The sequence below is a fragment of the Pseudomonas sp. LSJ-87 genome (assembly GCF_032971465.1).
Taxonomy (GTDB): domain Bacteria; phylum Pseudomonadota; class Gammaproteobacteria; order Pseudomonadales; family Pseudomonadaceae; genus Aquipseudomonas; species Aquipseudomonas putida_Z.
The window spans coordinates 1-57333 of sequence record NZ_JAWJYQ010000046.1 but is presented as its reverse complement, the minus strand read 5'-3'; the positions used below and the strand labels follow the sequence as shown (position 1 = coordinate 57333).

General features: G+C 63.7%; 49 protein-coding genes, 2 pseudogenes and 1 riboswitch (1 of these 52 only partly in view). Of the genes and pseudogenes, 16 read left to right on the top strand and 35 right to left on the bottom strand.

Annotated elements, in window-relative coordinates; genetic code table 11:
• Both RYH74_RS22825 and RYH74_RS22820 read right to left on the bottom strand, forming a co-directional pair.
• Positions 1-282: the beginning of a CSS-motif domain-containing protein gene (locus RYH74_RS22825; RefSeq protein WP_075045359.1), read on the bottom strand. Its footprint begins 504 nt before the window's first position; the window shows 282 of its 786 coding nt (coding positions 1-282); the start codon lies at positions 280-282; the stop codon falls past the left edge of the window.
• Positions 283-415: 133 nt separating this feature from the next.
• Entirely contained in the window at positions 416-1096 is a 681-nt protein-coding gene (locus RYH74_RS22820) for a type 1 glutamine amidotransferase domain-containing protein (protein ID WP_317410195.1), read from the bottom strand.
• A gap of 174 nt (positions 1097-1270) precedes the next feature.
• On the opposite strand from RYH74_RS22820, the gene RYH74_RS22815 reads away from it, so the two are divergent.
• Positions 1271-3337, top strand: coding sequence for an ATP-binding protein (locus RYH74_RS22815; RefSeq protein WP_317410194.1), 2067 nt, complete (start codon positions 1271-1273; stop codon positions 3335-3337).
• 6 nt (positions 3338-3343) lie between these two features.
• On the opposite strand, the gene RYH74_RS22810 is transcribed toward RYH74_RS22815, so the two are convergent.
• From RYH74_RS22810 to RYH74_RS22770, 9 genes and pseudogenes are all read right to left on the bottom strand, one after another.
• Positions 3344-4960 (bottom strand): response regulator, encoded by a 1617-nt coding sequence (locus tag RYH74_RS22810; RefSeq protein ID WP_317410193.1) that lies wholly within the window; start codon positions 4958-4960, stop codon positions 3344-3346.
• An 80-nt stretch (positions 4961-5040) separates the two neighbouring features.
• Positions 5041-6096, bottom strand: a complete 1056-nt coding sequence (locus RYH74_RS22805) for a tetratricopeptide repeat protein (RefSeq protein ID WP_317410192.1) — start codon at positions 6094-6096, stop codon at positions 5041-5043.
• Positions 6097-6512: 416 nt separating this feature from the next.
• The gene (locus RYH74_RS22800; protein WP_003260206.1) at positions 6513-6797 is read right to left on the bottom strand and encodes a helix-turn-helix domain-containing protein; all 285 of its coding nucleotides are present in this window, start codon (positions 6795-6797) and stop codon (positions 6513-6515) included.
• A gap of 13 nt (positions 6798-6810) precedes the next feature.
• Positions 6811-7137 (bottom strand): annotated as a pseudogene (locus RYH74_RS22795) (type II toxin-antitoxin system RelE/ParE family toxin).
• Positions 7138-7816: 679 nt separating this feature from the next.
• Positions 7817-9232, bottom strand: coding sequence for an efflux transporter outer membrane subunit (locus tag RYH74_RS22790; protein ID WP_075045355.1), 1416 nt, complete (start codon positions 9230-9232; stop codon positions 7817-7819).
• Complete coding sequence (locus RYH74_RS22785) at positions 9229-12408, bottom strand: efflux RND transporter permease subunit (RefSeq protein WP_025339324.1); 3180 nt, start codon at positions 12406-12408, stop codon at positions 9229-9231. Before RYH74_RS22785 ends, RYH74_RS22790 begins: the two co-directional genes overlap by 4 nt.
• Positions 12409-12420: 12 nt before the next feature.
• Entirely contained in the window at positions 12421-13662 is a 1242-nt protein-coding gene (mexE, locus tag RYH74_RS22780; RefSeq protein ID WP_025339323.1) for a multidrug efflux RND transporter periplasmic adaptor subunit MexE, read from the bottom strand.
• Between the two features lie 293 nt (positions 13663-13955).
• Complete coding sequence (locus RYH74_RS22775) at positions 13956-15542, bottom strand: rhodanese-related sulfurtransferase (protein WP_317410191.1); 1587 nt, start codon at positions 15540-15542, stop codon at positions 13956-13958.
• Complete coding sequence (locus RYH74_RS22770) at positions 15539-16147, bottom strand: cysteine dioxygenase (RefSeq protein ID WP_274120590.1); 609 nt, start codon at positions 16145-16147, stop codon at positions 15539-15541. Before RYH74_RS22770 ends, RYH74_RS22775 begins: the two co-directional genes overlap by 4 nt.
• A 215-nt stretch (positions 16148-16362) precedes the next feature.
• On the opposite strand from RYH74_RS22770, the gene RYH74_RS22765 reads away from it, so the two are divergent.
• Positions 16363-17298: an ABC transporter substrate-binding protein gene (locus tag RYH74_RS22765; RefSeq protein ID WP_317410190.1), complete on the top strand. Its 936-nt coding sequence runs from the start codon at positions 16363-16365 to the stop codon at positions 17296-17298.
• A gap of 139 nt (positions 17299-17437) precedes the next feature.
• Entirely contained in the window at positions 17438-18745 is a 1308-nt protein-coding gene (locus RYH74_RS22760; protein WP_317410189.1) for an LLM class flavin-dependent oxidoreductase, read from the top strand.
• Here RYH74_RS22760 and RYH74_RS22755 read toward each other — a convergent pair.
• Positions 18739-19929, bottom strand: coding sequence for a type II secretion system F family protein (locus RYH74_RS22755; RefSeq protein ID WP_317410188.1), 1191 nt, complete (start codon positions 19927-19929; stop codon positions 18739-18741). The genes RYH74_RS22760 and RYH74_RS22755 overlap by 7 nt on opposite strands.
• Positions 19930-19940: 11 nt before the next feature.
• Positions 19941-20366, bottom strand: a complete 426-nt coding sequence (gspG, locus tag RYH74_RS22750; protein ID WP_025339317.1) for a type II secretion system major pseudopilin GspG — start codon at positions 20364-20366, stop codon at positions 19941-19943.
• A gap of 185 nt (positions 20367-20551) precedes the next feature.
• Between gspG and RYH74_RS22745 the strand changes: the two genes are divergently transcribed.
• From RYH74_RS22745 to RYH74_RS22730, 4 genes are all read left to right on the top strand, one after another.
• Positions 20552-21136 carry a lytic transglycosylase domain-containing protein gene (locus RYH74_RS22745; RefSeq protein WP_023662492.1) on the top strand — a complete coding sequence of 195 codons (585 nt, stop codon included), beginning with the start codon at positions 20552-20554 and terminating at the stop codon, positions 21134-21136.
• 271 nt (positions 21137-21407) lie between these two features.
• The gene (locus tag RYH74_RS22740; RefSeq protein ID WP_317410187.1) at positions 21408-22868 is read left to right on the top strand and encodes a HAMP domain-containing sensor histidine kinase; all 1461 of its coding nucleotides are present in this window, start codon (positions 21408-21410) and stop codon (positions 22866-22868) included.
• 297 nt (positions 22869-23165) lie between these two features.
• Positions 23166-24659 carry a sensor histidine kinase gene (locus tag RYH74_RS22735; RefSeq protein WP_075045347.1) on the top strand — a complete coding sequence of 498 codons (1494 nt, stop codon included), beginning with the start codon at positions 23166-23168 and terminating at the stop codon, positions 24657-24659.
• Complete coding sequence (locus RYH74_RS22730) at positions 24628-26055, top strand: sigma-54-dependent transcriptional regulator (RefSeq protein WP_317410186.1); 1428 nt, start codon at positions 24628-24630, stop codon at positions 26053-26055. Before RYH74_RS22735 ends, RYH74_RS22730 begins: the two co-directional genes overlap by 32 nt.
• Before the next feature lie 233 nt (positions 26056-26288).
• Here RYH74_RS22730 and RYH74_RS22725 read toward each other — a convergent pair whose 3' ends face one another.
• The 3 genes from RYH74_RS22725 to RYH74_RS22715 all read right to left on the bottom strand — a co-directional run bounded on the left by RYH74_RS22725 (position 26289) and on the right by RYH74_RS22715 (position 28670).
• On the bottom strand, positions 26289-26582 hold the full coding sequence (locus RYH74_RS22725) for a hypothetical protein (protein ID WP_013972806.1): 294 nt from the start codon (positions 26580-26582) through the stop codon (positions 26289-26291).
• A gap of 84 nt (positions 26583-26666) precedes the next feature.
• Positions 26667-28019: a GntP family permease gene (locus tag RYH74_RS22720; protein ID WP_015270532.1), complete on the bottom strand. Its 1353-nt coding sequence runs from the start codon at positions 28017-28019 to the stop codon at positions 26667-26669.
• Positions 28020-28130: 111 nt separating this feature from the next.
• Positions 28131-28670 carry a gluconokinase gene (locus RYH74_RS22715; protein ID WP_317410185.1) on the bottom strand — a complete coding sequence of 180 codons (540 nt, stop codon included), beginning with the start codon at positions 28668-28670 and terminating at the stop codon, positions 28131-28133.
• Between the two features lie 207 nt (positions 28671-28877).
• On the opposite strand from RYH74_RS22715, the gene RYH74_RS22710 reads away from it, so the two are divergent.
• The 3 genes and pseudogenes from RYH74_RS22710 (at position 28878) to RYH74_RS26595 (ending at position 31355) form a co-directional block, all read left to right on the top strand.
• The gene (locus RYH74_RS22710; protein ID WP_025339312.1) at positions 28878-29897 is read left to right on the top strand and encodes a LacI family DNA-binding transcriptional regulator; all 1020 of its coding nucleotides are present in this window, start codon (positions 28878-28880) and stop codon (positions 29895-29897) included.
• Between the two features lie 102 nt (positions 29898-29999).
• Positions 30000-30818 (top strand): annotated as a pseudogene (locus tag RYH74_RS26600) (PAS domain-containing protein); the annotation flags it as partial.
• Positions 30819-30860: 42 nt separating this feature from the next.
• Positions 30861-31355: a methyl-accepting chemotaxis protein gene (locus RYH74_RS26595; RefSeq protein WP_256220410.1), complete on the top strand. Its 495-nt coding sequence runs from the start codon at positions 30861-30863 to the stop codon at positions 31353-31355.
• Here the strand turns inward: RYH74_RS26595 and RYH74_RS22700 are convergent.
• The 8 genes from RYH74_RS22700 to RYH74_RS22665 all read right to left on the bottom strand — a co-directional run bounded on the left by RYH74_RS22700 (position 31330) and on the right by RYH74_RS22665 (position 38900).
• Complete coding sequence (locus RYH74_RS22700) at positions 31330-34599, bottom strand: transporter substrate-binding domain-containing protein (protein WP_317410184.1); 3270 nt, start codon at positions 34597-34599, stop codon at positions 31330-31332. The genes RYH74_RS26595 and RYH74_RS22700 overlap by 26 nt on opposite strands.
• A gap of 13 nt (positions 34600-34612) precedes the next feature.
• Positions 34613-35227 carry a response regulator transcription factor gene (locus tag RYH74_RS22695; protein ID WP_075045341.1) on the bottom strand — a complete coding sequence of 205 codons (615 nt, stop codon included), beginning with the start codon at positions 35225-35227 and terminating at the stop codon, positions 34613-34615.
• Positions 35228-35458: 231 nt separating this feature from the next.
• Positions 35459-35701 (bottom strand): DUF1272 domain-containing protein, encoded by a 243-nt coding sequence (locus RYH74_RS22690; RefSeq protein ID WP_085615510.1) that lies wholly within the window; start codon positions 35699-35701, stop codon positions 35459-35461.
• A 66-nt stretch (positions 35702-35767) separates the two neighbouring features.
• Complete coding sequence (cobM, locus tag RYH74_RS22685; protein WP_085615512.1) at positions 35768-36520, bottom strand: precorrin-4 C(11)-methyltransferase; 753 nt, start codon at positions 36518-36520, stop codon at positions 35768-35770.
• Positions 36521-36551: 31 nt separating this feature from the next.
• A complete protein-coding gene (locus RYH74_RS22680; protein WP_085692502.1) occupies positions 36552-36938 on the bottom strand; it encodes a cobalamin biosynthesis protein in 387 nt (128 codons plus the stop codon).
• Positions 36938-37624, bottom strand: a complete 687-nt coding sequence (locus RYH74_RS22675; RefSeq protein WP_075045338.1) for a CbtA family protein — start codon at positions 37622-37624, stop codon at positions 36938-36940. Before RYH74_RS22675 ends, RYH74_RS22680 begins: the two co-directional genes overlap by 1 nt.
• A gap of 9 nt (positions 37625-37633) precedes the next feature.
• On the bottom strand, positions 37634-37822 hold the full coding sequence (locus tag RYH74_RS22670) for a CbtB domain-containing protein (protein ID WP_025339304.1): 189 nt from the start codon (positions 37820-37822) through the stop codon (positions 37634-37636).
• Positions 37823-37914: 92 nt separating this feature from the next.
• Positions 37915-38139: riboswitch (cobalamin riboswitch) on the bottom strand.
• 281 nt (positions 38140-38420) lie between these two features.
• Entirely contained in the window at positions 38421-38900 is a 480-nt protein-coding gene (locus RYH74_RS22665; protein ID WP_317410183.1) for a GNAT family N-acetyltransferase, read from the bottom strand.
• Between the two features lie 125 nt (positions 38901-39025).
• Here RYH74_RS22665 and RYH74_RS22660 point away from each other — a divergent pair, with 125 nt between their 5' ends.
• From RYH74_RS22660 to RYH74_RS22635, 6 genes are all read left to right on the top strand, one after another.
• Positions 39026-39655: a LysE family translocator gene (locus RYH74_RS22660; RefSeq protein ID WP_317410182.1), complete on the top strand. Its 630-nt coding sequence runs from the start codon at positions 39026-39028 to the stop codon at positions 39653-39655.
• Between the two features lie 21 nt (positions 39656-39676).
• Positions 39677-40561: an alpha/beta hydrolase gene (locus RYH74_RS22655; protein ID WP_317410181.1), complete on the top strand. Its 885-nt coding sequence runs from the start codon at positions 39677-39679 to the stop codon at positions 40559-40561.
• A gap of 64 nt (positions 40562-40625) precedes the next feature.
• A complete protein-coding gene (locus tag RYH74_RS22650) occupies positions 40626-41600 on the top strand; it encodes a hypothetical protein (protein WP_286099959.1) in 975 nt (324 codons plus the stop codon).
• A 96-nt stretch (positions 41601-41696) separates the two neighbouring features.
• Positions 41697-42584: a pirin family protein gene (locus RYH74_RS22645; protein ID WP_286099958.1), complete on the top strand. Its 888-nt coding sequence runs from the start codon at positions 41697-41699 to the stop codon at positions 42582-42584.
• Between the two features lie 154 nt (positions 42585-42738).
• Positions 42739-43668, top strand: a complete 930-nt coding sequence (locus tag RYH74_RS22640; protein WP_317410180.1) for a DNA-3-methyladenine glycosylase family protein — start codon at positions 42739-42741, stop codon at positions 43666-43668.
• A gap of 184 nt (positions 43669-43852) precedes the next feature.
• A complete protein-coding gene (locus RYH74_RS22635) occupies positions 43853-44113 on the top strand; it encodes a DUF1652 domain-containing protein (RefSeq protein ID WP_025339297.1) in 261 nt (86 codons plus the stop codon).
• A 19-nt stretch (positions 44114-44132) separates the two neighbouring features.
• Here the strand turns inward: RYH74_RS22635 and RYH74_RS22630 are convergent, their stop codons facing one another.
• The 11 genes from RYH74_RS22630 to RYH74_RS22580 all read right to left on the bottom strand — a co-directional run.
• Positions 44133-44747 (bottom strand): Yip1 family protein, encoded by a 615-nt coding sequence (locus tag RYH74_RS22630; RefSeq protein WP_274079444.1) that lies wholly within the window; start codon positions 44745-44747, stop codon positions 44133-44135.
• 96 nt (positions 44748-44843) lie between these two features.
• Complete coding sequence (locus tag RYH74_RS22625; RefSeq protein WP_025339295.1) at positions 44844-45131, bottom strand: hypothetical protein; 288 nt, start codon at positions 45129-45131, stop codon at positions 44844-44846.
• A gap of 169 nt (positions 45132-45300) precedes the next feature.
• On the bottom strand, positions 45301-45948 hold the full coding sequence (gene alkB / locus RYH74_RS22620; RefSeq protein ID WP_286099956.1) for a DNA oxidative demethylase AlkB: 648 nt from the start codon (positions 45946-45948) through the stop codon (positions 45301-45303).
• A gap of 227 nt (positions 45949-46175) precedes the next feature.
• A complete protein-coding gene (locus tag RYH74_RS22615) occupies positions 46176-47621 on the bottom strand; it encodes a curlin (protein ID WP_075045330.1) in 1446 nt (481 codons plus the stop codon).
• Between the two features lie 15 nt (positions 47622-47636).
• Complete coding sequence (locus tag RYH74_RS22610) at positions 47637-48110, bottom strand: curlin (RefSeq protein ID WP_025339292.1); 474 nt, start codon at positions 48108-48110, stop codon at positions 47637-47639.
• A 15-nt stretch (positions 48111-48125) separates the two neighbouring features.
• Entirely contained in the window at positions 48126-50363 is a 2238-nt protein-coding gene (locus tag RYH74_RS22605) for an Ig-like domain-containing protein (protein ID WP_084785193.1), read from the bottom strand.
• Positions 50364-50395: 32 nt separating this feature from the next.
• Positions 50396-51724, bottom strand: a complete 1329-nt coding sequence (locus tag RYH74_RS22600; RefSeq protein WP_075045328.1) for a hypothetical protein — start codon at positions 51722-51724, stop codon at positions 50396-50398.
• Between the two features lie 209 nt (positions 51725-51933).
• Positions 51934-53076: a DUF6708 domain-containing protein gene (locus RYH74_RS22595; protein WP_075045327.1), complete on the bottom strand. Its 1143-nt coding sequence runs from the start codon at positions 53074-53076 to the stop codon at positions 51934-51936.
• Positions 53076-55730: a T6SS effector BTH_I2691 family protein gene (locus RYH74_RS22590; RefSeq protein WP_317410179.1), complete on the bottom strand. Its 2655-nt coding sequence runs from the start codon at positions 55728-55730 to the stop codon at positions 53076-53078. The genes RYH74_RS22595 and RYH74_RS22590 overlap by 1 nt, the downstream gene beginning before the upstream one ends.
• Positions 55731-55741: 11 nt before the next feature.
• On the bottom strand, positions 55742-56620 hold the full coding sequence (locus RYH74_RS22585) for a DUF4123 domain-containing protein (protein ID WP_286099953.1): 879 nt from the start codon (positions 56618-56620) through the stop codon (positions 55742-55744).
• Positions 56620-57333, bottom strand: a 714-nt coding sequence (locus RYH74_RS22580; RefSeq protein WP_410903192.1) for a bacteriophage T4 gp5 trimerisation domain-containing protein, incomplete at its 5' end; no start/stop codon positions are given. The genes RYH74_RS22585 and RYH74_RS22580, both read right to left, overlap by 1 nt.

The following is a 57333-nucleotide window of genomic DNA, read 5'->3' as shown; positions in this document are numbered from 1 at the left end:
AAGATGTGGGCTGTTGGCGACTCTCTGCTCCAGCGTACCGAGCACTTCGTCACAGGGCTTGCCTGCCAATGGCAGGATCATGTCCAGATCGGCTTCCATGCGGCCCAATGCCTGGTCGATGCTGAAAACCGCTTCTTGAACAGAAACCTTGGCATTCTCCTCAAGTTTTCTTTCCAACTGATAGTCCATCATCAGTAACCCGGATAGCACCGGTATTGCGCCGATGGACAATATCAGCAGTAGTTTCCGCCAGTTGATGCCGAGACTCGGTATTGCTGCCATAGGACCGCCGCTCCGTTGAACCTTGCTGTTCGGGTTGAACAGGTCAGCGCTGATCCTATGTGCTTGATGACGCCCCCGGCTGTAGGCCAAAAGTGTTGCAGTTTTACAGAAAAGCAGAACCTCGTTGTCGGCTTTACTTCAGCTTAGCGAGCACTTTTTCGGCCAGTAGTGCCGTGGAGGCGGGGTTCTGCCCGGTGATCAGACGATCATCGGACACCACGAACGGTTGCCACGGGTCATCATGCTTGCTGTAGTTGCCGCCGCGCGCGCCCAGCTCGTTTTCGGTCAGGAAGGGGACCACCTTGTCCAGTTCGACCAGTTTCTCCTCGGTATTGGAGAAGCCGGTTACCTGACGGTCCTTGAGCAACAGGCTGTTGTCGCTGAGCTTGATGTTCAGCAGCCCGACAACACCATGGCAGACCGCTGCGACTATGCCCTTGTTCTCGTAGACCCGGCGTGCCAGGTCTTGCAGCGGCTGGTTGTCGGGAAAGTCATACATCACCCCGTGCCCGCCGGTGTAGTAAATGACGCGGTACTCTTCGGCCTTTACCTGGCCAGGGCTCAAGGTGTTGCCCAGGCGGGTCATGAAGCGCTTGTCGTCATACCACTGCCAGTCCAGGTCGGGGGCCATTTGCAGGCTATGCGGGTCGACGGGTACGTAGCCGCCCAGCGGGCTGACATAATCGACCGTATAACCGGCTTTCTCGACTTTTTCGACAAAGTGCACGGCTTCCCCCAGCCACAACCCGGTCGCCCGTTTGAGGGTCGGATACTTGGCTGTATTGGTCAGCACCACCAGCATTTTCTTGCTCATGACCACGCTCCCGTCGGCAACCTGAATGGGCCGTTGCTCCCTGGCCCGAGGGAAAACCTAATGAGCATAGCTCCCAGGTGCAAGTACGCCATATTGCGTGGCGTGTGTTGTGCTACCGTGAACCACATTCACGGGGCGCCCGTACTTTTCCTGAACCATGCTGGAGTCACGATAGTGGTCGAAAACGGTACGCCGCGCGAGCCTGCGTCGCCGGTCATTCTGCAGGCGCCTGTGCTGGCACCGATCGACCCCATGGGCGAACGGATTGCACTGTTCGACTGGGGGCGCACATCGCTCGGGCCGCTGCCGCGCTGGCCGGCCTCGTTGCGCATTGCCGTCGACATGATGCACTTGTCACCGTTCCCGTGTGCCGTGGTCTGGGGGCCAGACCTCAACGTTGTCCACAATGCTGGCTACCGGGCGTTGCGGCCGGTTGCCCCGGATGCATTGGGCATGGCCTTCGATGCGCTTTGGAGCGATGTATGGCCGGCGATGGGGCCGTGGGTGTTCAAGGCGCTCGAAGGGCACTCGAGTTTTGTCGAGGACCCACCACTGCGTATTGGCTGCGGCGAAGGCGGGGAGCCGTTGTGGTGTGCGTTCGGCTACACACCGTTGCGCGATGAACTGGGCAACGTGGCAGGTTTTCTGCACGCGGTGATCGAGACCACGGCCAGCGTCGAGGCGCACAGCCACTGGCGCGAGCAGGCGCAAGGCTTCGAGCAGCAGTTCGAGCGACACCTGGTGGAGCGCGAGCAGTTCTGGCAGTTGTCGCGTGATGCGATGATGACGGTTACGCCCGAGCTGAAGGTGCATGCCGCCAACCCCGCCTGGTACCGCATTCTGGGCTGGGCCGAGGAGCAGGTACAGGGTGTTCCGGTATTGGACCTGGTACATCCGGCCGATCGCGCCGAGGTTGAGGTGGCGGTTTCCGGGTGCCTGCAATACCGCAATGCCGAGCAGATTGAGACGCGCCTGCGTCACTGCGATGGCCATTACCACTGTTTTCGCTGGAGTGCGCGGTTCGATGGCAGCATGCTGACTGCCGTTGGCCGGGACATCACCGAGGAGCATGAAGAGGCCGCGCGTCAATCCGAAGCCCTGATGCGCAACAACGAACGCCTGGAAGTGGTTGGCCAGTTGGCCGGGGGCATGGGCCATGAACTGAACAACTTGTTGTCCGGCATCGGCGGCAGCCTGGAGTTGCTGCAACGGCGCCTGCAGGAAGGACGGCTGGAGCGCGTGGAGACCTATGTCGAGGTGGCGCGTGATTCGGTGCAGCGTGCCATGGAGCTGACCCATCGCTTGCTGGCGTTTTCCCGTCATCAACCTTTGGCGCCCAGGCCGCTGGACTTCAACCGGCAATTGCGCTTGAGCGAACCACTGCTGCGCAGCACGCTGGGCGCCGAGATGCGTTTGCACTGGCAGCTGGATGTCACGCCGTGGGCGGTGAACCTTGATGTTTCCCAGCTTGAAAATGCCTTGATCAATCTTTGCACCAACGCCCGCGAAGCGTGCCTGGATCGCGGCAATGTCACGCTGCGCAGTGTCAACCAGCGGCTGACGACGTGTTTCCCGGATGAGGGCGGCCTGCCGCCAGGCGACTACGTGGCCTTGCATGTGGAGGATGATGGCCGCGGCATGCCGGCGGTGGACATTGCCAGGGCCTTTGAACCGTTCTTCACCACCAAGCCGGTCGGGCGTGGCTCAGGGCTTGGCTTGTCGATGGTGTATGGGTTTGTCGGCCAGTCGGGGGGCTACGCCTGGATCGAGTCGGAGCCGAACCAGGGCACCAAGGTCTGCATGCTTTTCCCAAGGTGCCATGACCCGGTACCCGAGGCGCCCGCGCTGGTGCAGCGCTCGCAGCGCCTGGCCGGGGGGCAGCGCCTGTTGCTGGTCGATGACGAGCTCGGTTTGCGTGCGGTGATGCGCGAGTACCTGACCGAGCGTGGTTTCGAGGTCATTGATGTGGGCGACGCCAATAGTGCGCTGGAGCGCTTCCGCCATGACGGCCCGTTCGACCTGGTAATCACCGACATCGGCTTGCCGGGTGGTTTCAGTGGCCGCCAGGTGGCCAAGGCCATGCGCATGCAGCTGCCGTTGCAGAAGATCCTGTTCATCACCGGCTATGCGGGTCAGCCGATCGAAGCGCAGTTGCTCGAGCAGCCGGGCACGGCATTGATGAACAAGCCGTTCGCGCTGGCGGACTTGGTGGATGAGGCGCTACGCATGCTGGAGGAGTGAAGCGGTTCAGGGCTTGCCCAGTATCTGGGTCACCTGGGCCTGCAGCTGCTTCAGCTCGAAGGGCTTGCAGATCAGGTGCATGCCCGCCTCCAGGAAACCCTCGCGGGCCATGGCCGTTTCCGCATAGCCGGTGATGAACAGTACTGGCAAGCGTGGGCGCAGGTTGCGTGCAATCTCGGCCAACTGGCGGCCATTCATGCCGGGCAAGCCGACATCGCTGACCAGCAGATCCACCGGTTGAGTCGAACGCAAAACCTTCAGGCCTTCGTTGGCGTCGGCGGCACTGTGGCAGGCGAAGCCATCCTCGCGCAGGGCCTGGCATAGCAATTGGCGTACATGCGGGTCGTCCTCGACCACCAGCACGTGATTGCCCTGGTAGCCTCGCACGGGCTGCACGGGTTTGACCGGTGCCTGGTCCTGGTCGACATGGCGCGGCAGGTACAGGTCCACCCGGGTCCCTTGGCCGATCTGGCTGTGCAGGGTGACATGGCCGTGGGATTGCTTGCTGAAGCCGTACACCATCGACAGGCCCAGGCCGATGCCCTGGCCGATCGCCTTGGTGCTGAAGAACGGCTCGAAGGCATGCTCCAGCGTGCTTTGCGCCATGCCCTGGCCGTCATCGACAATTCGCAGGCGTACATAGTCGCCGGCGCACAGGGCACCGCCGGGGAATTGCCCAACGCCGATGTGCTGGTTACTTGCCTCGATGCGCAGCTGGCCGCCGCTGGGCATGGCTTCGCAGGCATTGAGCAGCACGTTGTCGAGGGCTTCCTGCAACTGCTGGTCATCGGCTTCGACCGACCACAGGCCCTTGGCGATTTGCACGTGCAGGTTCACGGCCGGGCTCAGGCAAGCCTTCAAACGCTTGGCCTGGAGTAGGTCGTGCAGGTCGACCTGCTGGCTGTGCAGCGATTGCCGGGAAGAGAAAGCCAGCAGGCGGTGGGTCAGGCGGGCGGCGCGTGACACTGCCTCGCGGCCCATGCGCAGCACGTTGTCCAGGCCATCGCTGCGGCCCTGGCGCAAGCGCCGGTCGATCAGCTCGAAGCTGCCGCCAATGCTGGTGAGCAGGTTGTTGAAGTCATGAGCGACCCCCCCGGCCAGTTGGCCGATGGCCTCCATCTTGCGCGTCTGGTGGCGGGCGAACTCGCTGCGCTGCTGGTCTTCGCCGGGAGGCGCGGCCTGGGCGTCAAGGCGTTGCTGCAGGTCCCGCAGCTGGTCGCGCACCAGGTACTGCCGGCGCCGGTTGCGCAGGGCGGACTGGGTCGTGTGCAGCAGCTGGGCGTTTTCGAACGGTGCGACCAGCAGGACCAGGTTGCCCACCGGGTGGTTGGTCGAGCCCTTGGCCGCTTGGCTCCCTTGACCGAGCAGCACGATGGGCAGGTCCGACCAGCACGGTTGCTGGTCGATGAATGCCTGCAGCAACGCGCTTGGGCCCTGTTTGAACACTTGCTCGGCAATGATCGCCAGGCCCGCGCCTTCGGCCAGGCAGGCTTGCAGGTTGGCCAGGTCGACCGCGCACAGGCTGTCGATGCCCGCAGAAGCGAGCAGGCGAGCGGTATCCGCGGCTATTGGCGGGGGCGCCAGGATCAATGCACGTTCGTCCAGCGCCAACGAACTGGCCAAAACGACTCTCCTGCAGGGTGGTCTGATATCCACTGGACCTTGGGCACAGCCCCAGGGTTCAACAAATTTTCGGACGTTGCCTACAGACCCTGTTGCAGCACGGGGTCGTCCGGGTTCTGCCGCTCCAGTTCGGCCAGCAGTACCTGCACGTTCTGCAACTGGCCGGTTTCCTTCCAGTACTGGATCAGCAACACCCGTGCCCGGCGATTGGCCGGCTGGCGGCTGAGCACGGTTTCCAGTTGCTTTTGCGCGGCGTCGAGTTGTTCCAGTTCATGCAGGGTGACCGCCAGTGTATAGCGGTAGTCGGCGTTGTCCGGGTCCAGCTCGACCGCGCGTGACAAGGCCAGCAAGGCGTATTCGCGCTGCTCGTGACGGTTCAGCCAGAGCCCCAGTTCGTACTGCAGAAAGGCTGAGTCGGGGCTCAGCGCCAGGGCTTTGCCCAGTACCTGACGCGAGGCGTCGTGATGGCCTTGGCGTTCCAGCAGGCGTACCTGGGTCGCCAGTGCGTCGAGGTTGCCTGGCGCTACCGTCAGGGCCCGCTGCAGGGCTGTGGCGGCCAGGGTGTAGTCGTTTTCGTGCAGGTACAGGCGCGCCAGGTGGACCTGGGCGTCTGCGTCTTCGGGTTGTTGCTCCAGAGCCTGCTGGTATTGCTCCAGGGCGACCTGCAGCGGGCCGAAATACAGGCCGATGTCATCCGGGGCAAGGCCGAGCAGGGCATCTACCGCGGCAAAGCGTACGCTTTGCTCGTCGTCATCCAGCAGCGGGCCGAGTACCAGGCTGCGCTGCGCCGCCGGCAGCAGGCGGCGGATGCCGGCAATGGCTGCACGGCGCACCAGCGGGTCGGCATGTTCCAGGTCCTGGCGGGCGAGTTTCAATGCCTGGGGCGAAGGGTAGTTGGGCAGTTCGGCATACAAGGCCGCTCGGCGGATGGGTGGCAGGTCGGTGCGCTGCAACTGTTGGTACAGCACCCGTGCAGCGCCGGGTTGGCCCTCATGGGCCTGGCGCAGGGCCTTGTCGTAGCTGTGCGCGGGCAGGGTTGGCGGGGCTGGCGGAGTGTCGCGCCACAGGTAGCCGAACAGGGCCGATACCAGGATCAACAGCAACAGGGCGATCAGGTAGCGGTTGCGTCTGGGCATCGGACGATCCGTGGCGGCGGGAAGGGCAGAGCTTGGGCTAGCCGGGGGGTAAATGCAACCAGGTGCCTGTCTCGACATTTTCTGCGCCTGTGAGACCGAGCGCCGCCCGCGCGGCGCATCGCCGGCAAGCCAGCTCCCACATCTGTTTCGGGCCAGTCTCTTCTGTGCCTGGCGCGCGCGACCCCTTGTTTGTACGACACGATATCGAAGGTAGCGCTGCTGCTCTTCTGCATTCTCCAGACATGCACCCAGGGTGCGAGTGCGCAGAAGCCAGGAGTAACTGGCCCGAAACAGATGTGGGAGCAACTGTCTTTAGAAATTTATTTTCCGCATTAGTAGAGAATCGATCCTCGTTCGCCTCAGTTCGGTGCGGGTTGAAAACGGCAAGGCCTGGCCTTCATGGTCCAGCCACCGATTCAGGCGAGCTTTTCCTTCACCGTGAAATCCACTTCCAGATCGGCATTGGCCAGCAGATTTACCAAGGCATCCAGGGAAAACTTGTCAATCTTCCCATTCAACAGCTCACTCAAGCGCGGTTGAGTGACATGTAGCCGACGCGCCGCATCCTTCTGAGGTAGATCCCAGGCACGCACCGTCTTGACCAAAATCCGCATCAACTGCGAGCGCAGCCTAAGGTTGTCGGCCTCTTCTGGCGTATCAGCCAACGCGTCCCATACAGATGCCGAGCGTTCATTCGCCATTGTTGATCACCTCTCAGTCCAGCGACTTGAAACGGGCTTTCGCCACATCAATATCGCGCTTATCCGTCTTTTCAGTTGTCTTGCGGAATGCATGCAGGACATAGACAGCTTCCGGGCGGTTCACAACATAGAACACGCGAAAAGCACCGTCTTTACACTTGATGCGGATCTCCCGCACACCCCGCCCCACATTCTCCATCGACTTCTAGTCGGTAGGTTCTTCACCGGACTGGATCAAGTCCAGCTGATACCCAGCCCGCTGCCTCGCCACTGGTGGAAACCTGCGCACATCATCCTTGCTGCCGCCTACCCATTCGATAGGCTTCTGACCGTCCCACATGCCGCATACCCCTTCGCCATCGCTCCAATCGCCAGCTGCGCTTGCGCCTCATGCCTCACCCGTGTGTTTGGTCATGCCGCTGCACCTTTCTGGCGTACATGGAAATGCACAGATTCCAGGAGCCTGCACACAAATTATATCGATACCGATATAACATCAAGCCTGTAAATGTCCATTATCGACACCGACTAAAACAGAAAGGAATGGGCAACAGAAGTGAGGCAACTCACCTGAAAAGGCGAGCCGAGGACATTAAACCTGGTGTGCTTCCCAGCCAAGACAGCACCTTCCGACAGGTGCTGTAGGATAATTCGACAGGGCGTTCGAACTGAAGCATTTGGTTTCTGGTTCGGCAATGTCTTACAGCTCTAGAACCTAGGCGAGGGCTTTGCCCTCGATCGCCAGCAAGCCAGCTCCTACATGGTTCGCACCAACTTCAAGGCATGCACAAGCCAGCTTCCACAGGTGAACCACAGGTCTCAAAAGCGGTGGACCTGTGGGAGCTGGCTTGCCGGCGATGCGCCGCGCGGGCGGCGCTCGATCTCATAGGCGCTGAAGATTCAGAGGCATGCACCCCTGCACACACCCTCAATCAGCATAAAAAAGCCCCGCAGACCAAGGCCTGCGGGGCAAACGGTTGGGGGAGGAGCCAACCAAAGGAGTCGTTGAAACGGGTGTATCAGCGCGCGCTGGCTACAGTCTCCGGTTGCCAGCCGCCGCCCAGGGCCTTGTAGATGGAGACGATGCCGCGGTACAGCTCGACCTCGCCCTGGGCCTGCGCATCTTCAGCGCTCAGCCGCTCACGCTCGGCATCGAGCAGCACCAGGTAGTCCACCGTACCCTCGCGATAACGAATCGAGGCCAGTTCCGCCGCCTTGCGGCTGGCGTCGCTCTGGCGCATCAGCGACAGCAGCCGCTGCTGGGTCTTGTCGTAGTCGCTGAAGGCATTGGCCGATTCTTCCAGGGCCAGCAACACCTGCTGTTCATAGTTGGCCAGTGCCCCTTCGGCATCGGCCTTGGCACCGCGCAGGCGGGCACGCACGCTGCCCAGGTCGAAGGCGGCCCAGGTGATGCTCGGGCCCAGCGCCCAGGCATTGGCTGCCGAGGAGCCGATCTGCGAGCCACGGGCAGCAGTAAAGCCGAGGAAGCCGCTGAGGCTGACGCGGGGGAACAGGTCGGCCGTGGCCACGCCGACGTTGGCAGTGGCAGCCGCCAGCTGGCGTTCGGCGCTGCGGATGTCCGGGCGGCGGCGCAGCAGTTCACCCGGGTCACCCACCGGTAGCGCCTTGGCGATGGCCGGCAGGGCCTTGGGCGACAGGTCGACGCTGAGCGCCTCGGGGCGCTGGCCGAGCAGGGTGGCGATGCGATGCCGGGCCCGCGCCTGTTCCGCCTGCAGTTGCGGAACGGTGGCTTCGACCCCGGCCAGGCGTGCGTCGGCCCGCACCACGTCAAGGTCGTTGCCCACGCCGGCATCGCGCAGGGTTTCGGTGATGGCCCGCGATTCCTGCTGGGTCTTGAGGTTGGCCAGGGCGATCTTCTCGCGCAACTGCGCGCCGCGCAGCTGGCCGTAGGCATCGACCAGCTCGGCGATCAGGCTGACCTGCAGCTGCTGCAGGTCGGCCGCGGCTACCGCTTCCTGGGCTTCGCTGGCTTCGATCTGGCGCTGGATGCGGCCGAACAGGTCAAGCTCCCAGGCCATGTCCAGGCCCAGGTCGTAGCGCTCGCTGTTCACCCGTTGCGTGGTCTGGCCGGGAACCTGGCCCTTGCCGAGGTCGCTGCTGGCGCGGCTGGTGACCACCGGGAACTGATCGTTCTCGGCGTCTTCACGGATCGAACGGGCCGACTTCAGGCGGGCGAAGGCCACGCGCAGGTCACGGTTGCCGTCCAGCGAAGCCTGTACCAGCTGGTTCAGCACCGGGTCGTCGAACTGCTTCCACCACAGGCTTTCGAAACGGCTACGGTCGTAGGCCTTGGCCTGTACATCGCTGGCCAGCTGCGCAGGCTCGGTGGCCGGCGCCTGGTAGTCCGGGCCTACCGCGCAGGCTGCCAGGGCCAGCGCCAGCAGGCTCGGGGTCAAGGGTTTGAGCAGGTTCATGCATGGCTCTCCAGCGAGTGGGCGCGTTCGGCCTTGCGGGCCTGGCGACGCTCGACGAAACGGCGAATCAGGAAGAAGAACACCGGGGTCAGGAACAAGCCGAACACGGTCACGCCGATCATCCCCGAGAACACCGCCACACCCATGGCATGGCGCATTTCAGAACCTGCACCGGAGCTGAACACCAGTGGAACCACACCCATGATGAAGGCGATCGAGGTCATCAGGATCGGCCGCAGGCGCAGGCGGCAGGCTTCCAGTACCGCTGCCAGCGGGTCGAGCCCCTTGGCCTGTTCGTCCTTGGCGAACTCGACGATCAGGATCGCGTTCTTGCACGCCAGGCCCACCAGTACGATCAGGCCGATCTGGGTGAAGATGTTGTTGTCACCACCCGACACGATCACCCCGGTGATGGCCGACAGCAGCGTCATCGGCACGATCAGGATCACCGCCAGCGGCAGACTCCAGCTTTCGTACTGGGCGGCAAGCACCAGGAAGGCCAGCAGTACGCACAGCGGGAACACGAACAGCGCAGTGTTGCCCGAGAGGATCTGCTGGTAGGTCAGGTCGGTCCACTCGAAGGTCATGCCGTTGGGCAGTTCCTCTTTCAGCAGCTTCTCGATTGCAGCTTCGGCCTGGCCGGAGCTGTAGCCCGGTGCCGCTGCGCCGTTGATCTCGGCGGTGATGAAACCGTTGTAGTGCATCACCCGGTCAGGCCCGGAGGTGTCGCTGACCTTGAGGAAGGTCGCCAGCGGGATCATCTCGCCGAGGTTGTTGCGCACCTTCAGCTGGCCGATCTGCTCGGCATCGAGGCGGAACTGCTGCTCGGCCTGGACGTTGACCTGGTAGGTACGGCCAAAGCGGTTGAAGTCGTTGGTGTACAGCGAGCCCAGGTAGACCTGCAGGGTGTCGAAGATGTCGGTGATCGCCACGCCGTGGGTCTTGGCCTTTTCCCGGTCGATGGCGGCATCGACCTGCGGCACGTTGACCTGGTAGCTGGTGAACAGGCCCGCCAGTTCCGGCACGTTGTGGCTCTTGGCGATGATATTCTGGGTTTCCTTGTACAGCGCCTCGTAGCCCAGGTTGCCACGGTCTTCGATCTGCAGGCGGAAGCCGCCGATGGTGCCCAGGCCTTGTACCGGCGGTGGCGGGAAGATCGCGATGTAGGCGTCCTGGATGTCGGCGAACTGGGCATTCAGTGCAGCAGCGATGGCCGCCGCCGACTGGCTCGGGTCCTTGCGCTCGTCGAACGGCTTGAGCGGGGTGAACACGATGCCGCTGTTCGGGCTGTTGGTGAAACCGTTGATCGACAGGCCTGGGAAGGCTACCGAGTCGGCCACGCCAGGCTGCTTCAGGGCGATTTCGCTCATGCGCTTGATCACTGCTTCGGTGCGGTCGAGGCTGGCCGCGTCAGGCAGCTGGGCGAACGCCACCAGGTACTGCTTGTCCTGGGCCGGTACGAAACCGGTCGGGGTGGACGAGAAGCCCAGGTAGGTCAGGCCCATCAGGCCGGCATACACGAACAGGGCGATGCCGCTGGAGCGGATGACCCGACGCACGCCGCCGACGTAGCGGTTGGAAGCGCGGTCGAAGAAGCGGTTGAACGGGGCGAACAGCCAGCTGCCCAGCAGTTTTTCCAGGAACCGCGAGAACCGGTCCTTGGGCGCATGGTGGTCCTTCAGCAGCACGGCAGCCAGGGCCGGCGACAGGGTCAGCGAGTTGAATGCCGAGATCACCGTGGAAATGGCGATGGTCAGGGCGAACTGCTTGTAGAACTGCCCGGTCAGGCCGGAAATGAACGCGGCAGGCACGAACACGGCGCACAGCACCAGGGCGGTGGCGATGATCGGCCCGGTCACTTCGCCCATGGCCTTTTGCGTGGCCTCCAGCGGTTTCAGGCCCAGGCCGATGTTGCGTTCGACGTTTTCCACCACGACGATGGCGTCGTCCACCACGATACCGATGGCCAGGACCAGGCCGAACAATGACAGCGCGTTGAGCGAGAAGCCGAACAGGTGCATCACGGCAAAGGTACCGATCAGCGATACCGGCACGGCCATCAGCGGGATGATCGAGGCACGCCAGGTCTGCAGGAACAGGATGACGACCAGCACCACCAGCACCAGCGCTTCGAACAGGGTGTGCACCACGGCTTCGATGGAACCACGGACGAACACGGTCGGGTCATAGACGATGCTGTAGTCCATGCCCTCGGGGAAGTCCTTCTTCAGCTCGGCCATCTTCGCCCGCACTTCGTCGGAGATCTCGATGGCGTTGGAGCCTGGACGCTGGAAGATCGGGATGGCCACCGCCGGCTGGTTGTTCAGCAGCGAACGCAGGGCGTACTGGCTGGAGCCGAGTTCGACCCGGGCGATGTCCTTCAGGCGGGTGATTTCGCCATCGGCACCGGCGCGGATGATGATGTTCTCGAACTCTTCCTCATTGACCAGGCGACCCTGGGTGTTGATCGACAGCTGGAAGCTGGTCGAACCCGGGGCGGGTGGTGCGCCCAGCTGGCCGGCGGCCACCTGGCGGTTCTGTTCGCGGATCGCAGCCACCACATCACTGGCGGTGAGGTTGCGCGAAGCGGTCTTGTTCGGGTCCAGCCACACGCGCAGCGAGTAGTCGCCCATGCCGAACAGCTGCACATCGCCCACGCCGCCCAGGCGCGCCAGCTCGTCCTTGATGTTGAGGATGGCGTAGTTGGACAGGTAGAGCATGTCGTAGCGGTTGTCCGGCGAGGTCAGGTGCACGACCATGGTCAGGTCGGGCGAGGCCTTGTCGACGGTGATACCGATGCGGGTCACTTCCTCTGGCAGCTTGGGCTGGGTACGGGTGACGCGGTTCTGCACCTGCACCTGGGCGTTGTCCAGGTCGGTGCCCAGGGCGAAGGTGATGGTCAGCGTCAGCTTGCCGTCAGCAGTGGACTGGGAGGACATGTACAGCATGTTCTCCACGCCGGTAATCGCCTGCTCCAGTGGCGCGGCGACGGTTTCGCCGATGACCTTGGGGTTGGCGCCGGGGAAGTTGGCGCGCACCACCACGGTGGGCGGCACCACTTCGGGGTATTCGCTGATCGGCAGCTGGAACAGCGAGATCGAACCCGCGATCAGCAGCACCAGCGACAGCACCGCGGCGAAGATTGGCCGGGTAATGAAGAATTTCGAGAAGTTCATCGGTGTGGTCCCTTAACCGCGTGGCGCCTGGGCGCTGGCGACTTTCACGTTGTTGCCCGCCACCTTCGGCGCCGGGTTGCTGGCCTCCAGGGCCTGGCGCTGCTGGGCGAGGGCGGCGAGGGTCTGTTCGCTGGCCATCGGTGTCTCTTCCGGGGTGACCGGTGAGCCAGGGCGTACGCGCTGCAGGCCCTTGACCACGATGCGGTCGTCCTTGCCCAGGCCGCTGCGCACGATGCGCAGGCCTTCCAGCTTCGGCCCCAGCTCGACGGCGCGGTAGGCGGCCTTGTTGTCCTTGTCCATGACCAGCACGAACTTCTTGCCAAGGTCGGTGCCCACGGCTTCGTCGTTGATCAGCACGGCCTGGTACTGGGCGCTGCCCACCAGCTTCAGGCGTGCATACAGGCCTGGGGTGAACTGGCCGTCGCTGTTGTCGAACACGGCACGGCCACGGATGGTGCCGGTGCGCGGATTGACCTGGTTGTCGACGAAGTTCATCTGGCCCAGGTGCGGGTTGCCGGTTTCGTTGGTCAGGCCCAGGTACACCGGGGTGCTCTGGCCGCGCTGGCCTTCGCGGGCCAGCTGGGTGTACTTGAGGTACACGCGCTCGTCGGCGTCGAAGTAGGCGTAGACCTTGTCGGTGGAGACCACGCTGGTCAGCGGGGTGACATCGGCGGTAACGATGTTGCCGGCGGTGAACTGGGCGCGGCTGACGCGGCCGCTGATGGGCGCGGTGACACGGGTGAAGCTGAGGTTCAGGCGTGCCAGGTCGAGCTGGGCCTGGATCGCGTCGACCCCGGCGCGGGCTTCGGCGGCGGCGCTGCTACGCGATTCGGCCAGTTCTGCGGAAATGGCGTTGCTGTCACGCAGGCGTTCGCCACGGCGGGCTTCGTTGGCGCTGCGGATGGCGGTGGCCTTGGCTTGCTGTAGCTGGGCTTCGAGGCGGCGGACGTCTGCCTGGAACGGGCGTGGGTCGATCTGGAACAGCAGGTCGCCTTTCTTGACCTGGGCGCCTTCAGTGAAGGCCACCAGGTCGATCTGGCCGGAGACCCGCGGGCGAACCTCGACGGTTTCCGGGGCTTCGAGGCGGCCGGTGAACTCGTCCCATTCGTTGATCGGTTGCTCGATCACCTTGGCCACACTGACCTTCGGCGCGGCGGGAGCCTGCACGGCGTCGGGGGTTCGACCGCAAGCGCTGATCACCACCACTGCCAGGGCAGCGAGGGGGAAGCGCAAGGGTTTGAGTGATTGTTCCATGGAGAACTCCGCCAATGTATTAGTAGTGGGCGGAGTGTGAGTGTCTTGCGCGTGATGCACGAATCGAACGGGGCGAAGGTTATTATCACGATGAATGATATGTGTGGGTCGTTCATCGATTTGCGGCATGATCTTGTTGTAGTGGGTTTAGGTATGGCACCGGCTTTGCCGGTGTTCGCGGGCTTGCCCGCTCCCACAGGTACGGCGCTGGATTTGGTGAATGCGCGGCCCCTGTGGGAGCGGGCATGCCCGCGAAGGGCCGCAAAGCGGCCCCATTTGCTAACCCGGCAATGTCAGCTCGATACGCGGAACCCATGGGTGCCATCGCGCTCCAACTGGGCAATCAAGCCGAACTCCCAGTCGAGATACCCCTGCATCGCCTCACGCGGGTTGTCCGTCCCTTCATAAGGCCGGCGATAACGGTCGGTACGCGCCACGGCCAAGCGCGTTTCGCCGCTCTCCAGCGCCTTGCCCGCCGCAATCCAGCGCGCCGTGCCACCGTCCAGCACGTACACCGGGGTTTGCGTCAGTGCCTGCAAGTCCAGCGCCGCAAAGCGCGCCAGCAGGCTGCTGCCGCAGGTCAGCACATAGCGCTCGGCTACCGGCAAGCGCTCCAGCACCTGTGGCAACTGCGCGCGGATCGCCCAGTAAGCGCCTGGAATGTGCCGTTTCACATAGTTGGCACTGCTGGTGAAGTCCAGCAGCACGGTGCCTGGCGCTTGCAGCCAGTCATCCAGTTGCTCGACACCTATTTCGGTCACCGCCGGCAACGCCGGCTGCGGCGGCTGCCACTCGCCGGCTGCACTGAAGTCTGCCGCTGACAACCCGTCCAGCACTGCCACCTGCCAGCCCATCTGCGCCAGCCACGAAGCGCTCATGTTGGCCCGCACGCCGTCATCGTCCACCAGCACGATGCGCGCCCCGCGTACGCTGGCGACATGGTCGGTTTCCTGCACCAGCTGCCCGCCCGGCACGCTGCGGCTGGCCGGCAGGTGGCCCTGGGCGTATTCCTCGGGCGTGCGTACGTCGAACAGGTAGGTGGTGCGGCTGGTATCAGCCTGCCAGGCGGCCAGGCCTTCGGGTTCCAGGCGGGCCACGCCGGCGCGGTCGGCCACGCTGCGCGCGCGCTGTGCGGCATCGGCACGGGTGCTGTCGGTAACCTCGCCGAAACGCCGTTGCTGGCCGTGGGCCAGGGTTTGCCCGGCCAGGGTCCAGCCAATGGTGCCGTTGCGCAGGGCGGCCACCGGGTTGGGGATGCCGGCGTTGACCAGCGACTGGGTGCCGATGATGCTGCGGGTGCGCCCGGCGCAATTGACAATCACCTGGGTGGCAGGGTCGGGCGCCAGCTCGGCCACCCGCAGCACCAGTTCGGCACCCGGGACGCTGATGCCACCCGGGATGCTCATGGTCTGGTATTCGTCGAAGCGGCGGGCATCGAGCACCACCACATCGGCCTTGGCATCCAGCAGCGCTTGCACCTGTTCGGCTGCCAGCGATGGGGTGTGGCGCACGCTTTCCACCAGTTCGCCAAAGGCCTTGCTTGGTACGTTGACGTCGCGGAACAGTTCGCCGCCTGCTGCGCGCCAGCCGGCCAGGCCACCTTCGAGCAGTGCCACATCGCTGTAGCCCAGTGCCGTCAGACGCTGGCCGGCCTGGGCCGCCAGGCCTTCGCCGTCGTCATACAGGGTGATGGCGGTGTCGCGCCGGGGGACCCGGGCAAACACCTCCAGCTCCAGTTTCGACAACGGAATGTTGGCGGCGAACAACGGGTGTGCCTGGGCGAACGGGTCTTCCTCGCGTACATCGATCAGCGCCAGTTCTTCATGGGCCAGCAATGCCCGACGAATGTCGTGGAAGGCGCGGGTGGCTACGGTACTCATGGGGCAGGGTTCTCTTTGGACAGGTCCCAGATATTGGGCAGAAGGGTGTTGGAATAGCCGGAAATGAACGGTTTCTCGCTGCCGTCGGGCAGGTACACGGCACGGCTGACGGCGCCGATGTTGGCGCCATACACGTGAATGCTGATCGACACCTGGTCGGCGAAGGCGTTGCTGACCTGGTGGATATCACCGATGCGCGGCGATACGGCTTCCACGTGGCCAGGGTCGATGCGCACCGGCTCGCCTGCCGGTAGCAACGCACCGTGCTCGCTACGGACAAAGCCTTGCGAGTATTCGGCGCCACGCAACATGCCAATCAGTCCCCACACCCGGTGGTCGTGGATCGGCGTCTGCTGGCCTGGCCCCCAGACGAAACTGACGATGGAAAAGCGCTGGCGCGAATCGCAATGCAGCAGGTATTGCTGGTAACGGGCCGGGTCCGGCTGCGCCAGCGCTTCGGGCAGCCAGTCGTCATGGGCGACCAGGCTGCGCAGCAGGCCCTGGCCCTGGTCGAGGAGGGTGGCTTCGTCGGTTTCCCGGTCCAGCAGTTGCGAAAGTGCGTCGATGAAGTGACGCAGGCGCTCGAGGCGCAGGGGTTGGCTCATGGTTCAGGCTCGGCTGACGGTTTGGTTGAACCCTAGCAAATGCGGTGAGTATTCTTAAAAGTAAAAATATTCATAAGCTAATATGCAAAAAATGCATTTACAGCTTGGCTGATCTGTTTTGAAATGGGCGCAACGAACAGCAAGCCCCGCGATTACCCCACGAGACCGCACGCGCGGATCGGCCTTATGTACCTCGACGGTACCTGGAGACGAACGTGCGATACCTCAAGCAATTGGCCGCCGGTGTGCTGGCCAGCTCCCTCAGCCTGGCGGCCGCCGCGCAAACCCTGGTGGTTGGCGACCAGAGCTTCAATGCCCGCGCCGTGATGGAAGCGGCCGGCGTGCTCGACGACCTGCCCTATACCCTGGAATGGAAGCAGTTCACCGCCGGCTCGCCGGTGGCCGAGGCGCTGAACGTGGGCAGCCTGGACATCGGCCTGCTGGGCGATGCGCCGCCGTTGTTCCTCGGTGCGCTGGGTGCGCCAATCAAGGTGATTGCGGTCAGCCGGCAGAACCTGGAGGGCGTGGCCATCCTGGCACGCAAGGACTCGAACATTCACCGCCTCGAAGACCTGCGTGGCAAACGTGCGGCGATCTGGAAGTGTTCCTGGAGCCAGCAACTGTTGTTCAGCGCGCTGGACAAGGCTGCAGTGCCGCGTGACGCCTTGGAGTTGCGCTACCTCAGCGCCCTGGATGCGTCGCATGCCCTGGATGGTGGTTCGGTGGACGTGATCGCCACCTGGGAACCCTATGTCACCCAGCAGGAGCGCCAAGGGGCGCGGGTGCTGGCCACGGCCGAAGGGCTGATTCCGGCGCAGAGTTTCGTGGTGGCCAATGCCAAGGCGGTGGAGGCCAAGCGGGCGCAGATCAGTGATTTTCTCCAGCGCCTGAAGAAGGCCCGTGACTGGACCCTGAGCGACCCCGCCCACACCGAGGCGTATGCCGATGCCTGGGCCAAGCGCACCCGTGCCGACCGCGACATCGCCCGGGCCTGGTTTGCCAGGGCGCGTACCGATGTGGCGGCACTGAACCCGCAGGTGATCGTGGAGGCGCAGAAGACCGTGGACTTCTTTGCCGGGCTGGGGCTGATCAAGGCCTACCCGGCGGCCAGCCTGTTCGATACCTCGTTCGCGGCGGCGTTCGAGCACTGATTACGCCTGTACCGGCCCTTTCGCGGGTGAACCCGCTCCCACAGGGGCAGTGCAGCACTCGAATACTGCGCAATTCCTGTGGGAGCGGGTTTACCCGCGAAGAGGCCGGCACAGCCACCACCATTTCCGAGGAATACCCATGACCACCCGCAAGATCAAGCTTGGCGCCCTGACCATGGGCTGCGGCGGCCCTGGCCGGCACAACCTGTGGCTCGACCCGGAGCTGCCTGCCGACGCCAGCGTCAATATCGACTGGTACATCGACATCGCCCGCCAGGCCGAGGCGGCGTTGTTCGACCTGATGTTCATCGTCGACAGTCAGTACATCACCCCCGGCTCGCCGTCCCATTACCTCAACCGCCTGGAGCCGCTGACCGTGCTTTCGGCGCTGGCGGTAAGCACACGCCACATCGGCCTGGTCGGCACCCTGACCACTTCCTACAACGAACCCTTCAACGTCGCCCGCCGCCTTGCCTCGCTGGACCTGATCAGCAAGGGCCGCGCCGGCTGGAACGTGGTCACCAGTGGCGACGCCGGCACCGCCGGCAACTATGGCCGTGACGAGCACTACGACTACGACACCCGCTATGCCCGCGCCCAGGAGCACGTCGCGGTGGTGCAGGGCCTGTGGCGCTCCTATGAAGACGGCGCCTTCCCGCGCAACCGGGCCACCGGGCAGTTCCTCGACCCCAGCCGGATGCATGCCCTGAACCACAAGGGCGAGCACTTCTCGGTGGTGGGGCCGTTGAACATCCAGCGCTCGCCACAGGGCCAGCCGGTCATCTTCCAGGCCGGCGATTCGCAGCAGGGGCGTGACCTTGGGGCCGCCACGGCGGATGTGATCTTTACCCACGCCGCCAGCATCGAGCAGGGCCAGGCGTTCTACCGTGATGTGAAGGGCCGCGCCGCGCGGCTGGGGCGTGACCCCGAGCAGCTGCTGGTATTGCCCGGGGCCGAGATCTATGTCGGCGACACCGACGAACACGCCCGCGAGATCGAGCGCCATTACCACCAGCAGGACCACAGCTTCGAGCTGGCGCTCAAGGAGTTCGGGCGCAACTTCGGCTGGCACGACTTCAGCCAGTACGACCTCGATGCGCCATTCCCGCAAGAAAGCCTGGAGCACGCGCGCAGCAGCTTCTTCACCAACGCCAGGCGTATTGCCGACCAGGCACGGGAGCAGGGCTTGAGCTTGCGCCAGGCGGTGGAGTTCGGCCGCCAGTTGCGGCCGGGGGCCTTCGTCGGTTCGCCGGCAACGGTAGCGGCCAGAATGGCCGAGTGGTTCGAGGCGCGGGCCCTGGATGGTTTCAACATCTATATCGGCCACCCCGGGCAGTTCCGCCGCTTTACCGAGCAAGTGGTGCCGCTGCTGCAGGAGCGCGGGGTATACCGCACCGCCTACGAGGGCACCACCCTGCGCGAAAGCCTGGGCCTGGCCATTCAGTGAATGCTCGAGGCCAGCTCGAAGATCGGCATGTACATCAGGATCACGATCAGGCCGATCAGCAGGCCGATGAAGGTCATCAGCAGTGGTTCGAACAGCTTGACGAACCATTCCACCCAGCGGCCGATTTCCTGGTCATGGAAGTCGGCGCAGCGCTCCAGCATCTCGCCCAGGTTGCCGGACTGCTCGCCGGCCCGCAGCAGGCGCAGCGATACCGGCGTGACCAGTTGCCCGGCCTCCAGCGCGTCGGACAGCGGCAACCCTTCGCCGACCCGCTGGCTGGCGTGCTCCAGGCCCTGGGCCGCCGCGCTGCCGAGCAGGCCGCGGGCCATGCCCATGGCGGTGAGGATGGGGATACCGCCTTGCAGCAAGATGCCCAACGAGCGGTAGAAGCGCGCCAGTTCGTACATCATCAGGCGTTGGTGCAGTGCCGGCAGGCGCCGCAGCTGGCAGGCTGCCCAGCGCCGCACCCGTGGCCGGCGGCGCAGCAGCCACAGCGCCGTGACCGCGCCGAGGGTGCCCAACGCCAGTGGCAGTTGCTGGGCATGCAGGAACAGGCCGATCTGCATCAGCAGCCGAGACAGCCAGGGCAACTCGGTGCCCATGCCCTCGAATACCTGGCTGAAACGCGGCACCACGTAGCCAAGCAGGAACAGCACCACGCCACCACCCACCAGCAATAGCAGCAACGGGTACACCGAGGCGCCCACCAGCTTCTGCCGTACCAGGTCCAGGCGCTGGCGGTAGCTGATGTAGCGGGCGAGGGCGTCGCCCAGCGCGCCGGTACGCTCGCTGGATTGCACCAGCGCCACGTACAGCGGCGGGAATACCCGTGGCTGCTGGCCCAGGGCCTGGGACAGCGAGCGGCCTTCGTACAGTTGGCGGACCAGTTCGGCGAGCACTTTGCGCGTTGCCGCTGCAGGGGCCTTTTCCGCCAGGCTCTCCAGCGCGTCGATCAGCGGCAGGCCAGCGTTGAGCAGGGTTGAAAGTTCCTGGCTGAACAGCACCAGGTCAAAGCTTGCTTCGCGGCGCCAGGCCATGCCGCGCAAGGCGCCGCCGTGGCCGCGCAGGCTGAGCACGCGCAGGCCCTGGTCCTCGGCCTGGCGGCGGGCCTGGTCGGCATCCTCGGCGTCGATCTGCAACTGCACCACACCCTGCCTGCCCAGGGCCTTGAGGCTGTAGCGCATGGCCGTTCTCCCTACTGCCAACTGGTGATTTCGGCGTTTTCCCCGTCGCCACCGGGCTGGCCGTCCTTGCCCATCGACAGCAGGTCGTACTCGCCGCCGTTCTCGCCAGGTTGCCGGTAGATGTACGCGCGGCCCCACGGGTCTTGCGGCACGGCCTTCTGCAGGTACGGGCCGGTCCAGCGCGCTTCGCCACTGGGGGCGATCACCAGGGCCTGCAGGCCTTGCTCACTGCTGGGGTAGTGGCCGACTTCGAGGCGGTACAGGTCCAGGGCCTTGCTCAGCCCCTCTATCTGCGCCCGCGCCACCTTGGCCTCGGAGCGGCCGAGCTGGCTGAAGTACTTGGGCGCGACGATACCGGCCAACAGGCCGAGCACCACCAGTACCACCAGGAGTTCAAGCAGGGTGAAGCCACGTTGAGGGTTGGTTCTGCGCTGCATGGTGAAGCCCTCCGCTGCATGGGGACAAGCTTTTGCAGGCTCCATGCAACAGCCGTGCACGCCTGCGCTGGCGCCTTGCACCATGCGGTACGCAAAGCGGCACAGTGCTTGCGTCGTGGTCATCGACCTCGGGTTTTCCGGGGTATATCCCCCAACATTGGGGGTACCACGAAGAGGCGACCGACATGCGTGGACTCATTCTCGGTTTGATCTGGCTGGTGGCAGGTGCTGCCCAGGCCGATGTGTACATTTCCATCGACGCCAAAGGCAGCTACATACTGACCAACGTCCATCGACCCGGGCGCCTCTATGAAACGGTGATCAGCGAGCCGAAGGCCCAGGCCGGCCCGGCCAACGCGCAGCTCATCACCGGCCGCCCCTACGCCAAGCTGGTCGCCGCCGCGGCGCGTACCCACGACGTCCCCCCGGCGTTGCTGCATGCGGTGATCAAGGCCGAGTCCGGCTACAACCCCAAGGCCCGTTCACCGGCGGGCGCGGTGGGGCTGATGCAACTGATGCCGGATACCGCCCGCGAGATGGGCGTGGAAAACCGCCTGGACCCGGAAGACAACGTGCAGGGCGGGGCCCGCTACCTCAAGCGCATGCTCAACTTGTTCGACAATGACATCACCCTGGCCGTGGCGGCCTACAACGCCGGCCCCGAAGCTGTGTTGCGCCGTGGTGCGGTACCGCCGTTTGCCGAGACCCGGCGCTATGTACCGAATGTGCTGCGGGAGTACCGCCGGTTGCAGGGGTTGACGGGTGATTAGCCTCTGTGGCCCCTTTCAAAGCTGGCGCGACCCCTGTGGGAGCGGCTTTAGCCGCGAAGAATCCAACGCGGTGCATGGCACCGGCTGCGCCGGTGTTCGCGGCTAAAGCCGCTCCCACAGGGACCGTGTGAGCAACTGGATTTTTGCAAGGCAGGTGCGTTCAGTACGGGAAACAAAACAATACCCTTCGGCGGATGCCACCAAGCTGACCCGATGGTTTCCCCAACTCTGGGCTATAACCTTCTGAAGGTGCCCAGTTGTGGAGTCCGCCATGGACATCGCCCCTCGTTCCGACGCTATTGAAGTACCCGCCGGTAACGAACTGGCCACCCCACGCAAGCCGTTCAACCTGCTGCGCTGGTACGCCTGGGTCAGCCTGGCCATCATCCTCTCGGTAGCGGTCGGGCTGGGGTTGATTTCCAGCCGTTTCATCATCGACGAGAGCATCGAGCGCGATGCCTTGCTCACCGCGCAATTCATTACCTCCATCGCCGATGCCGAAGTGCGCCATGTGTCGATCCCCAATGTGCGCACCATGGGTGAGCTGCTCGACCCGCGCATCGACCGCGCCAACCTGCTCGATGTCGACCCGGACGCCCGGCGCAGGGCGCGTGGCGAGTTCCTCGACCACATCGCCCACCTGCCCGACATGCTGCTGGCCAACATCTATGCCCCGGACCGTACGGTGGTCTGGTCCAGCAACCCGGCGCTGGTCGGCAAGCTGATCGAAGGCGACCAGGACTTGGAGAAGGCCTTCGAGTACAAGATGCGAGTCTCGGCCAGCTACCACAACTTCGAACAGGCCCGCGCCGAGCAGAAGTTCGTCATCCCACCCGAGCAGTTGTTCATCGAGAACTACATTCCGCTGTTCGATGCCGATGGCGAGCAGGTCACGGCGATGGTCGAGATCTACAAGGAGCCCCACGACCTGATCGTGCGCATCGAGCATGGCCTGATCCTGATCTGGCTGGCGATCACCGTTGGTGCCGGGCTGGTCTACGTCGGCCTGTACGGCATCATGCACCGCGCCGCGCGCCTGCTGTCGGTGCAGCAGAAGCGGCTGATCAGCAACGAAACCTACGTGGCACTGGGCGAGGTGTCCTCGGCGGTAGCCCACAGCCTGCGCAACCCGCTGGCCAGCATCCGTTCCAGTGCCGAGCTGGCCCAGGCGTTCGACGACGGCCCGGCGCAGCGCAATGTCAACGACATCATCAGCCAGGTCGACCGCATGTCGCAGTGGATCCGCCAGATGTTGCAGTCATTGCGCCCGCTCAACGATGAGGCAGTGGCGGTGGATTTGCCGCTGGCATTGCAGGAAAGCCTGCAGACCTACGCGGTGCTGCTGGCGCGTGGCGGCGTGAGCCTGGACCTGCAACCGTTACCGGCGGTGCAGGTGCTGGGGCACCCGGTGTTACTGCGGCAGATTTTCAGCAGCCTGATTGCCAACGCCCTGGAGTCGATGGAGCAGGGTGGGCGGTTGCGTGTCGAGGTGGTGCGCCATGACCGGCGTAACCTGACCCTGCGCCTGTCCGACAACGGCAAAGGCATGAACGAAGAGCAGCAGCGCATGGCCTTCCGGCCTTTCTTCACCACCAAGCAGGGTGGGTTGGGCGTGGGCCTGGTGTTGGTGAAACGCATCATGGAACGCTTCGGTGGCAGCGTCCGGCTCAGCAGCAGTGAAGGCCATGGCACCCGGGTTTCGTTGAGTTTCCGGCTGATCAGTTCCTCATAATTTACATTGATAAATCTTTGTATCTTGTTGTTTATAAAGGACTTGTGTTTTCTGGGGTGAAAATCCCCAAATGTGGGGGATTATCCTCCATGAGAATTTAGAAAAATTCATTAACCTATTGATTATCGAGAACTAATCAAATCAGCCGGGTGGCTGGCTGGGTTCTTGCAACGTGACAGGCGGAGCGCAACACACGACAAATGGCAGCTGCGGCTGCACGGGTGGAGTGCTATCAATTGGCTACTGTTCGTCGCCTTGATGCATTTCTGAACGGACGCCCTGCGCGGGAAGCACGCGATGCAGATGCTGGATAATGAAGTGCCAGGCAAGGCCAGTACTACCGCCAGCGGTATGGCCGTGCCATTGCGCGAATTCAACCTGCTGCGCTGGTTCTCGGTCATCAGCCTGCTGATCATCGCCTCGGTGGCAGGCGGGCTGGGTTATGTGTCGACGCGTTTCGTGGTGCGCGACAGCGTCGAGCGCGATGCCATGCTCACCGCACAGTTCATCCAGGCCATGGCCCAGGCCGAAGTGCGCCATTCGCAGTTGCCGCCGGGCACCACCATGGGCGAGTTGCTTGACCCGCGCCTGGATCAGCAGCACCTGCAGTTCACCCCGGACCTGGCTGAATCTACCCGGGTCGAGTTCCTCGACCATGTCGAGCACCTGCCGGACACCTTGCTGGCCAATGTCTATGCACGCGACCGTACCATCGTCTGGTCGACCAACCGGGAGCTGATCGGCAAGCGCATCGAGGCCGATGGCGACCTCGACCGCGCCTTCCGCTCGCGCAAGGCGGTGTCGGCCAGCTACCACCAGGCCGACGATGACCGCGAAGAGCAGAAGTTCCAGCGTGAGCCGCGTTACCTGTTCATCGAGAACTACATCCCGCTGTTCGACAGCCAGGGCGAGCAGGTGCTGGCGATGGTGGAGATCTACAAGGAGCCGCAAGACCTGGTCCGGCGCATCCAGCGCGGCTATGTGCTGATCTGGGCCTCGACCCTGGTGGGCGGGGCGCTGGTCTACTTCGGCCTGTTCTGGATCGTGCGCCGCGCGGCGCAGCTATTGCATTTGCAGCAGGACCGGCTGGTGGCCAGTGAAACCTATGTGGCCCTGGGCGAGATGTCCTCGGCGGTGGCGCATAGCTTGCGCAACCCGCTGGCCAACATCCGCTCCAGCGCCGAACTGGCCCAGGAAATCGCCAACCCCGCGGCGCAGAAGAACATCACCGACATCATCAGCCAGGTCGACCGCATGTCGCGCTGGGTGCGTGACTTGCTGGTGTCGCTGCGCCCGACCAGTGACGACGCCGAGGCCGTGGACCTGGTCACGGCCATCGAGGACACCCACCTGGCCTTCGCCCAGCAGATCGAACGCAACGGTGTGCACTTCTGCTACGAAGGCCCCCGGTCACAATGGGTGGCCAGCCAGCCGCTACAGCTTACGCAAATTCTCAACACCCTGTTCTCCAATGCCCTGGAAGCCATGCCCGAAGGCGGCATGCTGCGTGCCCAGGTCAATGTGCAGGATGGGCAGCGTGCCGAGTTCGTCCTCAGCGATACCGGCAAGGGCATGAGCCAACAGCAGGAACGGATGGTGTTCAAGCCGTTCTACACGACCAAGCAGGGCGGCCTCGGCGTAGGCCTGGCCCTGGTCAAACGCATCATGGAACGTTTTGGCGGCTCGGTCAGCCTGAGCAGCCGCGAAGAGGAAGGAACCCGCGTCAGCCTCACATTCAATATCGCAGCGGGAGGGGACCATGGAGCACAGCATCCTGGTAGTCGAGGATGATGAAATTCTCGCCGACAATATTCGCACCTACCTCAGCCTCAAGGGCTTCGAGGTCACCGTGTGCCACAGCGCGGAACTGGCGCTGGAGCAGATCAAGCGGGGCCAGCCCGATGCGGTGCTGACCGACAACTCGCTGCCGGGCATGAGCGGGCACGACCTGCTGCGTACCTTGGTGGCGCAGGTGCCGGACCTGAAAGTGATCATGATGACCGGCTACGGCAATGTCGAAGATGCCGTGCAGGCAATGAAGGAGGGCGCCTTCCATTACCTGACCAAGCCGGTGGTGCTGGCCGAGCTCAAGCTGACCCTGGACAAGGCGCTGGCTGCCGAACGCATGGAGCGCACGTTGTCGTTCTACCAGGAGCGCGAGGCGCAGAAGTCCGGGTTGCAGGCGTTGATCGGCGAATCACCGACGATGCTCACCCTCAAGCACACCCTGCGCCAGGTGCTGGATGCCGAGCGGCGCATGGCCAGCGACGACTTGCCACCGGTGCTGATCGAAGGCGAGACCGGTACCGGCAAGGAGCTGGTGGCCCGCGCCCTGCATTTCGATGGTTCGCGCAGCAAGGGGCCGTTCATCGAGTTCAACTGTGCCTCGATCCCGGCCAACCTGCTGGAGGCCGAGCTGTTCGGCCACGAGAAGGGCGCCTTTACCGATGCCAAGGAGCGCCGGGTGGGCCTGGTGGAGGCTGCCGATGGCGGCACCTTGTTCCTCGATGAGATTGGCGAGATGGACCTGGTGCTGCAGGCCAAGCTGCTCAAGTTGCTGGAAGACCGCAGTATCCGCCGGATCGGCGCGGTGAAGGAGCGCAAGGTCGACCTGCGGGTGATCAGCGCTACCAACTGCAACCTGGAGCAGATGGTGCAGCAGGGCAAGTTCCGCCGCGACCTGTTCTTCCGCCTGCGCATCATCGCCCTGAAGGTACCGCGCCTGTATGCCCGCGGGCAGGACGTGCTGCTGCTGGCGCGGCATTTCCTGGCCCATCATGGCCGGCGTTATGGCAAGTCGAACCTGCGTTTTTCCGCCGAGGCGGAAAACCTGATGCTCGGTTACAGCTGGCCAGGCAATGTGCGCGAACTGCGCAACATGCTGGAGCAGACCGTGCTGCTGGCACCGAACGAGGTGGTGCAGGCGCATCAGCTCAACCTGTGCATGACCCTGATCGACGAGCCGCTGGTGCAACAGGCGGCGCCTGCGGTGTTCGAAATGCCCCGGCACGAACCCGAGCCCGGCACCAGCCTGCCGGACATGGAGCGCGACCTGGTGTGCAAGACCCTGGACCGCACGGACTGGAACGTGACCAAGTCGGCGCGCATGCTCGGGTTGTCGCGGGACATGCTGCGTTACCGGATCGAGAAACTGGGGCTGACCAGGCCGGACAAGCGCCAGTGGTGAGCATCGGGCAAAGGGCCGTACGGGGACCTGCGGGAGCGGCATTGAGGTTGTCGCTGTACCTGTGGGAGCGGCCTTGTGTCGCGAAAGGGCCGCAAGGCGGCCCCAGCAATTTCAACTGTTGTGCATCAATCCTGGGGCCGCTTTGCGGCCCTTTCGCGACACAAGGCCGCTCCCACAGGGGGGCGCGGCAACTTTTAGTAGTTGAGCAAGACAGTTGCATTCAGGGGCATTGATCAACGCTGATTATCGGCTGCTCCCTGCCGCCCGGTACCTTCCGAGCCACTGCCATCCATCCCCGGCAAATCCCGGTTGTCATTCTGTTCAGCGGGCGGGCTGTCCGGGTCGTTGCCTTTTATGCGTGGGTCGGTGTCCCGCGGCATGGGCTTTTCGATCGGGTTGAGGGTGCTGTCCGCGCCCGGCTTGGGCGCCGGGTTGTGCGGGTCGTCGGGGTAGGTGGGGCCGGTGCCGGCAGCTATGGCCAATGGCGCGGCGAGCAGGGCAATCAGCAGGATGCTTGAGCGGGGCATGGCAGGCTCCTTTGCTTCGGGTAGGGCTGATACTTCCGTTCGGCCCTACCCGAAGCTTCAAGGTGCCATTACCCCGATCAACGGTTACACCACCAGCGACAGCAACATGATGAAGATGATGCCGACGATCGACAGGATGGTCTCCATCATGCTCCAGGTCTTGAAGGTTTCCGCCACGGTCATGTTGAAGTACTGCTTCACCAGCCAGAAACCGGCGTCGTTGACATGGGACAGGATCAGCGAGCCGGCGCCGGTGGCCAGCACCAGCAGCTCACGGTTGACCCCAGGCACCAGGTCGATCACCGGTGCGACGATGCCCGCGCCGGTGATGGTGGCGACCGTCGCGGAACCGGTGGCAATGCGGATTACCGCCGCTACCAGCCAGGCCAGCATGATCGGCGAAATCTCCGCCTGCACGGCCATCTGCCCGATCACGTTGCCCACGCCGGTGTCTACCAGCATCTGCTTGAAGCCGCCGCCGGCACCCACGATCAGCACGATCGCCGCGGTTGGTGCCAGGCTCTGGTCGAGCATCTTCATGATCTGCTGGCGGTTGAAGCCACGGGCCGAGCCGAAGGTGTAGAAGGCCAGCAGCAGGGCAGCGAGCAGGGCGGTGATGGGGTGGCCGATCAGGTCCATCCACTGACGCACGATGTGCTCGGCGGGCAGCACCACGTCGGCGAAGGTCTTCAGCAGCATCAGCACCACCGGCAGCAGCACGGTGACCAGGGTGATGGTGAAGCTTGGCAGGTTGCCCTGGTCGGACTCCTTGGCGATCTGGTCCATCAGCTCCTGGGACGGGGTGCCCGGGATGTAGCGGGAAATGAAGTTACCGAACAGCGGGCCGGCGATGATGGCGGTAGGCAGCGCCACGATCAGGCCATAGAAGATGGTCTTGCCGATGTCGGCATGGAAGATGCCGATTGCCAGCAGCGGGCCCGGGTGCGGGGGCACCAGGCCGTGCACCACCGACAGGCCGGCCAGCAGTGGAATGCCGATCTTGATCAGCGACACGCCGGAACGCCGGGCGACGATGAACACCAGCGGAATCAGCAGCACGAAGCCGATTTCGAAGAACAGCGGAATGCCCACCAGGAAGGCGGCGAACATCATCGCCCAGTGCACGTTCTTCTTGCCGAAGGCACGTATGAGGGTTTGCGCGATCTGGTCGGCCCCCCCGGAGTCGGCCATCAGCTTGCCAAGCATGGTGCCCAGGGCAAGCACGATGCCGACGAAGCCCAGCACGCCGCCAAAACCGTCCTGGAACGATTTCATGACCTTGGCCACCGGCATGCCGGAGGTCAGGCCAAGGAAGCCGGCCGCGATGGTCAGGGCGACGAAGGGGTGGACTTTGAAGTGGGTGATCAGCAGGATCAGCCCGACGATGGTAACCAGCGCGTCGAGCAGCAGGAAGGTATCAGTAGCCAGTCCGAACATGGTTTGAAGGCCTCGGTCTTATCGTTGTTTTGGCGTAGCTTTTTTGTAACTTTGCTTGCGCTTATGGGGCAGGGTAGCGCTGTCTTGGGTGGGCCGGGAAAGCCGCCACGGTCAGGCGGTTTGTGCCAGGCCCGGCTCACCGCGGCCCTTTAGCCAGCTGTCCACCGCTTCGGCAAGCGCTTCGATGGGCTGGGTGGCGTCAAGTGCCAGGGTCAGGGGTTCGCCGTGTGGCGCCTCGAGGGCAGCGAACTGGCTGTTGATGAGGCTCGCCGGCATGAAATGCCCGGGGCGGGCCAGCACGCGTTTTTCCGCCTCGGCGGGTGACAGTTCGAGGAACACGAACACCAGCCCGGGCATGGCATCGCGCAGGGAGTCGCGATAGCGGCGCTTGAGGGCCGAACAGGTCAGGATCGGACGTTCCCCGGCCTGGGTCGTGGCTTGCAGCTCCTGACCGAGACGCACCAGCCAGCCGGCACGGTCGCTGTCGTCCAGGGGGATGCCAGCGCTCATCTTGCGGATGTTTTCGGCAGGGTGGAAAGCGTCGCCTTCGATCAGGCGGCCGCCGCTTCGGGCGGCGATTGCAGCGCCGATGCAGCTTTTGCCGCAACCGGCCACGCCCATCACCACGATGGCGGACAGGGGAGAATTCATCAGTACCTCCTGCGGGTGAGATAGCGCTGTCTCGTCGTCGACGAACAGTCACCTCCCCCGGTGTTATTGATCTTGTCCTTACGCAGTATGGACGCTTGGCGGCGAGCGCGCGGTGGCTGCTACCAAAGATTACATTGCCTGCGTCCTGAGACAGCGCTACCTTAGTGGCCGTTCCCTTTCCTTGCAAGTAGTAAAATTACAACATCCATGTCCCGCACCGGCTCCCGCACCACAGGTCGTCCCACCCTGGCAGAAGTTGCCAGGCTTTCCGGGGTTTCCCCGATTACCGCCTCCCGCGCCCTGCGTGGGGTCAGCACGGTTGCGCCGGAGCTGGTGGAAAAGGTCGTTGCTGCCGCAGCGAGCCTTGGCTACGTGGCCAACCCGGCGGCCCGTGCCCTGGCATCGGCGCGCAGCCAGTCGGTGGTGGTGTTGATCCCGTCGCTGTCCAACCAGCTGTTCATCGATACGCTGGAAGCCATTCATGAGGTCATGCGCCCGCGTGGGCTCGAGGTGCTGATCGGCAACTATCACTACGATCTTGCCGAAGAAGAGAACCTGATCCGCAACTACCTGGCCTACCAGCCCTGCGGCATGCTGCTGACCGGTTTCGAGCGCAGCGAGGCATCGCGGCAGATGCTGGCGGCCAGTGGCGTGCCCTGTGTGCACATGATGGAACTGAATGGCGAGGCCGGGGCGTTGTCGGTCGGCTTCTCGCAGCAGCAGGCCGGGCGCGCCGCGGCCCGCCACCTGATCGAGCGCGGGCGCAAGCGCCTGGCGTTTATTGCCGCGCAGCTCGACCCGCGGGTGATGCAGCGTGCCGAAGGGTTCCGCCAGGCATTGGCCGAGGCCGGCTTGCAGGCGGCCGAGCTGGAAGTGCTGGCGCCGGAGCCTTCTTCCATTGCCCTGGGCAGCGCGTTGTTCAGCCAGTTGCTGCAGCAGGCGCCGGATGTCGACGGTATCTTCTTCTGCAACGACGACCTGGCCCAGGGCGCGGTGCTGCAGGCATTGCGCCAAGGGGTGGAGGTGCCGCGGCAGGTGGCGATGGTCGGTTTCAACGACCTGCCGGCTTCGGCGCACATGGTGCCGCGGCTGACCTCGATTCGCACGCCTCGGGCCGCCGTGGGGCGCGGTGCTGCGCAGGCGCTGCTGGCGTTGCTCGATGGCAAGCGGGTGCCGAATGCGCAGCAGGACCTGGGCTTCGAGTTGATGGTGCGGGAGAGTTCCTGAGCCCGGACGCTTGCCCATCCTGGTCAAGAAGCGCGCTCCGTACTATGAATGCATTAATTACAAGGTGATAGCACTGTGCTTGCATGGCGCTAACGGCGATCTATGCTCAGGACACCGCGCATACAGGAGCCCGGCGTCATGTTCGATTTCCACCGCAAGTCCGATCTGGTCGAGATCCAGCGCAGTCATGAGGCCTTGGCCAGCTTGCAGGCCAAGCTGGCGGCGATCAGCCGCTCCATGGCAATGATCGAGTTCACCCCCGACGGCACGATCCTCGATGCCAATGAGCGCTTCTGCCAGGCCATGGGCTACAGCGCCGAGGAGTTGCGCGGCAAGCATCACCGGCTGTTCTGCGACCCTGGCTACGCGAAAAGCGCCGAATACCAGCAACTGTGGCGTGAACTGGGGCAGGGCAAGGCCATCAGCGGTACCTTCGAGCGCATCGACAAGGCCGGCCGCGAAGTCTGGCTGGAAGCCAGCTACATGCCGGTGCTGGACGAGCAGCGCCAGGTCACCAGCGTGATCAAGGTGGCATCCGACATCAGCCAGCGGGTGATGGAGGAGCACGAGAGCGAAAGCCTGCTCAAGGCCATCGGCCGCTCCATGGCGGTGATCGAATTCACCCCGCAAGGCCGGGTGATCAAGGCCAACCAGAACTTCCTCGACACCATGGGCTATCGCCTGGACGAAGTGGTCGGCCGCCATCACGGGCTGTTCTGCCTGGCGCATGAGCGCGAATCGGCCGAGTACCGCGAGTTCTGGGCTTCGCTCAACCGCGGCGAATACCATTCGCACCGTTTTGAACGCGTCGACAAACATGGCCGGACGGTCTACCTGGAGGCGTCCTACAACCCGATCTTCGACAGCAAGGGCCGCTTGTACAAGGTGGTGAAGTTCGCCAGCGACATCACCCGCCAGATCAGCACCCAGCAAAGCGCCGCCGATGCTGCCCATGCCAGTTCGGTGCAGACCGATGCCTGCGCGCGCAAGGGCACCGAGGTGGTACAGCAGGCGGTACAGGTGATCGAGCAGATTTCCCATGAACTCAACGACGCGGCCCGCAGCATCGATGCGGTGAGCAAGCAGTCGGATGTGATCGGGCAGATCGTGCTGACCATCCGTGGCATTGCCGACCAGACCAACCTGCTGGCTTTGAACGCGGCCATCGAGGCGGCCCGCGCCGGCGAGCACGGGCGCGGTTTTGCCGTGGTGGCCGACGAGGTGCGCAACCTGGCGGCGCGAACCAGCAAGGCCACCCTGGAAATTGTCGACGTGGTGCGGCAGAACCACGACCTGTCGCTGTTGGCCGTGGCCAGCATGCAGTCGAGCCTGAAACGCACCGATCATGGCGTGGCGCTGGCCAACGAGGCCGGCACGGTGATCATGGAAATCCAGCAGGGTTCACGGCACGTGGTAAACGCCATCAGCCAGATCAGTTCGACGCTGCAATTGCATTGAGCGCATCGCCCAACTCGTCCAGCAGGGTCTCCAGGCTGGCCTGCAATTGCAGGCGCAGGTCAGTCGTCGGCAGGCCTTGGCCTTGGGCCTGTTCGATGGCTTCGCAATCGTGGACCAGCGTGCGTACCTTGAGCATTTTCGCCCCACCCTTGATCCGGTGAGCCAGGGCGCGCACAGCCTCGCCGGAGGCATCTGCTGCCAGTGCGCGCAAGGTGGCCAGGTCTTCGCTGACGCTTTGTGCCAGCTGTTCCAGCAGATTCCGCGTCAGCTGTTCGTCGTCCTGGGTCAGGTGCCGCAGTTCGCCAAGGTTGAACCCGCTGGCGCGTCGCGCTGGCGGCTGTTGCCGGGGGTGAGCGTGGGGCAGGTGGGCCTTGAGCGTACGCAGGCCAATGGGTTTGAACAGGCATTCGTCCATGCCGCTGGCCAGGCAGCGGGCACGCTCCTCGGCCTGGGCGTTGGCGGTGACGCCGAGAATGCGGCATGCCGCCAGGCCGCGTTCGCCCTCGAGGCTGCGGATGCGGCGGGTCAGTTCGTGGCCGTCCATGACCGGCATGCTGCAGTCGGTGATCACCAGGTCGAAGCACGCTGCCTGCCAGCGTGCCAGCGCGATTTCCCCGTTCTCCGCTAGCGTGACCCGATGCCCCAGGGTATGCAGTTGCCGCTCCAGCAGCAGCAGGTTGGCGGGGTAGTCGTCGACCACCAGTATGTTCAGCGGGCCGCTGCTGCTTTCCAGCTGCGGGGCGTGCTGTTCGACCTGTACCGGTGCTGCGCACGCAGGCAGCCGCACGCAGACCTGCACCTTGGTACCTACGCCTTCGACGCTCTGCAGGCTCAAGGTGCCGCCCATCAACTCGGCCAGGGTGCGGCTGATGACCAGCCCCAGGCCGGCACCCTGGCGTGCCCGGGGGCCATCGGCCTGGACGAAGGCATTGAACAGCCGGGCCTGGTCGGCTGGGCCGATGCCGATACCGGTGTCTCGCACATTCAGCTCCACTGCCAGGCTGTCATTTTCGGCGGGCGAGAGCAGCAGGCTGGCCTGGACTTCGCCGCGGTCGGTGAACTTGATGGCGTTGCTGATCAGGTTGGACAAGACCTGTTTGAGGCGCAGCGGGTCAGCCAGTACCCAGACCGGCGCAGCGGGCAGCTCGCTGTGCAAGTGCAGGCCTTTGGCCCGTGCATTGCCTTCGAACACCCGCACGGTGGCGCGTACCAGTTCGACCAGGTTGGTGGGCACCGGCTGCAGGGTGATGTGCCCGGATTCGATGCGGGAAATGTCGAGAATATCGCCAATCAGCTCAAGCAGGCCGATGGCCGAATCGTGGGCGGTCTGCAAGGTCTGGGTGTCGCAACGGCCGCCGCGGCTGTCTTCCAGGGCCAACTCCAGCAGGCCGATCACGGCATTCATCGGGGTACGGATTTCATGGCTCATGGTGGCCAGGAAGGTGCTTTTGGTCTGGCTGGCCTGTTCGGCGTCGTCCTTGGCCTGGCGCAGCTGCTCGAGCAGGCCGCGGCTGAGCGCCAGCTGCGCTTGCAGGGCATGCTGGGCCTCGGTGCGCTGGTTGATCACCTTGCGCAGGTAGCTGTTCCAGAACACCACCCCGGCCAGCAGCAAGGCCGACAGCACCAGCACCTGTAAGGCCAGGGTGCGGTAGTCGCGCCAAGGGCTGTCACTGACCAGGGTGGTGGTGCGCCAGCGGTTGATCAACTGGTCCAGCTCTTCGGGTGGAATGCTCAGCAGCGCCTTGTCGAGGATTGCCTGCAACTGCGGCTGGTCGGCGGCCACGGCGAAGGCGGCGATGGCCGGGTCGTCGTCGAGCACGCTGGCAATGCGCAGGCGGTCCTTGAACACATGGCTGATGTAGTAGGCGGCATTGATATGGCTGCTCAAGGCGACGTCGGCGGCACCGTTGGCCACGGCTTCCATCAGGCCGAGCGGGTTGTCCACTTCGACCATCCTGGCCTGCGGGTAGCGTTGTTGCAGCACGGCCCGTTGCGGCGAGCCGCGCACCAGAGCGATGCGCTGGCCATCCAGCGCCATGGTCTGCGCCGGTAATGCATTGTCGCCACGGGTGACCAGCACCCGCGGGCTGACCAGGTAGGGGCGGGTATAGCGCAGTTGTTTAGAACGGTCTGCGCTATAGCCCAATGCGCCGATCATCTGCGCATCGCCGCGCGCCAGGCGCTCGACCATTGCCTGCGCCGACGGGCTTTCGACCGGCTTGAAATTCAGCCCCGTGCGCAGCGAGATCTGCTTGAGCAGGTCGAGGGTAATGCCGCTGGGGCGGTGCTGGGCGTCGTTGAAGGTCAGCGGCGCCAGCGATGTGTTGACCAGCACGCTGATGCTGGGGTTGGCGGCGATCCAGGCGTCTTCTTCGGCGGTCAGGGCGGTGAGGTGGCGTTGCAGCAGCAGGCTGGTGTTGCCACTGCTCCAGCGGCGCAGGATGTTCAGGCGTTCGCTTTCGCTGATGCGCGCCAGCGCCTTGTCGACCAACTGGCGCAGGCGCGGGTTGTCATTGGCCAGGGCAAAGGCAAACGCCCCGGGGGCAACCTGGCAGAAGTGGTCGATCTTCAGTGTGCCCTGGTAACTCTTGCCAATCGCGAAGTCGGTACTGATGGCATCGCCCAGGTAGGCGTCGGCCTCGCCCAGTTCGACGGCGGCCAGCCCGGCCAGCGTAGAGCGATACAGGCTCAGTTGCGCCTTGGGGTACAGGCTACGGACGCTGCTGGCCGGCAGGTAATGATCGACCATGGCCAGGCGCAGGCCGGCGAGGTCGGGGGTGTTCTTCAGGCTGTGCCCCTCGCGGGTGACGATGACCGGCAGGTCGTCGGCGTAGCTCGCACTGAGGCTGAGCTGGGCATCCGCTGCCTCGAAGGCGTTGGAGCTGCCCAGCAGGTCGATACGGCCGTCGCGTAGCGCAGCGATGGCTTCGTGGCGGCTGTCGTAGCGTCGTACTTCGATGGTGGTGCCCAGCTGTTCAGCGATGATGCCTGCGTAATCGGCGCTGAGGCCTTCATAGTCGCGCTGGCTGACATTGATTTCCAGCGGTGGGTAGTCGGGCCGCGAACTGCCAAGCACCAGATGCTGGCGTTGCTGGAGCCATTGCCGCTCTTCGCTGGACAGCGCGAGCGGGGCGGCGGCGCTGACCGAGCGCGCCAGCAACTGGCGGGGTTCGCTGTTGGCCAGCAGCGCGCCGGAACTGGCCAGGCCGATGACCAGAAGGGCGCTTGCCAGCAGGCGCTTCATTGCCACCGAGCGCTCAGTAGACGCTGTTGCGCTTGGCCAGGTCGACCATCTCAACCAGCGATTCGGTCTTGAGCTTTTCCATGATGCGGCCCCTGTAGGTGCTGATGGTCTTGGCACTGAGGTTCATGCAGGTGCCGATATTCTTGTTGTTCTCGCCGCGTGACAGGCGCCTGAGCACTTCCATTTCCCGGTTGGACAGGCTCGCCAGGCGCATGGGCTCGCTTTCCAGCGAGTTGCTGTTGACCGACATCTGCGGGAAGGTCGAGTAGCCCTTGACCAGGGCCTTAAGGGCGAACAGCAAGGCCTCATGGTCTTCATCCTTGGTGACGAAGGCTCCAATGCCGGCATCCAGGCAGCGCCGCACGTACAGATCGGTGGCCTGGCCGGTCAGTACCATGATCTTGGGGGCCGGTTCCAGGCATTGGAGGCGCTTGATGACTTCCATGCCGTCCAGGCCCGGAAGGCCGATATCGAGGATGACCACGTTCGGGCGCAGTCTGCGGACCTCCTGCGTGACTTCACTGCCATCGCCGACTTCGCCGACGACCTGGAAGCGCTCGCGTTCGAGCAACATTTTCAAGGACAGTCGCACTATGGGGTGGTCGTCGACGATCAGCACGGTAGTCATGAAGAAAACTCCTGTCAGGATGTGGTCCGCTTCCTGGATCACTCAGGAATACGTCTGCAAGTAGGGTTATCGGAAGCGCTGCACGATACGACCATTCCCGAAATTTGGTAATGCCGAGTATAGAAGTGTTGAAAGTCCCCGGGCTAGTTGTTGAAAAGTCCTACAAAACGTGGGAAAGACATCACCCTGACAAAGCGGCGATGTCTGTTTTTTTGAATGTTTTGAAGTAGATCACGCGCAGGCGGAGTGTACTTTGCTCACGCGCTGGGTCGAGGCGGGGTTGTTGGCCAGCGCCTGGCCGACCCGTGTAGGGCGTGCCACCAACTGGCCGGTGCAGTTCGGGCAGCGGCCCTGGAAACGGGTTTCGGCGCAGGTACGGCAGAAGGTGCATTCGAAGGAGCAGATCAGCGCATCGGGGCTGTCACCCGGCAGGTCGGTATCGCAGCACTCGCAGTTTGGGCGTAGGTCCAGCATGGGCATGACTCCTGTTTGCAGGCGGGAAACCGGAGTCTGCTACGCCCGTGGCGAACCTGGCAATGCTCAGTCGCCAGGGCGATACAGGTGGGCATGCCCGGCGCGATACAAGGCCGATTCGGCAAACGGTGTGTCGCCCAGCACATGGCCGACCAGGATCAGCGCCGTGCGCCGGAAGCCCTTGGCCGCGACGCGTTCGACGATATCGCCCAAGGTGCCGCGCACCCAGTCCTGATCCGGCCAGGTGGCGCGATGCACCACCGCCACCGGGCAGTGCGCGCCGTAATGCGGCAGCAGTTCTTCGACGATACGCGACAGGTGCTTGACCCCCAGGTGGATCGCCAGGGTGCTGCCGTGGCGCGCCAGGTCGCCAAGTTGCTCGCCGGGCGGCATCGGCGAACTGTCGCCATAGCGGGTAAGGATAACGGTCTGCGCTACCTGGGGCAGGGTCAGTTCGCAGCCGAGCAGGGCGGCGCTGGCCGCCGTGGCGGTGACCCCGGGAATGATCTGGTAATCGATGCCCAGCGCCTGCAGATGGCGGATCTGCTCGCCGATGGCGCCGTACAGGCTGGGGTCGCCACTGTGTACCCGGGCCACATCCAGGCCTTGCTCATGCGCACTGCGCATGGCGGCGATGATTTGTTCCAGGTGCAGTTCGGCGCTGTTGATCACGGTCTCGGCCTGATGGCCCTCGAGCACGGCGGCCGGCACCAGCGAACCGGCATAGATGATCACCGGGCACTGGCGGATCAGCCGTTGGCCCTTGATTGTGATCAGTTCCGGGTCGCCGGGGCCGGCGCCGATGAAGTAGACCGTCATGGAAAGTCCTTGCAGGAAAGAGGGGAAACGTTCAACAGGCCAGGGCGAGGGTAGCCGGGCCCAGTACCTGGCGCGTCAGCAGCAACCTGGCCGTGCCGAGCCGCTGGCTGGCCAGGGCCAAAGCCGCGCTCTCCGCCACGCCCCAGCAGCCGCAGTGGGCATGGGCAGCGGCGGAGCGGTGGCTGAGCTGGAGTTCGTAGGGTTGCAACTGCGCGGTATCGTACAACACCAAGGGCACGCCGAGGCGTTCGGCCAGTTGCTGCAAGCCGGGTTCGTCGGCCTTCAGGCTGATGCTGGCGATACCGTGCAGGCCGGCCAACGCCAGGCCCTGGTTGGCCAGGGCCTGGCGTAGCAAGGTTTCCAGCGTGTCCGCCGGGCAACCCCGGCGGCAGCCGAAGCCGGCGTAAAAGGCAGGCATCAGGCCTGGCTGGAGCGCCGGAACAGCCAGGCGCTGAGCAGGCCCAGGGCCAGCCAGAAGGCGGCGTTGGTCAGCCAGGAGGCCACTTTGAACTGGGTTTCCAGTGCGGCGGGGGCCAGGCTCTCGTGCACCTCGGGTTGCGGCGCACCGATCACATGGGGAATGACCAGCAGCACGGCGCCCAGCGCCTTCAGCAACCAGTGGCGGGCGAATACCAGCAGGGCAAGGCCCAGCGCGGTGGCGCTGGCGGTGCCGATCCACCAGGCCTGGCGTTGCCCCAGGTCGGCGGCTGCAGTACCTGGCAGTTCCGGCGGCAGGCCCAGGGTCGGGGCCAGGCAGAACACGGCGAAGCCGGCCAGCCCCCACAGTGCGCCGGTGCCGGCACGCTTGGGTTCGCGCAGGCTGTACAGCGCGGTGAGGATCAGGGCGAAGCCGACCGCGACCACCAGGTTGCCGCCAGTGGTGGACAGCACCCGCTGCCAGCCATCTTCCGGTGACCAGGCTTCGGCGCTGTGTTCATGGGCCGCCACTTCGCCGGCATGCTCGTGCTGGGCGACCGGGGCCGAGGATTCGTAGGTTTCTGCCTCGAGGATCAGCGGGGCGACCCAGAAGCTTTGCAGCAAGGTCAGCAGCAAGGCCGCCAGCAACCCGCTGAAGCCCGCAGTACGGGCAATGCGTGTGATCATCGGGCGTACTCAGTGGCAGGGGAAGGCGGCGCTGTGGCGGGTGTCGTGGGCGGCGTTGTGCACGGCCTCGATGTGCGAGAAGCCGGCGAAGTACACCAGGCACAGGCCCAGCAGGCTGGCGCCGACGGCGATGACGACACGCTGACTGAGGGTGACGGGGGTGGTGATGCTGTGTTGCTTGGCGCTGGTGACGGGCATGACGCGTTCCTCTGCTTTTTGTGGGCAACGGGCAAGCGCGGCAGCCCCGAGCGTGGCAGCCCAGGGGAATGCAACAGCGCCCGCCCACCGCGGGGTGTTCATGAACGCCAGGCCGGTCTCCGGGCTTGCGAGGAGGAGACAGGCTCCTGGAAGGCGTCACCTTCCCATGCCGGGTGATCGGGCACAGTGGTACAGACGCTTCGCTCGCTTACCGTTGCGGGGGCAGCACCGGCCTTGTCCGGCCCTGCTGGAGGGCCTGTGACGCACCGGTTTCCCGTTTCACCCCCATCGGGGGCACCTGAACGCGAGGCATAAGGAGACCATGGGGCGGGGCTGCCGTCAATTGCCAGAATCGAGTTTGCGGGCGCTGCGGGTACTCTGTGCATGGCACCGGCTGCGTCGGTGTTCGCGGCTAAAGCCTACACAGGTACAGCGCTGCTCTCGAGGTTGTCGCTGTACTTGTGGGAGCGGCCTTGTGTCGCGAAAGGGCCGCAAAGCGGCCCCAGGATTGATGCGTGACAGTTGAAATTGCTGGGGCTGCTTTGCAGCCCTTTCGCGACACAAGGCCGCTCCCACAGGGATTGCGAAGCGCTCCCGGTCAGCCCCGGGCAAACGCCGCCAGCTTCTCCCCGTCCAGCCGGTAGCGCACCCACTCATCCTGTGCTTCGGCCCCCAGCTTCTGATAGAAGCCGATCGCGGGCTCGTTCCAGTCCAGCACGCTCCATTCCAGCCGCCCGCAATCATTCGCCACCGCTTCGCGGGCAATATGCTGCAGCAATTGCCGCCCGGCACCGTCGCCGCGCTGCTCGGGCGTTATGTACAGGTCTTCCAGGTAGATGCCGTTGCGCCCGAGCCAGGTCGAGTAGCTGTAAAAATACACGGCAAAGCCGATTGCCCGGCCATCGCGCTCGCAAATCAGGCTGTGCACGGTGCTGCCCTCGTCAAAAAGGCTGTGCTCGATATCGGCAACGCTCGCGGTCACCTCGTGGCGAGCGCGTTCGTACTCGGCCAGTTCGGTGATGAAGGCCAGGATCTGCTCGGCATCGGCGCGAACGGCAGGGCGAATGGTAAGGCTCATGGTGACGGCTTCCTTGGTCTGATGGTAGCGGTACAGCGATGTGTATCTACACAATTTAGTGAAACTGTATCGGTCGCAGAGGAGGGCGACTCCGTTAGTGTGACAGCACCCATAAAGAATGTGGAATGCCTGCCATGCTTGCCTCTGCCGACCTGCTCACCGCCTTCGTGCTGTTTGCCTTCGTGTCCTCCATCACTCCTGGCCCCAACAACACCATGCTGCTGGCCTCGGGCGTCAACTTCGGTGTGCGCCGCTCCATCCCCCACGCCATGGGGATCAGCGTCGGTTTCATGGTAATGGTGCTGGCCGTTGGCCTGGGCCTGGGCGAGGTGTTCAAGGCCTGGCCTCCGCTGTACACGATACTGCGCTACACCGGCGCCGCCTACCTGCTTTACCTCGCCTGGAAGATCGCCACCTCCGGGCCGGTCGGCACAGCCTCGTCCAGTGCCCGCAAACCGCTGGGCTTCTGGGGGGCGGCGGCGTTCCAGTGGGTCAACCCCAAGGCCTGGGTGATGGCAGTCGGAGCAATCACCACCTACACGCCGGCGCAAGGCTATGTGACCAACGTCATTGTCATTGCCGCCTTGTTTGCCCTGGTCAACCTGCCCAGCGTGGGGGTGTGGGTGATGTTCGGCAGCGCCCTGCGCAACCTGTTGCAGAACCCGCGCTGGCTGATGCTGTTCAATGTCCTGATGGCCTTGTTGCTGGTGATTTCACTGTACCCGCTGCTGTTTGTAGAATCGGCGTTTTCCTGACCCCGCGAGTACAGCAAGCCGATGCAGTTGATCCCCTGGTCCCACGAATGCGCCGAAGGCTTCACCCTGCGTGGCTGGCGAACCCCGGCCAGTGGCAAGCCGCTGTTGCATTTCCTGCACGGCAACGGCTTCTGCTGCCTGACCTACCAGCCATTGCTGATGCGCCTGGGCGAACATTTCGACCTGTGGCTCAGCGATGTCCAGGGCCATGGTGACAGTGACCATGGCGGGGTGTTTCGTGGCTGGAACCGCACCGCTGCGCTGGCGGTGGAGGCTTTCGCAGCCGGGCGGGGCGAGTATGGCGACGTACCGCGCTTTGCCGTCGGGCACAGCTTCGGTGGCGTGCTCACCGGCCTGATCCTGGCCAGTGAACCGCAGCTGTTCACCCGTGCCGTGCTGCTTGACCCGGTACTGTTCAGCCGGCGCATGCTGGGTGTGATGGGGGTGGCAGCCCTGGTCGGCTTGCATCAGCGTCACGCCCTGGCGCGCAAGGCCGCCAGCCGTCGCAGCCACTGGCCCGACCGCGAGGCAGCCCTGGCGTCGCTGCATGGGCGGGGTATCTTCAAGGGGTGGACCGATGCGGCGCTGCGGGCCTACGTCGAGCATGCCATCGGCGAGTGTGGCGAAGCGGTAGTGCTCAAGTGCCGGCCCAGCCGCGAAGTGGAAATCTTCAGTTCCTTCCCCAAGCGCATGTGGGCAAGCCTGACGGCGATCCGCACGCCCACGCGGGTGCTGTTCGGCGAGCACACCTACCCCTTCGTGCCCCATTCGGTGAGCCGCCTGGCGGCGCTCAACCCTCAGGTGACCGCCAGGCAGGTTGCAGGTGGGCACTGCTTCATGCAGGAACATCCTGAGGCGTGTGCCGAAGAAGTGCAGGCGTTCCTGCTGCAGGGGCCGGCGGGATAGTTTTTCCAGACAGCACCGGGTGCAAAGGCGTGAGTAACCTTGGGCTTTGCCCGAGCGTACGAACATGACCAGCAAGACCTTGCTACAGCCATCGTATCTGCAAGAACGCTACAACTACTCCTGCAAGACAATCGAGTCACTCAGGCAGGCCATATACAGCACGCTTGCACCGCTGGTGGGGCGGTCACCACTGGCTGTGGTCAGCGTGGGCTCCTATGGTCGATGCGAGGTTTCCCCTGTTTCGGACATCGACTTTTTCATCGTGCATGACAGCAGTTTGCCGGCGGGTCGTCTGGACGACATATTGCGCCAGGTCAGCGACCTTGTCCGGCCCATCAGCCATCCGGGAGAAAGCGACGAGGCTAAATTCGGCCGTGGGGCGTTGGCGCTGTACTCGGACTTGAGCGAACACATCGGCTGGAAGTGCGAAGACAATACTGCGCTGACCAGGCGAATGCTGATGTTGCTCGAAGGCCGATCCCTCTTCGGGCATGAGGCCTTTGCCTGGTGGCAGCATGACCTGCTGTGCCGTTATGTACCTGACGATCATGGAAGCGGGCTTGCCAGGTTCCTGCTTAACGACCTGATCCGCTACTACCGCACCCTCATGGCGAACTTCGAGGAAAAGAGGGCCGAAGGCAAGGCGTGGGGTGTACGCAACATCAAACTGCAATTTTCGCGAAAACTGCTTTTTGCAGGCGGCATCGTGGCGATTGCCGAGGCCCACGGCCTCCCTGCGCCGTCGAAGGTCTTGCGCCTTCAACAGTTGCTGGCCCTCACCCCTTTGCAACGCCTGGCAAAGCTCGGTCATTCCAACCCCTATAGCGTGGCTCTGTTCGAAGACTACGCAGTCTTTCTCGAGTTGATATCCTCGGTGGAAAATCGCCGCCATCTGGACAGACTGACCCCGGGCCAGGCAATGGCGGATCCGGTCTATCGGGAACTCAGGGTGCGGGGGCAAGCCTTTTCGTTGAAGCTGGAGCATTGGTTGAGATCGCAGTACACGGGGCATCCGATACTTCACGCCGTGTTTTTCTGATTGTCCTTTAAATGAGACGATGCATGCCATTTTAGCCAGCTATTGCCTGATTGGTATCACTGGTAAGGTTATCTCAACCAAGAGAGGAGCCTTCTCATGAAAACGATTCTGGGTATTCACCGCAGCCCCCACGCCCACTGGGTAGGTGATGGTTTCCCGGTGCGCAGCCTGTTCACCTACGACAACCTGGCCAGCAAGATCAGCCCGTTCCTGCTGCTGGACTTTGCCGGCCCTCATGACTTCACCCCGACCAGTGCGCGGCGCGGCGTTGGCCAGCACCCGCACCGCGGCTTCGAGACCGTGACCATCGTTTACCAGGGCGAGCTGGAGCACCGCGACTCTACCGGCGCTGGCGGCTTGATCGGCCCCGGTGACGTGCAGTGGATGACTGCTGCCAACGGCATCATCCATGAAGAGTTCCACTCCCCAGGCTTCGCCCGCACTGGCGGTACGCTGGAGATGGTACAGCTGTGGGTCAACCTGCCGGCACGGGACAAGCGCGCAGCGGCTGGCTACCAGACGCTGCTGGCCGAGGACATCCCGGTGGTGGCGCTGGACGGCGAGGGCGGTAGCCTGCGGGTAATTGCAGGTGAATATCGTGGGCATTCGGGGCCGGCGCGAACCTTTACCGCCATGGATGTCTGGGACATGCGCCTGAATGCCGGTGCAACCTTGCAGCTGCCGGTTGCCGCCGGCCGCAATGCGGCGCTGGTGGTGTTGCGCGGCAATGTGCGGATCAACGGCGAGCGCGAAGCCGGCCCATCCAGCCTGGTGCTGCTTGACCGCGGCGGTGAGGATGTTGCCGTCGAAGCGCTGGAAGGTGCCAGCCTGCTGCTGCTCAGCGGTGAACCGATCGACGAGCCGATCGTGGGCTATGGCCCGTTCGTGATGAACAGCCAGGCAGAAATTGCCGAGTCGTTCGACGACTTCCATGCCGGGCGGTTCGGGCAGATGCAGGATGCACGGGACGGTGCTGCGCATTGATCCTGGTTGATTGAATGGCTTGTCCGGCCCTATCGCCGGCAAGCCAGCTCCCGCAGGTACAGCGACAATCTCGAGAGCATCGCTGTACCTGTGGGAGCTGGCTTGCCGGCGATAGGGCCGGTACAGGTATTACATTTGCTGGCATGATGCAGCCATGCCCAAGCTCACCCCCCTGCACGCCGTGCGCCGATCATTGCCCACCCCCGGCCACCACACCTTGTGGCTGCGCTACCGCGCCCCTTACCACTGGCCCTCGACCCTGGCCTTCCTCGTTGCCCGCTGCATCCCCGGCATCGAGACCTGCCTCGACGGCACCTACCGCCGTACCCTGGCAATTGCCGGCCGCCACGCCGTCTTGCACGCCACACCTTCGGGCAGCCAGTACCTGCGGGTCCGCCTTGAAGGCGTCCCGGCCCACGCGCTACCCGGCCTGACCGCCAGGCTGAGGCGGGTCTTCGACCTCGATGCCGACCCCGCGCGCATCAATGCCGAACTGTCCCGCGATCCGCTGATGGCCCGCCTGCTACAGGAGCGCCCGGGCCTGCGCGTGCCACAAGGCTGGGACGCCTGCGAGCAGGCCATGCGCACTGTGCTGGGCCAGCAGGTCAGTGTGGCCGGTGCCATGACCCTGGCCGGCCGCCTGGTGCAACGCCACGGCGTGCCCTTGCGCTGGCCCGCACCAGGCCTGAGCCACGTGTTTCCGGCGCTGCCGGTATTGGCGGCTGCGCAGTTCGAGGATATGGGCATGCCGCGGGCGCGCGCCGCCACCTTGGGCACGCTGGCCAGTGCCTTGCTGGCCGAGCCCGGGCTGCTACGCCGCGGGCAGGTGCTGGATGAACTGCTGCGCAACCTGTGCCAGCTCAAGGGGATCGGCCCCTGGAGCGCGCACTACCTGGCGTTGCGCCAGGCCGGCGCGGCCGATGCCTTGCCGCTGGGCGACGTGGCGCTGATCAAGGCGTTGCGCCTGCTCGAAGGCGACGACGCCCAACTGGCGCAACGAGCTTTGGCCTGGCGACCGTGGCGAGCCTATGCGGCGCAGCATCTGTGGGCATCGCTGGGGCCTGTCGGCACCGCTCGTCGCTAAGTCTGCCATCGCGTTCGAACACTCGAACTGCGCAGGCGATCTTCCACTAAGGTGCTAGAGGATTCCCCGCATGATCATTGCCCAGGCGCATGGACGCCTGCCCCGGCATGCGCAATATCAATTGGCGCCTCGCCCGACAAAGGCGTACTCACACAACAGGCCATCCCAAAGAGAGGGTCGTACCATGTCGTTGATAGGAGTTTCGATGCTAGAAATGCGGCAGATGATCGAGCAGGCCTGCCTGCCCGACCGTTGCGAAGTCAGCTGCACGGACGGCGCCAACCTGACCATCCGCCTGGGTCAGGGCCAGAGTCTCGACGAGGGCGTGACCCTGAGCGGGGTCCCCTTGCATAGCCTCAACAGTTGCCGCGACCTGGTCAACCTGGTGGGGCAGCTGCACGCGTTGCGTGACAGCCACCCGGCGCCACTCAAGGCGATTGCCTGAGGCGCCTGCCGCGCCCCGGTCAGCCCAGGCTGGCCGGGCGCACATATTCCGGCATCAGGCCGTTGAACCAGAACAGGATCATCGCCACCAGGATGGTCACCAGCAGCAGCAACCCCACCCCCCACACGCAGGTCGCGAACAGCATGGCCTGTTCCTTCTTCAGGCGCAGGAAGGTCTGCAACCCGCCATACAGCAACACACTGGCATAGGCCGAGGCAGCCAGCAGCGCCGCCAGCGCCAGCCAGCGGATCGGCAGCAGGCCGACCACCCCGGCAAAGAACCATGGCGTGGCGCAGTAGGCGGCAAAGCCTATGCACTGGTTGAGGCTGGGCTGCGCATCGAAACCGCGCGACATCCAGCGGATCATCGTGCCCATCAACATCACCCCGACGACCGTGGTGGCATAGAGCAGGCCAGCCAGTTGCGCGGCGCTGGCCAGGCTCAGGCGCACCCGTTCCTCGGCCGCCAGGCTCCAGCCGAAGGTGGTGGTGCCGACGAACAGGCACACCGCGGGGATCAATGCCAGGGCCAGCAGGCGCGGCAGATATTGCTGCGGGTGGTCTTCCTCGGCCTGGCGAATATCCAGCCAGGCGTCGGCGGGGTGAGTGAAAAGCTTGAGCAACGGACTGTTCATTGGCGTTCTCCGCGTTCTCCGGCGGGCGTGGGCCCTTTTGCTATGGAGATGTGACGCGCCCCGTGGGTTCAGCCGGGTTGATCGCCGTTGATCGTCTTACAGCAGTTCCAGCAGCAGGTTCAGGCCGCCATCACCGCACTTGCCCTGGTCGCGGACCACACCGTGGTAGCTGCGCCCGTCCCAGACGAAGGCCACGCTGTGAGCGCGGTCGACCTTGTCGGGCAGCGGCGGGCAGATGTGCAGGCGCAGGCCCGGGCGGCCTTGCAGGTTGAGGGCGGCGAGTTGGCACTGGCATTCCACGCTTTGTGCCACCGGGCCGAACAGGGTGTCGCGTACGTAATCGAGTTGCAGTGAGGCGTTGGGCGCGCGGCAGGGCATTTTCATGGGCGCGCGGCTCCGCTGTGAGGGGTTGGGGAACAGGGCTGGCAGGGCATGGCGGGCTCCAGGCTGAAGAGGGCATGGCATATCGTTTGAAGCTTGCCTGGCCAAGATGTTCAACGTGTTTCATGCGCGTTCATCCTGTTTGCGCCGGGTGGCGGGCCGTTGGTCCGATTCAGCCACCGGCCTTGCGCAAGGTCAGGTTGATCCGCCGTTCACCCAGGCGCGGATGCACGCCAGGCTTGATCGGGAGCACGCCGTGAAAGCGCAATCGGTCCTCGCCACCCCAGACCAGCACATCGCCATGGCTCAGTGGAATGCGCTGGGTCTTGTCGGCGCGCTGCAGGCCACCGAATAGGAACACCGCCGGTAAACCCAGCGACACCGACACGATCGGCTGGCCGAAGTCCTGCTCGTCGCGGTCCTGGTGCAGGCTCAGGCGGGTGCCCGGCAGGTAATGGTTGACCAGGCAGGCATCCGGCACGAAGCCGTCGAACCCGGCCATGGCTGCGGCGCGGTTGGCCAGTTCGAGCAACACGGGGGGCAGGGCGGGCCAGGGTTTACCGCTGAGCGGGTCGCAGGGGCTGTAGCGGTAGCCGTGTTTGTCACTGACCCAACCTAGCGTGCCGCAGTTGGTCAACCCTACCGCCATGCGCAGGCCGCCCGGGGTTTGCATGTGCCGGAACGGCGCGGCACGCAGCACCGGGCGCAGGGCATCGAGCAGAGGCTCGATCTCGGCCAGGGCGAAGCCGGGCAGCAGCACGGTGTGGCTGGCCAGGCGTTGCGGCTGGGGGCCGAACAGGTCGAGGTCGGACTGGATCATGGGGCAGGCATCGGTTGGGGTGTGGACCATTGTAATGCGCTTGGCAGGCTTGGCCTATTCGCGGGCATGCCCGCTCCCACAGGGTTGGCGCAGGCTTTGACGGCGGTTGAGTACCTGTGTGTGGGCGTGCCCGCGAACAGGTCGGCAAGAAAAAGAGGTTCTGACAGGAATAAAAAGGAACCGCGGCACCAGGGAGAGGAGCACCGCGGTTCAAGGGGGGGAGCGATCTACTGCTGGGTCACGGTGGCAACGTTCGCGCTGCCCAGCTGGCTGATGGTCGCGGTCTGGGTGACACCGCTCTGGTCGACGTACGCCTTGTTGCCCTGGCCCCCCTGGGTCACGTAGGCGACGTTGTAACTGTCAACCTGCTTGATGGTGGCTTCGTTGCCGCCACCGTACAGCTGATTGGTGTAGCTCTGGTTGCTGTAGCCGGACTGGTCCAGGTTGATGACGTTGCCGTTGCCCTGGCTGTTGCCGTAGGCATAGTTTTCGGTGCCACGCTGGTCGGCGATCAGGATGTTGTCAGTGCCGTTCTGTTCGAAGTACAGCTCGTTGTTCATGTCGGCCTGCTTGGTCTCCATCTGGTTGCCGGTACCTTTCTGGGTCAGCGTGGCCAGCTGGTTGTCACCGTTCTGGGTCAGGTTGGCGCCGTTGCCATTGCCGTTCTGGTTGATGGTGGCGTTCTGGTTGGTACCGAACTGGCCGCCCATCTTGGCGCCTTTCCAGTTGCTGGCAGTGACGCTGTTGCCATTGCCCTTGGTGTTGATGGTCAGGTTGAGGTTTTCACCGTTCTGGTAGGTGAAATGCAGGTTGTTGCTACCGGTCTGGGTGATGGTGGTGTTCGAGTTGTTGGTCTCGAACTGGTCCGACCAGCTGGCGTTGGCCGTGCCCTGTTGCGACAGGCTGACCTTGTTGTTCATGCCGAAGCTCTGGTCGATATAGCCTTCGTTCAGCTGGCCGGACTGGGTTACCGATGCCTGGCTGGCAGTCTGGTTGTCCTGCCACACTTCCACCGAGTTGCCGCCACCGTACTGGCCTATGCCGATGGTGCCGCCGGTGCCGTCGCGCTGGTCGCCATACGCCCAGTTGCCTTTGCCATCCTGGTAGACCTGGATATCGCCATCGACGTAGCTCAGGTGCTCGGCGGCGGCGTAGTTGTCCTGGCCGGCCTGGTTGATGATGCTGCTGTTGTTGCTGCCACCAAAGGTCTGCTCGATGAAGGCCTCGTTGCGCTGGCCGAATTGCCAGGTGGTGGCCTTGCTGCCTTCCTGGCTGTCCTGCCACACGGTCGAGGTGTTTTCGGCGCCTTGCTGGGTTTGCAGCGACTGGTTGCCCAGGCCCAGCGACTGGCTGACGAAGGCATCGTTGTAGCTGCCGCTGGCGTGCTGGGTGACCTGGCTGCCGTTCTCGAACAGTTGGTCGGCGTAGCCGGCGTTGTACTGGCCGTTGGCGCTCTGCTGGATATCGCTGGTGCTCTCGGATTGCACCGCCAGGTGGTTGTTGCCCTTGCCGGTCTGGGTCTGGGTGGCCGAGGCGAATGGCGCCAGGGACTGGCTGACTTCGGCGATGTTTTCCTTGCCGTCCTGGGTCTGGGACGAGGTGCTGTCAGCAGCCATGGCCTGACCTGCAAGGGCCAGGACTATAGCGGCACTTAACGGAGCGAGCTTGTACATGGGGTGCCTCCAGGGCTATCGGTATTGGGTGATCTGAACGTGCTGGCCATTGCCGGCCTGGGTCACGGAGCTGTTGAGGCCAGTGCCGGACTGCACGATGCTGGCGCTGTTGTCGTTGCCGATCTGCTCGATGGCCGCGCTGTTGCTGCTGCCGCTTTGGCGGATCGACGCGCTGTTGCCATTTCCCTGTTGGCTGATGATGGCCATCAGGTCACTACCTTCCTGCAAGATGTACGCTTCCTGCGCGCCTCCGGCCTGGACGATGCGGCCCAGCAGGGCCTGGCCGTTCTGGTCGAGGGCGGCGCGGTTGCCCGCGCCTTGCTGCTCGATCACTGCAGCCTGGCCGGCGCCGGCCGGCAGCAGGCGGATGATCACCGGGTCGCCGAGGTCGTTGCCGGGCGCGAGGTCGGCATTGTCCAGCAGGTCGTCGGCCCAGCAGGCCTGGCCCACCAGGGCCAGGCCGAGCAGCAGGGGGTACAGGCGTTTCATTGCAACCTCCGGCCTTTACTGCACGGTTACGTTGACGGTGCGTGTGGTGCCCTGGCTGGTGGTGATCGTCGCCGTCGGTGCCGCAGTCGGGATGATCGTGGTGCTATTGCTCACCGCCAGGCGCCAGCGGCCGGTCAGCGCTACCGTGGCGGTGCCAAGGGTCTGCACGCCGGTAGTCGTGGTAACCCGCACGGTGACGGTGTTGCCGGTGGTGACCGACGAGGTACCGCTGAGGTCCCAGTTGTAACGGTTGTTGGAGCGTGCCGTAACCGTGGCTGCCGTGACCGCGAAGGTTTCGGCGGCGGGCCGTGGCGACACGTTGACGGTGACGGTAGTGGGGTTGGACAGCGCCCCCAGCGAGTCACGAGCCTGGTAGGTGAAGGTGGTGGTGAAGGCGGTGGTCACCGTGGCCGGTGGGGTGTAGGTCACCGTGGTGCCGTCGGTGCTGACCGTGCCCCGACCGGTAGCCGGCTGGGTGAGGGAGGTAGCGGGGACAGTCAGCGGCACGTTGCCTTCCGGATCGGTGTCGTTGGCCAGCACGTTGATGGTCAATGGCACGCCCAGGGTGGCGACGGTTTCCGGGTTGGCGGTTGGTGCCCGGTTGGGCGCTACGTTGATGGTGACAGTAGCCGGTTCCGACTTCAGGCCCTTGGCGTCCACCGCCCGGTAGCTGAAGGTGGCCACCACGGGTTGCGTGGCCCCGGCTGGCGGGGTGTAGGTGACCGAGGTGGTGCCGTTCATCACCACGCCGCCAAGGCCGGTACCGGGCTGGGTCAGGTCGCTGATGGTCAGCGGTACGTTGCCGTCCGGGTCGCTGTCGTTCTGCAGCAGGTTGAGGGTGATCGGGATGCCGACGCTGGTGCTGCCGATATCGGCCTGGGCCAGCGGTGGCTGGTTGGCCGCCTCGACCGGTGCGTTGCCGACCACGACCACCGGTTCGACATCGCTGCCGCCACGTGCCGACTTGACCGTGATGGTGGCCGGCGGCTGCGGTACGTCGTTGACGGTCAGGCTCTGCAGCGTGCCTGCCTTGGACAGGCGACCGTAGCCCTGGGCGAGCAGGTCGGGGATCGCCACCTCATCACTGGAACTGGCCTCGATCAGCAGGCGCTTGTTGGCCCAGTCGTAGCGTGCGGTGCTGACCTTGACCACGTCGGTGAGCTTGCTCGACAGCGCGGTCGGCTGAGTGCCGCCGGCGCTGTTGCTAGCGGTGACCACCACCACTGCAGGCGGTGCTTCCTGGCCGAACTGCTGGTGGAAGAACAGCCCGTTGTTGTCGGCGGTGAGGGTGTACTGGCACGGCGAAGGCGGGGTGCCGACCAGGGCAATGCCATTGCGCATGCACAGGCTGGCTGCGCTGGGCGCCTTGGCGAACACTTCCGTGCGGGTGCCGGTGGCATTGCGCGAGTAGGTGGCGCGTTCCAGGCTGACCGGGGTCTGGGCACGCTGGTCCAGTACCTTGCCTGAAACAGTGAAGGTGTTGGTCTGGATGGTGCCAGCGGGGCCTTGAATGCGCACGAAGTTGGTATTGAAGGGGCTGCCGGTCACCGCTTCGGTGATATTGGGGTCGCCGATGTAGGTTTCGATGGCGCCGGTATCGGGGTTGACCGCGGTGTAAGGCCCGCCAACACCCTTCAGCCAAGGGCCGATCGCCCCCGCCAGCGCTCCCCGGAAGTTGCCAGGAGCACCAATGCCTATGTCCCGGGTGATGTTGATCGCCCGGCGCCCAGCCGTGGTGACATTGACCGTCTCCACCCCGTAAGGGTGGGTGATGGTGTAGGTACCGGTACTTGGGACCGAAGCACGGATGCGGATGCGGGCGAAGCTCTGCTGGTCACCATCGACCGGGTTTTCGGCGGCGAAGGCTGCCTCCACCCCGGCTACATAGACCTCCAGCTCGTAGCCGCTGTTGCCGACCTGCGGAATGGCGGTTTCAGCCAGGAACCAGAACATCTCTGGCGGCCAGTTGTCCGGGAACACCAGCGGCAGGGCATCGTCATAGATGCCGGGCTCGGGCAACAAGGTACACATGTAGGCGGGTGCCCCTGGCGCGCCGGGTGCTCGTGTACTGGTGGCACGGGACTGGCACAGCTCCAGGGACTGGTCGAGGCTGTCCTTGTACCACATCGGATAGCCACCGGTGGCGAAGGTGTAGGGCCCCGGGTCGACATCGGACAGCGCGGCAAACGCGGCGCTGGTAACGGTAAGAGAAAAACCGGCGGCCAACAGCGCACGGCGCGACCAAGTGTTCATGCTGCCTCCTTGAAGGCTGAGCCTTTGTCTGTTCATGGCACCAGCACCACGTCTTCGGTGTCGCTACCGCCATTGGCACTGGTGACCTGCACCTTGGCCGGCGGGATCGGCGACAGGCTGGTGCTCAGCGTCTTCACGGCGCCAGTTCCGCTCAGGTTGCCGATCAGCGCGCCGTTGCCGGTATGTGCGGTGAGCACTGGCGGCGTGGTTTCGTCGCTGGTGCTGGCCACCAGGGTCAGCTCGCCGGTGGACAGGCGGTACTGGGCCTGGGTGATGGTGACCAGGTCGGTCAGCGGCACGTTGGCGGTGGTCAGGCTGCTGGTGGGGATCGCCACGCTGTTGTCGGCGGTCAGCGTGAGGATCGTCCCGGCGGCCGGGTCGAGCACCGACTGGGCGTACCAGGCGCCGGTACCGTTGGCCTCGGTGAGGTTCAGGTTGGGGGTCTGGCTGGTCAGGGTGACGCTGGCCGGTGGTGGCGGGGCCATCACGAAGATGTCCTGCTGGGCGCGCAGGTCGCCGTTCTCGGTATGCCGCGAGTAGGTAGTGCGTTGCGGCATCAGCGGGGTTGGCAGGGCCACTGCGGAAAGCTTGCCCGAAACCGCGAACAGCTCGGTGCGCAGGTCGATGCCACCGGGGCCTTCGATGCGCACGTAATTGGTGTTGAACGGGCTGCCGGTCACCCGTTCTTCCAGGTTCGGGTCGCCGATGAAACGCTCGCTGCCTTCGGTGTAGGGGCCGTTGACACTGCGCAGGAACGGCCCGACATCGCCTTTCAGGGCACCGGTGAAATCACCTGCGCCGGCAATGCCGATGTCGCGGGTCATGTTGATCGCCCGGCGCCCGGCCGCAGGTACGTCGAACACTTCAACGCCGTAGGGGTGAGTGACCACGTAGGTGCCGGCGGTTGGCACGTCGACCCGGATACGCACCCGGGCGAAGCTGACCTGGTCGCCGTCGACCGGTTCTTCGGCGGCAAATGCCGCTTCGATCGCGGTGCCGTAGCTGAGATCGATGCCGCGGGTGGCGTCAACGATGGCGGCGTCGGCGGTGAACCAGAACGCCTCGTCAGGGAAGTTGGTGGGGAAGACGATGGGCTGGGTATCGTCGAACACGCCGGGGGTAGGCAGCAGCGTGCACATGTACGACGGTGCGCCGGGCGCGCCAGGCACCCGCGAGCTGACTGCCTTGGTCAGGCACAGGTCGAGGGTACGACCGTGGCTGTCCTGATACCAGGCGGGGAAGCCGCCGTTGGCGGGCACATAGGCGCCTGGATCGACAGCGTTCAAGGCAGCCTGCGCCGGGAGCTGGAGCATGCCGGCGAAAATCGCCACTGCCAGCGGGTGGGGTATCGGTCGGTGCATGAGTCATTTCCTCCTGCAAACGGGCCCATGGACTTGGGGCGTCTGGCAGGAGATCGGCAATAGGCGTGCCAAGCCGGAAAAAATGCGCTGTAGCCCTTGCAGGGCAAGGGATCCAATTCATTTTCAACGGTATTGGTAGGCGTTTGTCGTTGGGTACCGTGCCCCCAAGGTTGGGGAGTGGGGCAGGTCGTGCCGACCCATTCGTAGCATCAGCTCCTCGGTCGCTGCACCTTCGATCTCGAAGTACGTAATTTGCGTGGCTTTTTCTCTGGACGCTTGCCGGGTTTGAGATGCCAGCGATCGGCATTGGCGAGCAGGCGCTCCTGGATCTCAGATGGGTAGTCGCTCAGCGTTGTCACCGCTGGAACGGGCTTACCGGGCATGCCAGCTTCGCGGATCACCTTCGGCCAGCGCGGTCGCCAGCACAACAGCAGGCTCAGCCAATGGCCGGTGCCGATGATGACGAAGGCGGGACAGACCAAGAGCAGGACGACTTTGAACAGCCAGCTGCTTTTCCGGAAGAAACGACCCAATCCTTCGAACTGGGCACTGAATGCCTGGACGGGCGAGGGGAGTTGGGTGCTCAGACGGGGACGGGGGACGGCATGTGGGCCATCTTCCATATAGCGGCGAATGAATTCCCACTCGTCCCGAAGTTCACTACCGCCTTGGCCTTGCTTGCCGAGTAGGGCCATTTCCATGTGAGGGAGGCCGGTGCGGTTGGGGTGCCAGATTAGGCACAGCCTCATGCCCGCGCTGAGGGAGTCGTCTTCGGGGTTGACGCCTGTGCTTCCGGTAGTTCTCCAGGGGAATGTTGCTATACCGCCGCAGCAGCTTGGTCTATGGAGGTGAACTTGCTGGGTTTTTCGATTGAAGCGAATGAGCAAGTGGCGGCTGGTAAGCATTTCCAGTCGCGTAAAACGAAATCCATATTTGGCATAAAAATAATAAACGGCTCCGCCTATTGATAGCATGTATGTGCTGAATAGGACCGAGAACACAGAAAAGAAGTCGGGTTGAGTTATGTTGGTGTAGATGGAGCTCAATGTTATATTCAGCCATGCGTAAGTCATCGGAACTAAACTGCCAAGCGTCATTATAGTGATGATTCCGCGTTTTTCCTCTGATCCGCCACAGCGCATTTCCATATAGGTATCGTTAAAAGAAAATATCGGGCCGCGTGCATTGGGGTTTTCGCTGACACTGTTGAAGTGTATGTGTTTGCTCATGTCATTTTCATTGAAATCCTTGTCAGCGCGCTTTTCAATCAAGCTTCTCTGCGCGTCAAATACCTTGCGCTTCGCTTTTGACTCAATTGCCATCTCCCACAGCCCCCGCTCGATAAGATACATCAAAGGACCTCGCTGAAAGCTGAGTGCAGGGCTGCTAACTCTTCTAGTTCATCGTAAGGTTTAGAGCTTTTATCCAAACGATAGCTGCTTCGCTTGCACCACTTTTCCAGCGCATCGTCCTCAAGCAAGAAAATAATGGCAGTGAGGATCAGGCCTACCCAAAACGCTCCTAAAATTAATTTGGTTAACAGCAAGCGAGCCGCCTGCGTACCCAGTCTGGTAGCCAGGCTGCCTAATGATCGCCCTACAAGACGTATGAGTTTGCTCTGGTTATTGATCGTGAGACGATCGAAGAGGGGTTTAGCTATTCCTATGGCCGTTCCCAATTCTCCGACAGATAAAGCGAGCGTAGCCAGTGCGCGCGTAAAATAGGCCCCACTCAATGCCCAGGATTTCGTTGAGGCACTATGTTGAGTGTGATTTTTTACCCCGTCGGCGAAGTCCCACCAAGCTAGTACGAACCCACCCATCCCCGCTAATCCGGCGCCCCAGAGTTTCAACCTTCCCAAGGTCGCAACTGCACCTCTACCGGTCACGCTATTTGCGCCGTAACGCGTCACCACCTGCTCCACATAGCTGGCCCCAATCTCGAAACCCGCCGCAGCCGTGGTCATGGCGGCCGCAATGAGTTCGGTCTTAATCCGTACATCACTGTCGGGCAGTTCGCGGGCCTTGAACGCCATCAGCATCCCTTCCAGCAGGCATACAAGACCGGAGACACGTACTTTGTAGAAGTCGCTCTTATGGGCTTGCATCAATCCTTCGGCCCAGGCCTGGTCCAAGTAACGTCCTGCCTGGCCAGCGCTGCGCTGCGGATTCAATGGCTGCCCGCTACGAGCCGCTTCACTCAGGCGTATGTCGACAGCTGTCTCATGTACCGAAGCAAACAGCGTCAGGCGCAGGCCATGGTGCAGGGCACGGTCCATACTGTTGGGGGCTCCGGTACGCAGAACCTGTCGGCCCAGCGCCACGTACCAGGCGTATAGACCGATGCTGGCGTGGCTGTTTCTGTTTTGCAGTTCTTCATATAAAGCGTTGGCACGCCCGAATGCATTCGCCGCAATGTGTGCTTGCCGGACAAGTGACTCACGCTGCACGAACCATGATACCGACGGCGGTTTGGCCATGGCCGCTTCCCGTAGCTCCGCGAGAGCATCACGAATGTCATCCTGGTTGTACGTGATACCGCGCATCGCCAGGTTGCTCCGATCAGCCACATCACTGCGCCACCAGTGATCCAGCACAGTCGTTCCCCATTCACTGAACTCCATGCCGATCACGCACTGGCCGGTCTGTTCGGCAAAGGCCAGGCCATTGATCAGGTCGGCATTGTCGTAACGGTCCAAGGCCTGTAGCAGGCGTTCACTGATCAACCAGCGGGCATGATCCTTGGCCCGATCCTCTGTCTCCTGTTGGGCCTGTTGCATGGCCTGCTCGAAACTTTCCAGCTGATCGTGCATCGCCTGACGGTCGACCAGATGGCCGTATTTCTGGTCGAACTTCTTGCTGAATTCACCGGTATCCTGGCGGGCCTGGACCTTGGCGCGCACGTCGCGCTCGAATTTCTCGAGGTGTGGTCTCATCCTCTCATCATGCGCATCGGCTTGTTGCCTGGCCCGATCGGAAAATGCATAGAACTCCACCGGCGTGGCCGGCTGGTTGCGAATCGTCTCGGCCATGACTTCGCGCTTGACGATCTGGTCGGCCATCATCTGCGGGTAGAGCTTTTCGATCTCCAGGAACGATTGCGCGACCAGCAGTCTGCGCTCGTTGTCCACGCCTGGTTCTACGGAGCGCCGCAGCCACTTGGTCTTTACGTCGTCGACGGCAGCATTGCGCCAGGCATTGAGCCCCTGGGTGATACCGATGGCGTCTTCGATGACGATTGCGGCGCCGCGGGGTCTGGTTTGGTTAACCAACGGTGCCAGGGCTTGTCGTGACGCGTGTGGCGAGACGATCTGATCGTTGTTGAACGGCTGCATGTCCAGCAGCGCTTTCAGGTCCGAATCCTCCTGCGCTTTGAAGTCGGCGACCCAGCCAAGTTGATCGTGCTTGAGTACATGGGCTTGCGGCGGCGCATCGGAGGGCTGGATGAATCGGGCGATATCGATGGCCGGTAGACTACTGCGATACTCGTCCTCAAGTAGGCGATAGTTGTCGAGCATGCGTGGGGTCAGTGGGGAAGGGCTGAACAAAGGGCGCAGTTCCTGAATGTCATCCAGATCGTAAAGAGTGATAGTCCAGCCAAAGCCGCGAATGATCTCCTCCAGGTTGGCGGCGTTGGGGGCGGATTCCCAAGGTGCGTCGGCGCTGATGTACAGTAGTGAGCCGTTGGGTGCAACGCGGTACTGGCTGTGCCATTGGTAGGCCGGTTCGCTGTGACGCTTGATCAGCAGGTAGAGAAAGCCCTCGCGCAAAGGGCGGATGGCATAGCCAGAATGGGTCAGCTCGCCGACATCCTGAAAGGGGCTGAGGTAGCCCGGCAATTTGGGCAGGCGGGCGCGTTGTGCCGGGTTGCCACCGACGGCGGCGTAGCGCAGGGGCAGCAGTTCGAAACGGCGGGTGCAGTCGGCGACAGGGCTGTTGCGCAGTGCAGGGCGGTAGCCGGTGGTGATGCGTCTGCACAGTTCGAGGGTTTCGGTGACCGAGTCCATGGCTGTGTACCTCAACTCTTGGCGCGCAGGCGTTGCTGCACGTTGTCCATCAGGGATGTCTGCTGTTCGCGCGTTGCGACAATCGCGTCCTGCCAGGCTTGTGAGCTACTGAGTTGCTCGCCGTGGCGAGCCAGTATGAGCACATAGCTGATGAGGTCTTCCTCACGGTCCAAGCCTTGCTCGCGCGCCTGATCCAGGTAGTGCTGGATCAGACCAACCCGTGTTCCGTGGCAAGCAGTGGCCAAGGCTGCACAGGACGGCTCGTCCTTGATCAACTCGGCAAGTTGATAGCTCAGCGGGTCTCCCGCCAATTCAGCCCAACAGTCTTCGTTTAGCGTGATTTGTGGGAGGCGCAGGGACGGAGGCTGATCTGCACCGGATACTTGTAGCCACAACCGCTTGTTCGGGTGCGCTACAGGTGACCACCAATGATGGATGGGAGCCAGCCATTCGCTTATCCCTGGCAGCTCACGATATGTATCCAGCACTCGTAAAGCTGCAGCGTTGTGGAAGCGCAGGAGGTACAAATGGCCGTCAGCTCCCGTGACGATGTTGGCGTGGCTCAGATGCCGGGCAAGTTGGGCAGTTGGTAACGCGCTGACGATCCAGCCGCAAACCGCGCCCGAAGCAAGCTGTTCGAGTTGCCATTGAAAATCGTACTGGGCCGACACATCAGAGCCTGGCCGCGATCCGAATAACCAAGGGCCTGCTGTTCGCAGATTGTTGAACTGGGTTTGTTGCAGCAGTGGCCAGCAGCGGTCCTCATAGTGCCGGGTCAGCTTTTCCTGCACGCCGGGTGACAGGCTGGCCATTTCCACGATCGCGCTCAGACGATAGCGGTCGGAGGTGCGCAGCACCTCCACCATAGTTCTGATAAATGGGCTTGGCATCAGCTTGTTCCTTCCATGCGAATCATGTTGTGGCCGTCCGCGATCGCTTTCAGCAAGCAGCTCAGGCAAATGGGCTCGCCGGGCTCTGGTACGCCGAAGGTCGATGTCATACGCTGGCTGCAGTTGGCCTGCTGACTGACAGGACCTTTGAAAGCCAGTGCCAGTCCGTCCAACGTGATACCGGCACCATCTATGCGCAGCAACCCGGCCGGACTCCTGATAGTCAGGCTTTCGCTGACCTGGATGTCATAGATCTTGGTTGTGTGGCGGATGGCTTCCCCGGCCTGCAAGGTGTTGTGACCGGCCACGCTCTGTTCCAGGTGACCACCGATTTCTACCGTGTGATTGGCTTTGGTGACGTCCTGGCGGTGGTTGCCGACCTGTTCTATGCGGTCCTGGCCAGTGATAATGGTATGGGTCCGGCCAATGGTCAGGGTATCGTCTTTGCCGATTTCGTGGGCCCGGTCCTGGCCGATATTGACGAACTCGTCCCGGGCAATCTCTTCCCGGCGGTCCTGGCCAATCGAAAGGGTCTCATCCTTTTCGACACGCTCGGTGCGGTCGTTCCCGACTTGCGTGGTTTCATCGTGTTTGACGATGTTGTTCTGGTCTCTTTCTGCGTGGATGAAGACTTCCTGTCGTCCCAGTTCGTCCTCGAAACGCAGCTCGTTGAAGCCATCGCCCTTGTGGGTCTGGCTCTTGATGGTCATGCG

Coding starts and splice junctions, on each gene's coding strand:
- cobM (WP_085615512.1), bottom strand. CDS start 36,520: ATGACGGTCTACTTCATCGGCGCCGGCCCCGGCGACCCGGAACTGATC.
- RYH74_RS22800 (WP_003260206.1), bottom strand. CDS start 6,797: ATGGCGAATGAACGCTCGGCATCTGTATGGGACGCGTTGGCTGATACG.
- RYH74_RS22740 (WP_317410187.1), top strand. CDS start 21,408: ATGGACATCGCCCCTCGTTCCGACGCTATTGAAGTACCCGCCGGTAAC.
- RYH74_RS22760 (WP_317410189.1), top strand. CDS start 17,438: ATGACCACCCGCAAGATCAAGCTTGGCGCCCTGACCATGGGCTGCGGC.
- RYH74_RS22655 (WP_317410181.1), top strand. CDS start 39,677: ATGCAGTTGATCCCCTGGTCCCACGAATGCGCCGAAGGCTTCACCCTG.
- RYH74_RS22745 (WP_023662492.1), top strand. CDS start 20,552: ATGCGTGGACTCATTCTCGGTTTGATCTGGCTGGTGGCAGGTGCTGCC.
- RYH74_RS22755 (WP_317410188.1), bottom strand. CDS start 19,929: ATGCGCTACAGCCTCAAGGCCCTGGGCAGGCAGGGTGTGGTGCAGTTG.
- RYH74_RS22715 (WP_317410185.1), bottom strand. CDS start 28,670: ATGAATTCTCCCCTGTCCGCCATCGTGGTGATGGGCGTGGCCGGTTGC.
- RYH74_RS22770 (WP_274120590.1), bottom strand. CDS start 16,147: ATGAGCCAACCCCTGCGCCTCGAGCGCCTGCGTCACTTCATCGACGCA.
- RYH74_RS22695 (WP_075045341.1), bottom strand. CDS start 35,227: ATGACTACCGTGCTGATCGTCGACGACCACCCCATAGTGCGACTGTCC.
- RYH74_RS22590 (WP_317410179.1), bottom strand. CDS start 55,730: ATGGACTCGGTCACCGAAACCCTCGAACTGTGCAGACGCATCACCACC.
- RYH74_RS22585 (WP_286099953.1), bottom strand. CDS start 56,620: ATGCCAAGCCCATTTATCAGAACTATGGTGGAGGTGCTGCGCACCTCC.
- RYH74_RS22645 (WP_286099958.1), top strand. CDS start 41,697: ATGAAAACGATTCTGGGTATTCACCGCAGCCCCCACGCCCACTGGGTA.
- RYH74_RS22635 (WP_025339297.1), top strand. CDS start 43,853: ATGTCGTTGATAGGAGTTTCGATGCTAGAAATGCGGCAGATGATCGAG.
- RYH74_RS22720 (WP_015270532.1), bottom strand. CDS start 28,019: ATGTTCGGACTGGCTACTGATACCTTCCTGCTGCTCGACGCGCTGGTT.
- RYH74_RS22610 (WP_025339292.1), bottom strand. CDS start 48,110: ATGAAACGCCTGTACCCCCTGCTGCTCGGCCTGGCCCTGGTGGGCCAG.
- RYH74_RS22605 (WP_084785193.1), bottom strand. CDS start 50,363: ATGAACACTTGGTCGCGCCGTGCGCTGTTGGCCGCCGGTTTTTCTCTT.
- RYH74_RS22630 (WP_274079444.1), bottom strand. CDS start 44,747: ATGAACAGTCCGTTGCTCAAGCTTTTCACTCACCCCGCCGACGCCTGG.
- RYH74_RS22700 (WP_317410184.1), bottom strand. CDS start 34,599: ATGAAGCGCCTGCTGGCAAGCGCCCTTCTGGTCATCGGCCTGGCCAGT.
- RYH74_RS22600 (WP_075045328.1), bottom strand. CDS start 51,724: ATGCACCGACCGATACCCCACCCGCTGGCAGTGGCGATTTTCGCCGGC.
- RYH74_RS22595 (WP_075045327.1), bottom strand. CDS start 53,076: ATGTATCTTATCGAGCGGGGGCTGTGGGAGATGGCAATTGAGTCAAAA.
- RYH74_RS22650 (WP_286099959.1), top strand. CDS start 40,626: ATGACCAGCAAGACCTTGCTACAGCCATCGTATCTGCAAGAACGCTAC.
- RYH74_RS22670 (WP_025339304.1), bottom strand. CDS start 37,822: ATGCCCGTCACCAGCGCCAAGCAACACAGCATCACCACCCCCGTCACC.
- RYH74_RS22640 (WP_317410180.1), top strand. CDS start 42,739: ATGCCCAAGCTCACCCCCCTGCACGCCGTGCGCCGATCATTGCCCACC.
- RYH74_RS22675 (WP_075045338.1), bottom strand. CDS start 37,624: ATGATCACACGCATTGCCCGTACTGCGGGCTTCAGCGGGTTGCTGGCG.
- RYH74_RS22625 (WP_025339295.1), bottom strand. CDS start 45,131: ATGAAAATGCCCTGCCGCGCGCCCAACGCCTCACTGCAACTCGATTAC.
- RYH74_RS22615 (WP_075045330.1), bottom strand. CDS start 47,621: ATGTACAAGCTCGCTCCGTTAAGTGCCGCTATAGTCCTGGCCCTTGCA.
- RYH74_RS22805 (WP_317410192.1), bottom strand. CDS start 6,096: ATGCCCAGACGCAACCGCTACCTGATCGCCCTGTTGCTGTTGATCCTG.
- RYH74_RS22665 (WP_317410183.1), bottom strand. CDS start 38,900: ATGAGCCTTACCATTCGCCCTGCCGTTCGCGCCGATGCCGAGCAGATC.
- mexE (WP_025339323.1), bottom strand. CDS start 13,662: ATGGAACAATCACTCAAACCCTTGCGCTTCCCCCTCGCTGCCCTGGCA.
- RYH74_RS22710 (WP_025339312.1), top strand. CDS start 28,878: ATGTCCCGCACCGGCTCCCGCACCACAGGTCGTCCCACCCTGGCAGAA.
- RYH74_RS22725 (WP_013972806.1), bottom strand. CDS start 26,582: ATGCCCCGCTCAAGCATCCTGCTGATTGCCCTGCTCGCCGCGCCATTG.
- RYH74_RS22790 (WP_075045355.1), bottom strand. CDS start 9,232: ATGAACCTGCTCAAACCCTTGACCCCGAGCCTGCTGGCGCTGGCCCTG.
- RYH74_RS22775 (WP_317410191.1), bottom strand. CDS start 15,542: ATGAGTACCGTAGCCACCCGCGCCTTCCACGACATTCGTCGGGCATTG.
- RYH74_RS22820 (WP_317410195.1), bottom strand. CDS start 1,096: ATGAGCAAGAAAATGCTGGTGGTGCTGACCAATACAGCCAAGTATCCG.
- alkB (WP_286099956.1), bottom strand. CDS start 45,948: ATGATCCAGTCCGACCTCGACCTGTTCGGCCCCCAGCCGCAACGCCTG.
- RYH74_RS22785 (WP_025339324.1), bottom strand. CDS start 12,408: ATGAACTTCTCGAAATTCTTCATTACCCGGCCAATCTTCGCCGCGGTG.
- RYH74_RS22690 (WP_085615510.1), bottom strand. CDS start 35,701: ATGCTGGACCTACGCCCAAACTGCGAGTGCTGCGATACCGACCTGCCG.
- RYH74_RS22660 (WP_317410182.1), top strand. CDS start 39,026: ATGCCTGCCATGCTTGCCTCTGCCGACCTGCTCACCGCCTTCGTGCTG.
- RYH74_RS22680 (WP_085692502.1), bottom strand. CDS start 36,938: ATGCCTGCCTTTTACGCCGGCTTCGGCTGCCGCCGGGGTTGCCCGGCG.
- gspG (WP_025339317.1), bottom strand. CDS start 20,366: ATGCAGCGCAGAACCAACCCTCAACGTGGCTTCACCCTGCTTGAACTC.
- RYH74_RS22730 (WP_317410186.1), top strand. CDS start 24,628: ATGGAGCACAGCATCCTGGTAGTCGAGGATGATGAAATTCTCGCCGAC.
- RYH74_RS22735 (WP_075045347.1), top strand. CDS start 23,166: ATGCAGATGCTGGATAATGAAGTGCCAGGCAAGGCCAGTACTACCGCC.